Consider the following 57,671-nt stretch of genomic DNA (forward strand, 5'->3'; position numbering starts at 1 on the left):
CCCCGACCCATTCCCCCATCACCACGAAAACGAGTCTGGCCCCGCCGCTCACGCGGCGGGGCCAGAACCCCAAGATCTTCATGAATCTTCTAGGCGCGCAGGGCCTGGACCGCCGCTTCCAGCCGCTTGCCGAAGTCTTCGTCGGCCTGACGGAAGTTGTTGGTCGCGCGCTCGGCGATGTCGTCGCGCGAAACCTTGGCGATGAACCCGGCGAGGTTGTCGATCAGGCGCGCCTTCTCGTCCTCGGAGTAGAGCCGGTAGAGGTTTCCGGCCTGCACGAAGTCATTGTCCTCGGCGTGGCTCGGGGCTTCGTGCGTACCGATCTCACCGGTGACCGTGGTGGGCTCCCACAGCGGACGGCCGGTCTGGACCGGGCCGCCGAAGCTGTTGGGCTCGTAGTTCTTCGCACCCTTGTGGCGGCCGTCGTACAGGTAGCCGTCCCGGCTGTTCGTCCGCGCCTCGGTGGCGTGCGGGCGGTTCACCGGCAGGTGGTCGGCGTTGATGCCGACGCGGTACCGGTGGGCGTCGCCGTAGGCGAAGAGGCGGCCCTGGAGCATCTTGTCCGGGGACGGGCCGATGCCCGGCACGAAGTGTGCGGGGCTGAAGATCGACTGCTCGGTCTCCGCGAAGATGTTCTCCGGGTTGCGGTTGAGCTCCAGCTTCCCGATCTCGATCGGCGGGTAGTCCGCGTGCGGCCACACCTTGGTGAGGTCGAACGGGTTGAAGCGGTAGGTGGCCGCCTCGGACGCGGGCATGATCTGGACCTGTACGGTCCAGGACGGGAAGTCGCCGCGCTCGATCGCCTCGCGGAGATCGCGCTGGTGGCTGTCCGGGTCCTCGCCGGCGAGCTTGTTCGCCTCGGCCTGGGTGAGGTTCTTGATGCCCTGGTCGGTCTTGAAGTGGTACTTGACCCAGAAGACCTCGCCGGCCTCGTTGTTCCACTGGTAGGTGTGCGAACCGTACCCGTTCATGTGACGCAGCGTGGCCGGGATGCCGCGGTCACCGAAGAGCCAGGTCACCTGGTGGGTGGACTCGGGCGACAGACCCCAGAAGTCCCAGACGTTGTCCGCCTCCTGCGAGCCGGTGTACGGGTCGCGCTTCTGGGTGTGGATGAAGTCCGGGAACTTGATGGCGTCCTTGATGAAGAACACCGGGGTGTTGTTGCCGACGAGGTCGTAATTGCCCTCTTCGGTGTAGAACTTCAGCGCGAAGCCGCGGGGGTCACGCACCGCGTCGGCGGAGCCGAGGTTGCCCGCGACGGTGGAGAAGCGCAGGAACGTCTCGGTCTGCTTGCCGACCTCGGAGAGGAACTTCGCCCGCGTCCACTGCGAGACGTCGCGGGTCAGCGTGAACGTGCCGTACGCACCGGCGCCGCGGGCGTGCACGATGCGCTCCGGAATGCGCTCACGGTTGAAATGCGCGAGCTTCTCCAGCAGCGACTGGTCCTGCACCAGGACCGGCCCGCCGACGCCCGCGGTCTGACTGTTCTGGTTGTCGGCGACCGGCGCGCCGGCCTCCGTGGTGAGCGGTCCCTGCGTCACGTGCGCCTCCTGCGTCATTCCTGCACATCCGTCATGCCCTGATGTCCGCACAGCCTGTCCCTTGGCGTATGCCGGTTCCGATCCTACAATGGACTAAGTCCAAGTCAAGCGAGCATCTAAAGTCACACCTGTTCGGGACCAGGGCCCCCTCACTGTTAGGCTTGATTCCATGAGTGACCTGTTGGAACGGCTCCGCGGACGCGGCTGGCGCATGACTGCGCAGCGGCGCGTCGTGGCCGAAGTCCTCGACGGGGACCATGTGCACCTGACAGCCGACGAGGTCCACGCCCGGGCCGTCGCCAAACTGCCGGAGATCTCCCGCGCCACCGTCTACAACACGCTCGGTGAGATGGTCACCCTCGGCGAGGTCATCGAGGTCTCCACGGATCGCCGAGCGAAGCGGTACGACCCGAACGCGCACCGCCCCCACCACCACCTGGTCTGCGCCCGGTGCGGCACCATCCGTGACGTGCACCCGGCGGGCGATCCGCTGGCGGACCTGTCGGCAGACGAGCGCTTCGGCTTCACGGTCTCCGGTGTCGAGGTGACGTACCGCGGCGTCTGCCCGAACTGCGCGGCAACGGCCTGAGACAAAGTGAAAGGCCCGGTGCGAGCGACACTCGCACCGGGCCTTTCGCATGCCGGCACCCCAGGACCTGAGCACCGGACCGCACCTGGTGCCGACGATGCCCGCCGCTCGGCCCCGGCGCCCGACAGATGGCCGGCGAGGAGTTGCGCATCGACCGCAGCGCCATGATCGGGGTCGCCGACTCCCCGATGAGGGACGGCCCGGTCCTGCACGAACGAGCACCCGCCTGCCGCCGCTCCTGCGCCGGCTGCCTCCTCCCCGGTCGCCGATCAGGCGGATCCCGCAGCAGCGAGCGGCGAACGCCGGCGTTCCCGGACGCGAGCTCCGCCGCGCCGGGCTCGTCCACCGGCGGCGGCCGGCCGAACCCTCGGACAAACTGCCACAGGTGCGCCCGGAACCTTGGTCCCGGGGGACCAGGTGTGCGGCACACCCATCCCGCGCGCACCCCCTTCCCGAAACTGACGGGTCATCATATCGTCGGCGGCGATCGCGTCCGCCCCGCGGCGGATCCACACCTCGACCGCACGAGGAGAGACCCGTGGGAGATCCGCACCCGAGCACACCACCACCCGCCGCCCCCAAGCTCCGGGCACAGGCGCTCACCCGTTCGTTCGGGCGCGGCGCCAAGACCCTCACCGCCCTCGGCCCGGTCGATCTCGACATCGCGCCGGGTGAGTTCACCTGCATCGTCGGCCCGTCCGGCTGCGGGAAGTCCACGCTGCTGAGGATCGCCGCCGGACTGCTCCGCCCCAGCGCGGGCGAACTGTCCATCCGTACGGCATCACCCCGCCCGGCCGCGATGATCTTCCAGGACTACGGGATCCACGATTGGAAGACCGTCCTCGCGAACGTCCGGTTCGGCCTCGACATCCAGCGCGTGCCGCGCAGGGAGGGCGACGCCAGGGCGCGCGACTGGCTCGCCCGAATGGGGCTCGCGGAATTCGCCGGCGCCTACCCCGCTGCACTCTCCGGCGGGATGCGGCAGCGCGTCGCCATCGCCCGCGCCCTCACGGTCGAACCCGAACTCCTGCTGATGGACGAGCCGTTCGCGGCGCTCGATGCCCAGTTGCGGACGATCCTGCAGGACGAACTGCTGGACCTCACCCAGACCACCCGTACCACCACGCTCTTCATCACCCACAGCCTGGAGGAGGCGATCGTGCTCGGCGACCGGGTGCTGGTGATGTCCGCCAGGCCGGGCCGGATCATCGCCGAGCGCCGACCGCCGTTCGCCCGGCCGCGCATCGGCGACGTCCGTTCGGCGCCCGAATTCACCGCGCTGAAGAGCGAGTTGTGGGAGCTGCTGCGCAGCGAGGTCCGCAGAGAGGTGGCCCCGGCATGAGCACAGCCGTGAAACACGCACGTCAGGAAGGCGGTGGGGCCGTCCTGGTGCGCAGGCCGGGCCCGCAGGAGCTGCATCCCGTACGCACCCACCGCAAACGTCGCGCCCTGGAGCTGGCCCTCGCCGTCGCCGTACCCCTGCTCCTCGTCCTGCTCTGGCAGCTGGCCGCCGCACAGTCCTGGATCGACGACCGGGTCTATCCGGCCCCGTCCACCATCCTCGCGGACGGCTGGGGCCGTGCGGCCGACGGCGAGCTGTGGCCCGATGTGTGGGCCACGCTCAAACGGGTCCTCGGCGGCTACGCGATCGGCACCGTCACCGGATACGCGCTCGGCCTGCTGATGGGGGCGCTCTCCCTCGTACGAGCCGCGCTGGAACCGTTGCTCGATGCCCTGTACGTCGTACCGAAGCTGGCTCTGCTGCCGGTCTTCCTCAATATGTTCGGCCTCGGCGAGGGGCCGCAGCTCGCGCTGGTCGCCGCCACGGTCTTCTTCTTCGTCTGGATCTCCACCATGGCTGCCGTCCTCGCCGTCCCGGCGGGTCACCGCGACGCCGGCCAGGTCTTCGGCGCCTCGCCCTGGCAGATGTTCCGGCATGTGCTGCTGCCCGCCTCGCTGCCCGCGGTGCTGGTCGGCGCACGGATCGCGGCGGGGGTGGCGGTCCTGGTGATCGTGGCGTCCGAGCAGATCGCCGCGGCGGACGGGCTCGGGCATCTGATCTTCGACTCCCGGGCGCTGTTCCAGAACGACGTGATGTTCGTCGGCATCGTCTGCGTGGCGGTACTCGGCGTCGTCTTCTCCGAAGTGGTGCGGATCGCCGGACGGCTGCTCACCCCGTGGGCGCCGCGCGACCACGGCCGCGGCCGGTCGTGAACGGCACCGACCCTGCTCCATCGAGTTCCCCGTACGGAGGCACTGTGCGTACACGTACCCCTCTCACCCGCACCGTCGCGCTCGTCGCGGCAGCACTGCTCGCCGCGGCGGGCTGCGCCGGGAACGACTCCCGCGACGACACCGGCGCCGCTGCCGCGCCACGCACCGTCAAGCCCGTCACGGGCTGCGGTACGGGCAGCTGGACCGACCCGGCCGATCTGGCACCGGACCGGGAACCTGCCCGCTGCGACAAGGGCGCGCCCGCCGCGCAGCCGCTGGCGAAGAAGCGGAAGATCACCGTCGCGACCGGCACCCTGAGCGCGGAGTACGTTGCTCCGCTCCAGGTCGCCGTCTCGAAGGGCGAGTTCGCGAAGGAAGGCCTGACTGTCGAACTGAGGGTGCTCCCCACCCCGGACGCCCTGCCGCTGCTTGCCAAGGGCGATGTCGACGCCCAGTGGGCGGCCCCCGAAGCGGCCGTGATGAACGGCATCAACGGCGGCTTCGACATCAAGTGGGTGGCGGGGAACTTCTCCCCCGACCCGACCTCGAAGAGCGGACTGTGGGTCCGCCTCAAGGACGGCGAGAGCGCCGGTCACGTCGACATGGCGGGCCGGAAGATGGGCACCATGATCGGCAAGGGGTCGGTCATCGCATACCCGATGGACACATCGCTGAAGAAGCACGGCGGCGGGCTCGACAAGATCAGCTTTCAGCAGCTCGGCTCGGCGGATGTGCTGACCGCTCTGCAGAACGGGGGCGTGGACTCCGCCTGGCTGCTCGACCCGGTCTGGCGGAAGGTCGACGGCGACAAGAAGTATGCGTTCCTCGGCGGCCAGCCGGTCGGCGAACCGCTCGGCGGCCTGCTCTTCGGCCCGACGCTGCTGACCGAGGACCCGGACGCGGGCGTCGCCTTCCTCCGCGCCTACATCCGCACGGTGAACACCTACTTCTCCGGTGACTACAAGTCCGATCCCGCCTTCGTCGCGGAACTGGCGAAGCTGATGAAGATCGACGAGGCAACGCTGCGGTCGACTCCGTCGATGCGAATGGACTGGGAGATCCGGAAGGGCACAACGGACCGCCTGCAGCAGGCCTACCGCGACGCGGGTGTCTCGGCCGGCAAGCCGGTGCCGGAGGAGAAGGCCGTCGACCGGGCGATGTACGGGGAGGCGGTGGGCCACACGCTTTGAGGCGAAGGCCCCGGACATGAACAGAGGGCCGGATCCCTGTAAAAGGATCCGGCCCTCTGCCTTCAGTAGCGGGGACAGGATTTGAACCTGCGACCTCTGGGTTATGAGCCCAGCGAGCTACCGAGCTGCTCCACCCCGCGTCGGTGAACACAACATTACGTGACACCCCCGACCAGCGCAAATCCGTTTCCGCTGGATGGGGCGGCGGCCCGCGGAGACCCGGCGTACCGGCCCCGCACACGGAGCCGGGGGCTCGGGCAGGGATCGCGGGTGACGGGGCTGACCGCGGCACGGCGACGGGCCCGCCGGCACATCCCCGTGCCGTGCCGCATGCCCGGCGGCCCTGCGCCGGCTCGGGCGGGCGGAACGCCAGCTCCGGCGCCACGCCCCGCACCGCGCCCGTGGTGCTCCCCTACGCGGTCAGCTCCTGGTGCAGCGCCTCACGCAGCCGTGCTGCCCGCTCGGCGACCTCCGCGGGGCCCAGCTCGACCGCCCGGGCGCACCAGCGCTGTCCCTCGGTGAGCTCGCCGCGGCGGGCGGCGAGCAGGGCGAGGCGCAGCGCGGCCCGCCCGTGCCCGTCGTTCGCGGCGCGGCTCCACCACAACGCGGCCTCGCGCTCGCTGCCCTCGCGGGCGAGGAGCAGCCCGAGGTTGAAGGCCCCGTTGCGGCTGCCCGCCTCGGCCGCCTCGCGGTACCAGCGGGCGGCGCTGTCCGCATCGCCGCGAGCGGCGGCGAGCATGCCGACGCGAACCTGGGCACGGCGGTGCCCCTGCTCGGCGGCCCGCTCGTACCACTCCTCGCACTCGGTCTTCTCCGGCATCGGCTCGCCGAGCGCGGGCGGTCCCGGCGGCGGCTGCCGCGAGTCCAGCACCCCGGCCAGCCGGAAGGCGGCCTCGGCGCTGCCGCCGCCCGCGGCGCAGCGAAGGTGACGCTCGGCCTCCTGCTCCTCGCCGTGGTGCAGCAGCGCCATGCCGACCTGGAGCGCCGCCTCCGTGTGCCCGGCGGCGGCGGCCCGCTCGTACCAGCTGAGCGCCGCCCGGTCCTCGTCGCGCCCTGCGTGCAGGATGCCGAGGTTGAAGGCGGCGTCGACGCTGCCCGCCTCGGCGGCTTTGGAGAACCAGGGCTCCGCACCGGTCGCGTCCCCCGCCTGGAGCAGGAGTACGGCCAGCGCGTTGGCGGCTTCGCGATGACCGGCGTAGGCCGCACGGCGGTACCACTGCTCGGCCTGCGGCGTACGGTCCTGGGCGGCGCACAGCAGTCCGAGGTTGTACGCGCCGTTGACGTCGCCCGCGTTCATGGCGGCGCGGTACCAGCGCTCGGCGGTCTGCTGCTCACCGCGGGCGGCGTGCAGGGCACCCAGGGCGTTGGCGGCGTTGCCGTCACCGTCCTGGGCGGCGCGCAGCCACCACACGGCGGCGCTCTCCTCGTCGCCCGCATCGCGCAGCAGGAATCCGAGCGCGCAGGCGGCCCGTGCCTCGCCGTCCTTGGCGGAGGTGAGGTACCAGCGGCCGGCCTCCTTGAGCTCGCCGCGCCGTTCAAGGATGGCGCCGAGATGCAGGGCGGCGCGACGGTGTCCACGCGCGGCGGCCTGCCGGTACCACTGCTCGGCCTCACCGACCTGCCCGGTGGCGGAACCGGTCACGGGCCCGTCGTCCTTGCGTGCGGCGGTCCCACCCGCCTTACGTGTACCGGTCACTGGACCACCGGCCGCCCCCGGACCGGGCCCCATGCCCATCCCGAGCCCCGCGTCCGCTCCGGGACGGCCGAACGCGTCGTGCCGGTCGGCGGCGGCCCTGCGCTCCAGGGCGCGTGCCAGGCGGTAGGCAGCCTCGCGGTGGCCCTGCTCGGCTGCGGCGCGCAACCAGCGCTCGGCACCGACGTCGCTGCGGTGTTCCAGCAGGTCGGCAAGGGCGTACGCGCCCAGTGCATGGCCCTGCTCGGCAGACTGGCGCAGCCAGTACTCGGCGCCGGGCTCGTCGCCGCGCTCGCGGTAGTGGCGGCCCAGGGCGTGCGCGGCGGCGGCGGAACCGGCGACGGCGGCGATACGCCACCAGCCGGCCGCCTCGTCGGCATAGCCGCGCTGGTGGAGAAGAACACCCAGGTTGTTGGCGGCGGCCCGGTCGCCGTCGGCCGTGGCCCCCCGCAGATAGGGCTCGGCGCCGTTCAGATCACCACGGCGCAGCAGCAGGGCGCCGAGGACGCTCATGGACGCGGTGTCCCCGGCGTCGGCGGCGCGGCGGTGCCGCGCTTCGGTCTCGGCACTCTCCGTGCTCTCGGCCTCGTCGGAAGCCGCCATGGTCCTGGCGGCTCCCATGGTCCCGGCCGCCCCCGCGACCTCGACACCTTCAACGGTCTCGGTGTTCTCAACGGTCACGGTGATACTCGCAGCGTCAGCGACAAAAGCCGCGTCCGTCACGTTTTCCACCCCATGGACGTGCCGCTGCACAAACCGCCCTGTCTCCAACAGAGTTGCCCTGTCCCCCATAAATACCATCGTCCCACCACCTGCAACCCGCGTACACCTCGTATACCGCGGCCAGTGAGGTCACTTCAGCGTTTTGTCGACATGCCCACAGAGAGATAAGTCAAACACGTCTGGACCCAACTCGTGCCCTGCGAACCGCACTTCACGCCCACCACATGGGAAAGTTTCACGGCACGACGAAGGCCCGGATCCTCGAAAGAATCCGGGCCTTCGTCTTTCAGTAGCGGGGACAGGATTTGAACCTGCGACCTCTGGGTTATGAGCCCAGCGAGCTACCGAGCTGCTCCACCCCGCGTCGTTGTGTTCAAACCGTACCACGACGCGGAGGTGGGGCTTTACCGGCAACTGCTCAGCTGCCCTTGTCCGCCTTGGGCGCGGCCGCCGCCGCACGCTTCAGCGCGTCCTGCAGATCGGCCTGGGCCTTGCCGTAGGCAGTCCAGTCCTGCTTCTTCAGGGCTGCCTCACCCTCCGCATAGGCCTTCTGCGCATCCGCGATCGCCTGCTTGAGCGCGGCGTCGCCGGTGGTCGCAGGTGGCTTCGTGGTCTCGCCCGGCGGCTGCGTGGTTTCGGTGCCCTCCACCCCGAAGACCGCGTTGAGCGCCTCCCCGAGGCTGTTCTCGAAGACGGTCTTCGAACCGTACGAGGCAGCCACCTTGCGCAGCAGCGGGTAGTTCTGCGTGCCACCGCGCGTGTAGACCGGCTCGATGTAGAGGAAGCCCCCGTCGAGCGGCACCGTCAGCAGGTTGCCGTACTCGATGTCGGAGTCGGTTCCCTTGAGGTTTCTCACGAACTCGGCGACATCGTCGTTGCCGTTGAGCTCGCTCTGCACCTGCCCGGGGCCCTTCACCGTCGTGGTGACTCTGAGCAAACGTATGGTGCCGTAGTCCTTGCTGGCCGCATCTGCGTCCACCGCCATGAACGCCCCGAGGTCGGGCCGCCCCTTCGGGGTGAACGTGGTGGTCAGCGAGAACTTCTGGGCCGGCTGATCCGGCATCTTTATGCTCAGGTAGTACGGCGGGACGGCGCCGGACTCCTTGTTCGTCGGGTCGTCCGGGACCTGCCACGCGTCGCTGCCGCTGTAGAACTGTGCGGGGTTGGTGACGTGGTAGCGGGTGAGCAGCTCGCGCTGCACCTTGAACAGGTCCTGCGGGTACCGCAGGTGGGCCATCAGGTCCTGGGGGATGTCACCCCGTGGCTTCACCGTCCCGGGGAACGCCTTGCGCCAGGTCTTGAGGACCGGGTCCTTGGTGTCCCACTCGTACAGCGTGACCTTGCCGTCGTACGCGTCGACGGTGGCCTTCACAGAGTTGCGGATGTAGTTGACCTGATTCTGCTGGGCGACGACCGCGCGCTGATTGGTGGTCAGCGAGTCGGCCGTGGTGTCACCGAGCGTCGTGCGCGAGGCGTACGGGTACCCGTTGGTGGTGGTGTACGCGTCGACGACCCACTGGATGCGGTGGTTCACCACCGCCGGGTACGCGTCGCCGTCGATGGTCAACCACGGGGCGACCGCCTCGACGCGCTCCTTGGGCGTGCGGTTGTAGAGGATCCGCGAGCCCTCGCCGATGGCCCCCGAGTAGAGGATCTGCGGCTCGCTGAACGAGACCGCGTACGCAGCGCGGTTGAACGCGTTGGAGAGGCTGACCCCGCTGTTGCCCTTGTAACTGGTGGTCTTCTCGCCGTCCTCCTCGTAGTCGAGCTCCTTCTGGGGCCCGCCGACGATGGAGTACTGCTCGGTCTTTTCGCCGTAGTAGATCTGCTGCCGGTACGTGCCGAGCTCACCGGTGGTCGGCAGACCCGACTCGGTGAAGTCCGGGGACCCCTTCGGGTTCTTGCCCGTCGTGGTGCCCCGCGCGGCGATGGCGCCGTAGCCGTGGGTGTACGTGAAGTGGTCGTTGATCCAGTTGCGCTTGGGGATGCCGTCCAGGTTGAGCTCGCGCAGACCGATGACCGTGTCCTGGTCCTTGCCGGCGGCGTCCTTGTAGCGGTCGACGTCCAGAGTCTTGGGGAACTGGTAGTAGTTCCGCTTCTGCTGGAGCTGCTGGAAGGCCGGGGAGACGACGTTGGGGTCCATCACCCGGTAGCTCGCGGCGTCGTCCGCGCTCGCGCGCAGCTTGGCGTCGTCCGTCGTGGTGCTCTTGCCCGAGTAGTCGGTCACCCGGGCGTTGTCGATGTCGTACGCCTCACGCGTCGCCTGGATGTTCTTCCGGATGAACGGCGCTTCCTTGGCCTGCTCGTTCGGCTGGACCTGGAACTTCTGCACGATCGCCGGGTACAGCCCGCCGATCAGGATCGCGGAGAGCACCATCAGACCGAAGCCGATCATCGGGAGCTGCCAGGTGCGGCGCCACAGCGTCGCGAAGAACAGCACTGCGCAGATCGCGGCGATGCAGAACAGGATCGTCTTCGCCGGCAGATAGGCGTTGGCGTCGACGTACCGCAGGCCCGTCCAGTTGTCCGTCGCCTTGAAGTCGCTGGACTTCACCGCCAGCCCGTACCGGTCGAGCCAGTACGCCACGGCCTTCAGCGAGACGAAGACGCCGAGCAGCACCGACAGATGGCCGGTGGCCGCGCCGGTCGCCCGCGCGCCGGGACTGGTGATGCGGAGCCCGCCGTACAGGTAGTGGGTCAGCGCGGCGGTGATCAGCGAGAGCACCGTGGCCGCGAAGCCGAAGCCCAGCAGGAAGCGGTACCACGGAAGGTCGAAGGCGTAGAAGGAGACATCCAGATGGAACTGGGGGTCCTTCTGCCCGAACGCCACGCCGTTCACGTACATCAGCCACGTGCGCCACTGGCCCGATGCGGACGCTCCGGCGATCAGCCCGATGAGCGCGGTGACCGCGAGCAGTACCCACCTCTTGTACGGGGCGACGCTCATCCGGTAGCGGTCCAGGCTCTGCTGCTCCAGGGACATCGCGCTCAGCGGCGGCCGGAGCCGGTGCGCGAGCCAGATGTTCAGGCCGACAGCGATCGCCATCAGCAGTCCGAAGACGAGGAACAGCCCGATCTTGGTCCACAGGGTGGTGGTGAAGACGGACGAATATGCGACCGACCGGTACCAGAGCCAGTCCGTCCAGAACCCGGCGAACATGACGAACGCCATGGCGAGAATCGCCAGGACGCCGAGTGTCATGAGCAGGGTACGGGCGCGCCGGGACGGGCGGCCGACTCTGATCCGTGGCCCGGTCGGGCCTCCGCCGCGGTCCGGCATCTGGAAAGCCAACGTGCGCACCTCGAAGTTCGCGGTCGTGTGAAACGGGCCCAGCGATCGTAGAGCCCACCTATGCAACTTACTGAGGCTTTACCTAGTTCCCGTTACCGGGGCGGAAGGAGGCAGGATGTTGGACATGCCCAACGTTTCCCCCTCAGGCCCCCCGATGGCCGCAAGCCCCCTCACCGTCGCCGTGCTCGAAATCGACGAGTACGCCGCCGGCCTCGGCTGGGACCAGCCCGCCCGGCTCTTCGCTCTCGTCGACACCGCCAAGCTGCGCGCCCAGGAACCGGGGCTCGCCGCCCAGCTCGGTCTCGACAGCCCGGAGTCGACGACCGCCGTACTCACCCCGATCGAGCAGGAGGAGATCCCCCGCGGAAAGGCGCTGGACGAGTTCCTCGCCACCATTGCCTGGCCCGACGCCGTGGCCGGATGCGCGTTGACGGTGGAGCGCCTGATGCTGCCGCCGTCCGCCGAGGCCTCCGTGCCGGACGGGCTCAGTGACGCCCAGCTGACGAAGTGGGTCGCCCGGCACCCCGACCGGCAGGAGGTGCGGATGACCGTGGCCGTTCTGCGCAACGGTGCGCGGGAGTCCGCCGTACGGCTCCGCGAGAAGGACTCCGCGAGCGAGGTCCTGACCGGCGCAGGTCTGGTACCGGGGCTGGCCGACGCGCTGGCAGCCACGTTCGAGTCCTGAGAGTCCTGCCACGACGGGCAACATCGCGCCCGCCGTCCCCGTGGGGGCGCGGTCAGCCTGCCGAGCAGCTCGGCAGAGCGGCCGTGTCCCCCGTGCGGATCTGCTCCAGCGACTTCTTCGCGTCGTCGATCGTCTTGACCTTCACGAGTGTGAGCCCCCTGGGGGTGTCGGACGCGGCGGCCCTGCAGTTGTCGGCCGGCGTCAGGAAGTACCTGGCGCCCGCGTTGCGCGCGCCGACCAGCTTCATGGTGATGCCGCCGATCGGGCCGACCTTGCCCTGGTCGTCGATGGTGCCGGTGCCCGCGATGAACTTGCCGCCGGTCAGCTGGCCGGGCGTCAGCTTGTCGACGATGCCCAGGGAGAACATCAGACCGGCACTCGGGCCGCCGACATCGGCGAGCTTGATGTCGATCCGGAACGGGAACGTGTGATCCGTCCCGGCCTGGATGCCGACGATCGCCCGGTTCTCCTTGGCCGCCTTCGCCGTCGTGATGGTGATCTTCTCGGAACCCTGCGGCTCCTTGCCGGCCTTCTCGGCGGCGGCCGCCGTCTTGGCCGGGATCACCGTGAACGTGACATTCTCACCGGGCTTGTGCTTGGTGACGAGCTTCGCGACGTCCTCGGGCTGTCTGACGGCCGTACCGTCGACCGCCTTGATCACGTCGCCCGCGTGCAGCTTGCCCTGCGCGGGGCTGCCCTTGATCACCGTGGAGACCACGACGCGCGAGGTCACCGGGATGCCCAGTTCGTTCAGGGCGGCGACCTTGGCGCTCTCCTGGGACTGGCTGAACTCCTCGGCGTTCTCCTGCGTCGACTGCTGCTCGGTCTTGCCGTTCGGATACAGCGTGTCGTGCGGGACGACGACACTGTCGTGGGCGAGCCAGCCGTAGACGGCCTCGACGAGGTTCATGTTGTAGTCGGCGCCCGTGACCCGCACCGTCGTCATATTAAGGTTGCCGGACGTCTTGTACGTCTTGTGCCCGGAGATCTGCAGGACTGGTTCTCCATCGACCTTGCCGAGCGTGTTCACCGTCGGACCGGGGGACATCTCCGAGTACGGCACTTTCATCAGCACGCCCGCGCAGAGCAGCGCGATGAGGATCAGCGTGGAGGCGAGCATCGTCGCGGTGCGGCGTGGCATGGAACGACAGTACGGGAAGGGTCTGTCAGTGCACCGCCGGGGCCGGTCCGTAAGGGGCGGAGGGCCAGGTGAGGTGCTGCGCCGATCGGCGTGGGGGGCAGCCGGCGCCGCGATGCGGATCGGCAGCTGCGTACGTATGGTGCTGCCTCAGGCAGCGTCGGAACCGGAGTGAGATTTCTCCATCGCCTCACGGAACCGGGCATACCCGGCGAGTTCGGTGACATCGCCGGTCGTGCGATTTCTGGTGGCCCAGCTCCCCCATATCGCAGCGCCGAGAGCAGCGAAAAGCGGAATCAGCAACCAGGCAAGTGCTGCCATGACGACCTCCCTACCGCATGAGCGACCGCAACCGCCGATCAGCAGATTAGCCATCTGCAGATCCAACGCTCATGGCAGGGGTGCGGTTACGCAAATCGGGGCGGATGACCGCCGATTGGGTTTGAGCTCAGCAGGCGCCGACCCACTCCTCCGTGCCGTCGGAAAACCGCTGGTGTTTCCAGATCGGAACCTCGTGTTTGAGATCGTCGATGAGCTTGCGACACGCCGCGAACGCCTCCGCGCGGTGCGGGCAGGAGACGGCGACGACGACAGCCAGATCTCCCACCTTCAGTTCACCCACACGGTGTACTGCCGCAAGCGCCCGGACCGGGAACTCGGCCGCGACCTTCTCGGCCACCCGGCGCATCTCGTCCTGCGCCGTCGGATGGCAGGAGTAGCCCAGCGCGCCGACGTCCTGTCCGCCGTCGTGATTGCGCACCGTGCCGACGAAGAGCGCGGTGCCGCCCGCGGCGTCGTCCCCGACGGCGCGGAAGATCTCGTCGACCGACAACGGTGTCTCACGGATTTCCAGCAGCCGGATCGGGTCCTGCGCTGCCTGCTCACCGGGGTGGTCGTGGGTGGGTGCCATGCCGCCCATCGTGCCGTACCGCGCCGAGATCGCGGAATAGCCCTTTCCACCGGCGGACCGTCGACAGCCTTGGAGCCTTCTACAGACCCGCCCGGCATGATCCGAACGAAAGACCCCCGTGCTGTGACCGGCGATGTCTGCCCCATGAGGAGCGTCGTCCGGTGCGAGCGGGCGGGCGGGGCGGCGTCCGGTGCGTGCGCTCGCAAGGCGGAGGGTCGCCCCGATACCGGTCGTATCGGGGCGAGCCCGACAACGCGGCGAGCATGCGTGCCGGACGCCGCCCGGCAGGCGGGACTTTCGAAACACGCCCTAGATGCGACGGCGCGCCTTGCGGGCGCGACGGACCAGGGCGGCGGTGCCGAGCAGCGCGACGGTCGCACCGGCGGCACCGGCAGCGGTGGCATCCTTCCGGCCGAGCCGGCGTCCGGCGACGGTGTGGCGGCCCTCGACCTCTTCGAGGAGAGCGGCGAGCACCTCCTCGTTGGTCCACCGGGGACGCCAGCCGACGTCGTGCAGTCGGCTCACACTGACCACCCAGGGGTGCATCGTGTATGCGAGGTCACCCGCCGGGGACGGGGTGAGACCGATCCGGTGCAGCCGTGCTGCGGCGCCGAGGGCGACGGCGGAGGGCAGCTCCATCCGGCGTACACCACTGAGCTCCTCGACCTCCTCCTGCTCCAGCCAGCCGTCACAGCCGACTGCGAACTCCCCGTCGATCTTCTCCAGTGCGGCGTACTCGAGGGCTGTGACCAGGTCGTCGACGTGGCAGAACTGCCAGGCGGGGCGCGATCCGGCGACGACGAGGAGGCGCGGCGACTCGAAGTAGCGGGTCAGCGCCGTGTCCGTACCGCCGACCAGAACGGTGGGGCGGACCACGGTGACATTGAGCCCGGGGTGGGCACGAGGTGCGCGGCGGCCGAGCCGTTCGATCTCCAGAAGGTCACCGACACCGGTGGCCTCGGCCGTGGCGCGCAGCTCTGCGTCCTCGGCGAGCGGGATGTCGTTGTCGGGCAGCGCCCCGTAGACCATCGCCGAGGTGCAGAGCACCGCCCGGTGGACTCCGGCGGCCGCGGCGGCCGTCAGCACGGTCTGGGTGCCGCGGACGTTGTACGCGGTACGGGCGGCGGGGTCGGTCTCCAGGTCGAGATCGAGTGCCAGATGGACGACGACGTCTGCGCCACGCAGTTTCTCGGCGATGGCGGGGTCGCGCACGTCGAGAATGTGCCAGGTCGCATCGGAGACCTCGCCCCGGCGCTCGTCGATGGCGATGACCTGCTTGATCTCCTCGGATGCCGCGAGGCGCGCGGTGAGCAGCTCACCGACACCGGTCGCGGCGCCGGTGACCGCGACGACGGGGCCGCGGCCCTTGGAGCGGCTTTTCGAGGGCGTGCTCTCGTGCGAAGGGTCGGCCAGGTTTCGCGCTGCGCGAACCTGAGGATCTGGGGAACTCACCGGGCGTCTCCAGCGGTTGTCTTCAGTACGTACCCGAATGACGCGTACGTACCAGGTGGCGTCCATCCTGCCGCAGGCCGGGACCCGGCGGAGCACTGAGGCCCTGAGCGGACATGGTGTCTACGCTGGATGGTGATGTCGGGCAGTCGCCGTCGGTTCGAGCCGGCGGCCCTACGAGCCGAGGAAACCCGTGAGTGACACCCCATTCGGATTCGGCCTTCCGCCGGAGGAGCCGGAGAACGGCGACGAGGGCAAGAAGAAGGACCCCACCGGAGGTGGGCAGGGTTCGGGCGGGCCGGCGAACCCGTTCGGCTTCGGGCCGGGCGCGGGCGGGGACAACCCGTTCGCGGCGATGTTCGGCACGATGAACCCGAACGACCTGGGAGCCGCCTTCCAGCAGCTCGGCCAGATGCTGAGCTACGAGGGCGGTCCCGTGAACTGGGACATGGCCAAGCAGATCGCCCGCCAGACGGTTTCGCAGGGCACGCCGGACGGAACGAAGGACGCGAGCGTCGGCCCGTCCGAGCGGTCGGCGGTCGACGAGGCGCTGCGCCTGGCGGATCACTGGCTGGACGGCGTGACGTCGCTGCCCTCCGGTGCGGTCTCGACCGTGGCATGGAGCCGCGCGGAGTGGGTCGAGGCGTCCCTTCCCGCCTGGCAGAAGCTGGTCGACCCGGTGGCGGAGCGTGTCGGCATGGCCATGGGCGATGTGCTGCCCGAGGAGATGCAGGCCATGGCCGGCCCGCTGATCGGCATGATGAGGTCGATGGGCGGTGCGATGTTCGGTCAGCAGATCGGGCAGGCCGTGGGTGTGCTGGCGGGTGAAGTGGTCGGTTCGACCGATATCGGGCTGCCGCTCGGCCCGGCGGGCAAGGCCGCGCTCCTTCCGTTGAACGTCGAGATGTTCGGCAAGGACCTGAGCGTGCCGCAGGACGAGGTGCGCCTCTATCTCGCCCTGCGCGAGGCTGCCCACCAGCGGCTCTTCGCCCATGTGCCGTGGCTGCGCTCGCACCTGTTCGGCGCTGTCGAGGGATACGCGCGCGGCATCAAGGTCGACACCAGCAAGCTGGAGGACGTGGTCGGCCAGTTCGACCCGTCGCAGCCCGAGCAGCTTCAGGACGCCCTTCAGCAGGGCATGTTCCAGCCGGAGGACACACCGGAGCAGAAGGCGGCGCTGGCCCGGCTGGAGACGGCACTCGCGCTGGTCGAGGGCTGGGTGGACGCAGTGGTCCACGAGGCCGCGAAGTCCCGGCTGACCTCGGCGGACGCACTGCGCGAGACGATGCGCAGGCGCCGTGCCTCCGGCGGCCCGGCCGAGCAGACGTTCGCCACACTGATCGGACTGCAGCTGCGGCCGCGGCGGCTGCGGGACGCCTCGCGGCTGTGGGCGTCGCTCACGGACGCGCGCGGTCTCGACGGGCGCGACGCGCTCTGGGAGCACCCGGACATGCTGCCGACCGCGCATGACCTGGACGACCCGGACGGGTTCGTGCACCACGAGCAGCTGGACTTCTCCGAGCTGGACAAGATGCTCGGCGAGGCCGCCAAGGGTCCCCGGAAGCCCGCGGACGACAAGGGCGAGGAAACCGGCGACAGCGACGGCAGGGACGACACCGACCGATGAGCCTGTACGACGACGCCGTTCTCGTACTGAAGAGCTACGAGGACCGGGCCGACGCTGATCAGGAGCAGCTGCGGCAGACCTATCTCGACCATCTGGCACAGCATCCGGACGGCATGTGGAAGGCGTGCGGGGCCGGGCATCTGACAGCCAGCGCGCTGGTCGTCGACCCGGAGCGCGGACGGGTGCTGCTGACACTGCACCGGAAGCTGCAGATGTGGCTGCAGATGGGCGGCCACTGCGAACCCGAGGACGCCACACTGGCCGGCGCGGCGCTGCGTGAGGCCACCGAGGAGTCCGGCATCAGCGGTCTGACGCTGCTGGCGGGCGGCCCGGTGGTGCTGGACCGGCATCCGATCCCGGCGCCCTGCCACTGGCATCTGGATGTGCAGTACGCAGCGCTGGCGCCGTCGGGCGCGACGGAAGAGATCAGCGACGAGTCGCTGGATCTGCGCTGGTTCGCCTACGACGAGGTGGCCGAGGTGGCCGACACCTCGGTCGTGCGGCTGGTGGCACGTACGCGCGCGGCGCTGGAAGGCGGCCGGTAGCCGTACCGACGGCCCCGGGCACCGGTACATCAACGGGTGAGGGGCGTCCTCTCACGAGGCCGCCCCTCACCGGTGCCCGTGCGCCGCGGTTCAGTTCCAGGCGTTGTTCTGGTTCTGGCCGTGCGCTCCTTGCTGGCCCATGCCGTACTGCGCGCGCAGCCCCTGGCCGATCTGGGCGCTCTGCGGGGGCAGCACCTCGCTCGGCTGAACCAGGGCGAAGCCCTGTCCGAGGAAGCTGAGCTCCCAGCCCTCGCCGGTGGTGCCGCGCCGCCGCCAGACGCCCGAGGAGTGCGTCTGTGCCTGCATCTGCACGCGCAGCGAGCTGGACCAGGCGACGATCGCGTCGGCGTCGACGTTGACGTACTTGTCGGGCGTGACCTGCATCATCAGCGGCTGGCCGGACGTCATCAACGCGACCTTGCCGGTGCCGGAGATGTTGAGCTGGTACTTGCCCGTGCCCGAGATGCCGTACTGGCTGTCCACAGCGATGACCTCGGTGTGCAACGACGAGTCGAGCGCCAGGACGTAGGCGCTGTCCACCGTCATGCCGTCCCGGTCGACGTCCACGACATGCACGTACTGCGCGAGGTTGGCGAGGTAGACGGTGCCCTGCCCCGAGCAGCGCATCAGGTCGAGGCCCTCACCCGTGTTCGCGCGGGCGCGGCGCTGCCCGTGCGACTGGTACTCGCCGTCGAACTCCATCAGCCCCTGATAGGCGACCATCGCTCCCTTGCGGGCGAGGACGTCGTCGTGGCCGGTCAGCGAGACCCGCAGGAGCTGCGGGTTCTGCAGGGTGTACCGGTCCTGGGACTGCTGTTCCGTGTAGTTGAAAAGCGGACTCTGCATGGTGTGTTCTCGCTCCCCCTCAGTTCCGGACCCGCAGGCGGTCCGTACTGTCCTCGCTCGGCTGGACGACGACGATGCCCTGGCCGGAGAACGCCATCTGGAACGCCTCGCCGCTTCCCCGCCCGATCAGCGAGGATGCCTTGAAGCTGCGCTTGCCCTTCACCTTGAGGTTCGGGGACCACGCCACGAGGGCGTCCGGGTCGACAAAGGTCTCGTCCTCCCCGCGTCCGCAGTCGACGACGATCGGCGTGCCGCGCGAGGTGATCGCGACCCAGCCGGTCCCGGAGATGCAGACGTTCCACAGGCCCTGGCCGGCGAACTTCGCCAGCCCCTTCACCCGCTCCACGCCCCAGGTGAGGTGGCCGTCGAAGGCCAGGACGTTGGTGCCGTTGACCGAGAGGGAGTCGTTGTTGAGGTTGACGACGACCACATCCGCGCCGTAGTCGGCGAGGTAGAGCAGCCCGTCACCGGAGCACTTCATCAGGGGCGCGCCCTCGCCGGTGATCCACTGGGAGGCGATCTGCCGGACGGCCGGCGGGTTGGGCTCGTACTGGATGAAGCCCTCGTAGGACACCATCGAGCCGGTACGTGCGTAGAGGTCCTGGCCCGTGGCCATGGCGACCTTGAGCATCGTATGGCCGTGGTTCTCCATGCGGGCCGTGACGGGGGTCGGGGCGAAGCCCGCGAGTTGCTGGTTCATGACGGGCTCCCTCAGACCTCGTAGGGCTGGACGACGATGAAGTTGCCGGGGGCTCCCCGGAACTGGAGGTTCACGGTCTCTCCGCTGTGCCCCGGGTACGCATTGCGGCGCAGCCGGACCTGGCTGGAGATGATCACCTGGGACGCGGACGACCACGCCACGACGGCGTTGCAGTCGGCGAACGTGGTCGGCGTGACCGGCAGGACGACGGGGACGCCGTGGGTCTTGACGACGACCGTGCCGCTGCCCTGGAACTGCATGGTGAACAGGGCGCCGCCGGGGATGCCGTGCCCCTCGATCCTGCGGACCTCGTACTGCAGCGACTCGTCGAAGGCGAGGACGCTCTCCGCGGAGACGCAGATGCCGTCGCCCTGGAGCTCGATGGAGTGCAGATGGGCGCCGTCTTCGGCGAGGAAGACCTGGCCGCGACCGGTACAGCGCATCAGCTGCATTTCCTGGCCGGTCGCATTCCCGACCATGCGGCCCACGAAACCGGCACCCTTGTAGCTGAAGTCGACCTTGCCCTGATACATCACCATGGAGCCCTGACGGGCGAGCACCGGTGTACCGCCCATGGTGAGGTCGACCCGCATGAGTTGCTGGTTCTGCGGCGTCCAACGCTGGCCGGTGGCCGTCTCCTTGTACGGCTGGAGCGCAGCCTGCAGACCTGCGCCGGCCTGCGGCATGCCCGGCTGCATTCCGGGGGGCTGCTGCCCGTAGGGAGCCGGGGCCTGCTGACCGTACGGTGCCGGGGCCTGCTGACCGTAAGGAGCAGCCGACGTGGCCTGGCCGGGAAACTGCCCGAACTGGGGCTGCTGGGGCAGCTGTCCCGGCTGGCCATAGGGAGCGGGCGCGGGCGCGGGCGGCGGGACGGTGCCACCCTGCGGTGCCATCGGCGCCGCGATCGTCGGCGCGGCATGCATCTGCTGCTGCGGCGTGGGGGCCTGTGCGGCCGGGACGCCGAAGGACGGAGCCGGCTGCGGGGCCTGAGGGGTGGCCGGGACGCCGAAGGACGGAGCGGGCGCCGGGGCCTGCGCGGGCGGGGCGAACGCGGGGGCCGCCGCCTGCGGTTGCGGTGCGGCGGGCGCCTCCTCGGCGACCTCGCCGCCGAAGTTCTTCAGCAGCGCGTCGAGGCCGCCGTCGAAGCCCTGTCCGACAGCGGCGAACCGCCAGACGTCCTTCAGGTAGAAGTCGCCCAGCATCACCGCGCGCTCGGTGGTGAACTCGGAGCCGGTGAAGGCGTACCTGACGACTTCCTCGCCACCCGCGACGATCCGAATGTATCCCGGACCGATCTGCGACATCTGCCCTGCGCCGTCGACCGTCGCAGTGAACGACAGCTTGTGGATGTTCGCCGGAATGCGGTCCAGAGTGACCCGGAACGACTCGGTGTCACCGGACTGGGCGCCGAGGAGCTGAATGGACTCCTCGGGCGATTTCGGCTGGTTGAAGAAGATGAAATACCGGTCGTCGGAGAGCTGCTCATGGGCATCGAGGCCGAAGCAGCTGATGTCGAAGGTCAGTCCAGGACCGGCAATCTGCACACCTACGTACAGATCCGTCCCCGGCGTGAGATCACTGATCTTGGCCTTGTGGCCGCGTTGGAATTCCCTGGCCATGCGTAACGACCGTCCCCCATCCCGAATGTGAATGCGTCGCGCCAGGCTATCCGCAAACTCCGGCATTCAGCTGAGTCGGTACACACCCGGTACAGAATCACTGAACGTCACTCACCACGCGCTGCAGGCAGATGAGGCAGCCGGTCCGCCGCCACCACTCCTTCGAGGTAACCGCGGGCCCGCTCGGTACGCGGATACGCCTCCAGCAGCCGCCAGAACCGCGGACCGTGACCGGGAACCAGCAGATGCGCCAGCTCGTGGACGAGCACATAATCGACGACGTACTCCGGCATACCCTGCAGACGGTGCGACAGACGGATGCTGCCCTCCGCCGGGGTGCAGGAGCCCCATCGGGTGTTCTGGTTGGTCACCCACCGCACCGAGGCGGGCCTGGCCCGGCCCTCGAAATACTGGGCGGACAACCGCTCGGCCCGCTCGGCGAGTTCGCCGTCGCCGAGGCTGCGCTTGCGCTCCTGGGCCGCGAGTTTGTCAAGCATCACGGTCACCCAGCGCAGCTCCTCCGCCTCCGACATCCTGGCGGGGATCAGCACGATGGTCCGGTCGCCCTCCCGGTACGCGGAGACCGTTCTGCTACGGCGGGGGCTCCTGCGGACCTCGACCGCGCTCGTCACCGGGACACGGGGCGGATGGCTGGCCGCGCTGCGCCGATGGTCTTTGGCGCTGCGCGCGGGGGTCTCCCCGGCGAAGCCGGGTGACGGGTCGGCGGGCACGCCCCGACGGTACCCGCTGTCAGTGCGGGAAGTCCCGCCTCCGGAAGGTTCGCGCATGATCCGTTCCATGGCACGCACCATTTGAACGACTAATACCCCATGCCTGTGGATAACTTTCTGCACGCTTCGGCGCCGGCCTGCATTCTGGCAACGGATCTCGCGAAGCTCCGGTCCGCGGCGGGCGCAAGCAGATCGCTCCGGACCGCACGGAGATCTCACAGAGACCGCACGGAACAGCGGCAGCAGCAGGACGAACACGAACCAGGGGAAGCCATGCATCCGATGTTGAAACCCGCACTGCGCCGAGCGTGGTGTGGAACGAACACCGTGCAATTCGGGGTGACGCCCGCTCATGCGGTGAAGGTGGGGCCGATGGATATCGCCACGCGCAGTTTCCTGGAACTGCTCGACGGAACGCGCGGCCTGCCGCTGCTGCGCGAGGAAGCAAGGGCACTGGACCTGTCGGACCACCACGTTGACATCCTGGTGGCGCGATTGGAGGAAGCAGGACTGATCGACGATGTCCGGGCAGGCGGGCCGGAAGCCGATGCGTTACGGAACCGGGCCGACGTACTGGAGCGACAGCGCCCCGACCTCGCGTCGCTCTCGGTCGTGCACCCCGAACCCGGGGGCGGGCTGAGACGGCTGGCGGCCCGTCGCGCGATGCGGGTCCAGGTGCGGGGCTCCGGCCGGGTCGGTGCGGCAATCGCGGCGGTGCTGTCCGGGTCCGGTGTGGGCCTGGTCGAAGTCCTGGACGGTGGGGTCACCGAGCACTCGGACGTCGCACCCGGCGGGCTTCCGGCCACCGCGGTCGGTGAGCGCAGGGACACCGCCGCCCGGCAGTTGGTGCGGCGATCCGCTGTCGGTCCCGCCCCCCGGTCGACGGGGCCGGACCGCTCCCCGTCGCGTGGTGGTCCCGGGCTGTCCCTGGTCGTGGTCGCTCCGCGGGACGGTCTCGCGGCGTACGCCCCCGACCCGCGTGCAGCCGAGCCATGGATCGCTTCGGGCACTCCTCATCTCTATGCCGGGGTGATCGAGGCCACCGGCGTGGTCGGTCCGCTGGTACTGCCCGGCGGTACGGCCTGCGCGGGATGCCTGGACCTGCACCGCGCGGATCGGGATCCGCAGTGGCCGCGCATGCTTGCGCAGTGGCGGTCCGGGCGGCGCGGCGCCGTGCAGGCGTGCGACCTGGGGCTGGCGACAGCGGTGGCCGGTCTCGCGGCGGCCCAGGCGCTGGCGTTTCTCGATGGCGAACTTCCCGTCGGCACGGGAGCCAGATGCGAGGCCGCCCTGCCGCTGTTGGACTGGCGGTCGGAGCGGATCGGGCCACACCTCGACTGTTCCTGCGGCGCGAGTGGGCACACTGGCAGGGAGCGCACCTCCGGGCACGGCGCAGCGCAGGACACAATGGCCGGGTAACCGCCGCACGCGGCACGGCAGTCTGGGATTTGGAGGGGCGTATGTCTGATCTTCCCCGGAAAGCGGTCACCCGTACAGCAAAGTTGGCCGCACTGCCACTCGGCTTCGCCGGTCGTGCCACGTGGGGGCTGGGCAAGCGGATCGGCGGCAAGTCCGCGGAGATAGTGGCCCGTGAACTCCAGCAGCGCACGGCGGACCAGCTGTTCCGCACGCTGGGCGAGCTGAAGGGGGGTGCCATGAAGCTCGGTCAGGCCCTGTCCGTCTTCGAGTCGGCGCTGCCCGACGACGTCGCCGGGCCGTATCGGGCGGCGCTCACCAAACTGCAGGAAGCCGCTCCCCCCATGCCGACCCGCACCGTCCACGCCGTGCTCACGGAGCGGCTCGGTGAGGACTGGCGGGCGCTGTTCCTCGAATTCGACGACAAGCCGTCGGCCGCCGCGTCGATCGGGCAGGTGCACCGGGCGGTCTGGCACGACGGGCGGGCCGTCGCCGTGAAGGTGCAGTATCCGGGCGCCGGGGAGGCCCTGCTCTCGGACCTGACCCAACTCAGCCGCTTCGCCCGGCTGCTCGGCCCGCTGATCCCCGGAATGGATATCAAGCCGCTCATCGCGGAGCTGCGCGACCGGGTCTCGGAGGAGCTGGACTACGAACTGGAGGCGCAGTCGCAGCGGGAACACGCCGAGGAGTTCGCGAACGACCCCGATGTAGTGGTTCCCGGTGTGGTGCACCAGTCCGACCAGGTGCTGGTGACGGAGTGGATCGACGGTGTCCCGCTGGCCGAGGTGATCGCCGAGGGCACCCAGGAGCAACGGGACCGGGCGGGTCAGCTGCTGGCACGATTCCTCTTCTCGGGTCCGGCGCGCACGAATCTGCTGCACGCCGACCCGCATCCCGGCAACTTCCGGCTCCTGCCCGGGGTCGGGGAAGCGGACGGGGAGGCGGAAGACGGTGCGAGCGGGCCATGGCGGCTCGGAGTCCTGGACTTCGGCACGGTGGACCGGCTGCCGGGCGGCCTGCCTCAGCCCATCGGGGACTCGTTGCGGCTGACGCTGGCGGGTGACGCGGAGGCAGTGTACGAACTGCTGCGCGAGGAGGGATTCGTCAAGGAGTCCATCGACCTCGACCCGGATCAGGTACTCGACTACCTCCTGCCCATCATCGAGCCGGCACAGGTGGAGGAGTTCACCTTCACCCGCAGCTGGATGCGCAATCAGGCGGCCCGGATAGCGGATCCCCGCTCCCCCGCCCACCAGCTGGGCAAGCAGCTGAATCTGCCGCCCGCCTATCTGCTGATACACCGGGTGACGCTGAGCACGATCGGGGTGCTGTGCCAGCTGGGTGCGACGGTGCGGCTGCGGGACGAACTGGACTCCTGGGTCCCGGGGTTCCAGCCCATCAAGGACCTGCCCGATCAGCAGAACCGGGATCTGGATTTCCCGGATCAGGAACCGACCGGCCAGGAGCTGTCCGAGGATGAGCTGCTCGACGACCGGCCGGCGTAGGGCGTGTTTCGTTTGAGCGTCGTCCGCCCATAGGCCGGGCCGGGCGGCGCCTGGTGCGTACGATCGCAAGGCGGAGATCCGCCCCGGTACCGGGCATATCGGGGCGAGCCCGACAATGCAGCGAGCGTGCGTGCCAGGCGCCGCCCGGCAGACGGGGCTTTCGAAACACGCCCTCGCGCCCAGGACCATCCCCGCCGGCCCCGACCCCGCCCCTGGCGCTGGCGCCGGCACAAGCCTCGATGCCCGGGGGCAGATCACCACCAGGCTGAATCGAGGCGGCCCTCGATCGCCCTGATGTGAGTGCGGGCGCAGTCGTCGCAGAAGAACTGGCGCCTGCCGTTCTCCACGGAGCAGATCCAGGTCGGCGGAGCGTACGCGCTGTCGGCAGTGGTGCCGCACAGAGCGCACACCACAATCTCGGCACCCGGCTGGGCGGGGTGATGAGTCTCCACCTCGTGACGATAACTCCGTCCCCGCTGCGCGGAGCGGCGCCCGGCAGCAGGTGCTGCGGTTTCCGGCCTGACTAGTGCATGACCGCCATGGCCAGCGCACGGCGGGCGCGCATGGAAACGCGCTCCGCCCGGCGCTGCATCCGCCGAGCGGCGACCAGGCGCACGGCCTGTCGCTCCGCGTCGGCTTCCCTCAGGCGGTCGTGCATATGTGCACGTGCCAGGGCTTCTGGGATGAGTTGCATCTCGCGGTTCCTGTTCTGACGCGAGTCGTTCGCGCCGATGATCGTGACGTTCGGTGTCGCGGAGCCGATGGGCTCATTCGTGGGGACGGTCATTGGTGCCTGATTTCGAGGGTCGTGAGTCCGGGGACGGTCGATGGTTCCGATGCGCTTCATGGGTTTGGGAGCCATGGCTCCCAGGCCGGCGGTCACGCCGCGACCGGGTTCTTGCGCGGACGGCCACGCGGCCGCTTGCGAGCGACGACGACGCCCTGGATGAAGAGCTCGCCACCCCAGACACCCCACGGCTCGCGGCGCTCCTTGGCGCCGGCGAGGCAGGCCTCGACGAGCGGGCAAGTGCGGCAGAGCGACTTGGCGTACTCGACATCGGCCGGCGACTCGGCGAAGAAGACCTCCGGGTCGTAGGAACGGCAGGGGACGGGCACGCCGAGGTTCTCGATGGCGTCGTCGAGCGCGGTGAGCGCAGTAAGGGGGATCAAGGTGGAGTCCTCCGTGAGGCCGGGCGGGGGGATCGTTTCGGAAGGCGGTACGGACGGGGCGTGCGCTTCGAGTTGCACGGTGGTGGTGTCCTCGTCTGGTTGTTCCGGCCGGTCGGCCGGGTGGCTGCTGGTACCGGGTACTGCTTGTCCCGAGGCGCCTTTTCGCTGTGTCGTCCGTTGGGACAAAACAAAAGGGCCGCGGATCCCGAGTGGGGTTCCGCGGCCCTGAAGGCGCCGGCCTGATGGCGTATCAGGCTGGATCACTCCAGGGTTCAGGCCCACGGAAGGCCCACATCATGTGGTGGTGCGTCGTCTGCTGCTCGGCTCCGGCACCGACTGCCGCAAAGGCATAGGCCGACTTGGCCTGTCCCTTCGCTACTGCTGCCGTCGGTGCCTGGGCCGGTCGCTCATTGCGCTCCCGCACGGGGAGGCTCGCCAGGGACAGCGGGCTGATGGCGGAAATGCCGGACAGACCGGTGCCACGAAGCGAGAATTCCGAAGAGCAGGCGAGGCCGAGCGAGCAGGCGGAGACGACCGACAGATCGGTCACTTTGTTGGTCTTGATGATGCTGATCACGACAATCGCCTCCTCTCGGCGTCTCGGTGGACCGGCGGGCCGGTCCTGCGTATTCGGATAAGTACAGCACAGGACCAGGGCTTCAGAGAAGCCGCTGTTCCCGTGGTTAAGAACCTATGGTGATGACTGGGGCGGGCGCAAACTATTTTTTCGACGAGTTTTTCTCACACCTCCCCGTCATCTTCTCCAAGCCCCTCGATCGCGTCCTCACCTGCACAGATGGCCAGCACGGCGGCTCCGAACCGGTCCATCTTCCGGACACCGACCCCGGAAATTCCAGCCAGTTCGCCCTCGCTGCCCGGCACCGCCTCCGCGATCGCCATCAGCGTCTTGTCGGTGAACACGCAGTAGGCGGGTTGGCCGATCTCCTTCGCCCGGTCCGCCCGCCAGTCGCGCAGCCGCTCGTACAGCGCCTCGTCCATGTCGGAGGGGCAGTCCTCACAGCGCATCAGCTTCATCTCGCCGGCGTCGGTGAGTGTCTTGCCGCAGACCCGGCACAGTGCGGGGCCACGACGCCTGCGCTTGATCACCGCGGGGCGCTCGATGCCTCCGCCGCCGACCGTGCCCCGCCCGCCGAGCGCCCCCGAGCCGGGACGCACTCCGTTCAGGAAGCGGCTCGGGTGCCGCCCGCCGCGGCTGCCCGGCGACCGGGACAGCGACCATGACAGCGAGAGATGGAAGCGCGCCCGGGTGACACCGACGTACAGCAGGCGGCGCTCCTCCTCGATCTGCTCATCCGTCCTGGCGTACGTGATCGGCATCATGCCCTCGGTCAGCCCGACCAGGAACACGGCGTCCCACTCCAGGCCCTTCGCCGAATGCAGCGAGGCCAGCGTGACCCCCTGGACCGCCGGGGCGTGCTGGGCGGCAGCCCGCTCGTCCAGCTCCGCCACCAGATCGGAGAGCGTCGCCCCCGGCTTGGCCTGTTCGAGATCCTCGGCCAGCCGGACCAGCGCGGCGAGGGACTCCCAGCGGTCGCGCATCGCGCCGGAGCCCGCGGGCGGCTCCGTGGTCCACCCCTTGGTGGAGAGCACGGCCCGCACCTGGGAGGGCAGCCCCTCCGCGTCGTCGAGCAAGGAGTCGTTCCCCCCGGCGCGCGCCGCACCACGCAGGGCGACGCCCGCTTCCCGCACCTCCGCGCGCTCGAAGAAGCGCTCCGCGCCGCGCAGCTGGTAGGGCACGCCCGCGTCGGAGAGGGCCTGCTCGTAGACCTCGGACTGGGAGTTGACCCGATAGAGCACGGCGATCTCCCCGGCCGGGACGCCGGCGGCGATCAGATCGCGGATCCGGCGGGCGGTGCCCTCCGCTTCTGCGGGCTCGTCCCCGTACTCCGTGTAGGCCGGCTCGGGGCCCTTCTCCCGCTGCGAGACGAGTTCCAGCCGGTGCTCGGCGGCGCGGCCGCGGGCCTGGCCGAGCAGGCCATTGGCCAGGTGGACCACCTGGGGAGTGGAGCGGTAGTCCCTGACCAGCTTGACCACGGTCGCGTTCGGGTGGCGGGTGCGGAAGTTCAGCAGGTGCTCGGGGGTGGCCCCGGTGAAGGAGTAGATCGTCTGACTGGCGTCCCCGACGACGCACAGGTTGTCCCGGTCGCCCAGCCAGAGGTCGAGCAGACGCTGCTGGAGAGGGCTGACGTCCTGGTACTCGTCGACCACGAAGTGCTGGTACTGGCGGCGGACATGGTCGGCGATGTCATGACGGTCCTGGAGGATGGCGACGGTGAGGAGCAGCACGTCCTCGAAATCGATCACCGAGCGGTCGCGCTTCAGCTGCTCGTACATCGCGTAGATCTGGGAGATCTCGGCGGTGTCGCGCGGGGCGTCGCGCTGGGACTTGGCGACCACGGCCGGATAGTCGGCGGGCACGGTCTGGGTGACCTTCGCCCACTCGATCTCACTGGTAACGTCCCGCAGCTCGCTGCGGTCGAGCCGGATGCGGCAGCGGGCAGCGGCCTCGGCGACCAGCTGGACCTTGCGCTCCACCAGCCTCGGCAGCTCGCCACCGACTGCTTTCGGCCAGAAGTACTGGAGCTGGCGCAGGGCGGCGGAGTGGAAGGTCCGCGCCTGCACCCCGGCTGCACCGAGCTGGCGGAGCCGGCCCCGCATCTCGCCCGCGGCCCGGTTGGTGAACGTGACGGCCAGCACACTGGTCGGCTGGAGTATTCCGGCGCGCACCCCGTACGCGATGCGGTGCGTGATCGCTCGCGTCTTGCCCGTACCGGCTCCGGCCAGCACGCACACCGGTCCGTGCAGGGCCAGGGCGACCTCGCGCTGCTCGGGATCCAGCCCGTCGAGCACGGCGTCCGCCGACTCGGGGACCTGCGGGAAAAGGGAGGAATGCGTTGCTGCTGTCACCCCGCCATGCTGCCAGGTCGGGAGAGACGGACGCGGAAGTTGTCCACAGGGGAGCAGCATCCGTCGTACTAATGCGGAGTCGGCGGTGGGAATGGTGACCAGGTCACGTACGTTCCACTCCCTGCGGGGATGCGCATGGGCAGCATTTCCGCAGTCGTGAGTGAGACGAACAAGACAGAGGAGCACGAAAACATGCCGGGCACTGTGACGATGTACAGCACCACGTGGTGCGGCTACTGCCGTCGGCTCAAGGGCCAGATGGATCGCGAGGGCATCACGTACAACGAGATCAACATCGAGCAGGACCCGGCGTCCGCGGCCTTCGTCGAGAAGGCCAACGGGGGTAATCAGACCGTCCCGACCGTGCTCTTCGCGGACGGTTCGACACTGACGAACCCCTCGCTGGCCCAGGTCAAGCAGAAGATCGGCGTCTGAGCGAGCGATTCCGGCGCCTGGGGCGTGTTTGGCAAAGCTTGCTGGGAGGGGCACGAGCGGCAGCGGAACGCCCGCACCGACGGGCCTGCAGACACGCCCGCCGTCTTCCGGTCCGCAGGAAGGCGGCGGGCGTGTCCGTGCCCGCGAGCCGGCAGGCATTTTTGTGCCGGACAACCGGGCGTCAGCTCACGCGGTGCCCCCGAGCTGCAGGGCGGCCGCGGCCACTGTCTGTTCGAGAAGGACCGCGATGGTCATCGGTCCGACGCCGCCCGGGACCGGGGTGATCAGCCGTGCCCGCTCGGCCGCGGTCTCGAAGTCGACATCGCCGACGTTGCCGTCGTTGTATCCGGCGTCGAGCACCACCGCACCGGGCTTGATGTCCGCGCCGGCGATGAAGCGCGGCTTGCCGACCGCGGCCAGCAGCACGTCCGCCTGCTGCACGATCGATGTGAGGTCGGCCGTCCGTGAGTGACAGTACGTCACGGTGGCGTCCCGGCCGAGCAGCAGCATCCCGGCGGGCTTGCCCAGGATGGCGCTGCGGCCCACGACGACCGCGTGCTTTCCCGCGAGGTCGACCTCGTACGCGTCGAGCAGGCGCATGATGCCGCCGGGTGTGCAGGAGACAAAGCCGGGAAGGCCGAAACTCATCGCCGCGAACGAGTGCATGGTGACCCCGTCGACGTCCTTGGCCGGGTCGATCGCTTCGAAGGCGGCGCGCTCGTCGATGTGGGGACCCACGGGATGCTGCAGCAGGATGCCGTGCACATCGGGGTCGTTCGACAGTGCGGTGACCGCGTCGACCACGTCCTGTGTGGTGGAGGTGGCAGGAAGGGCCACGTGCCGTGACGCGATGCCCGCGGCTTCGCAGCGGCGGCGCTTCATCCGGACGTAGGTCACGGACGCCGGGTCGTCGCCGACCAGAACGGTCGCCAGGCAGGGGGCCTTCCCGGTGCGCAGCCGGAGTTCCGCCGCCGTCGCGGCGCTGGTCTCGATGATGCGGCGGGCGAGGGCGGTGCCGTCCATCGGACGGGCTGTCTGTGTCTGGGCCACGCTTCACTCCTGGGCGTCACAAGGATCACGAGGATCACGATGAATCGCCCAGGCGCACGGCATCGACGGTTGTCGAGTGTTTCCGTCGGACCGCTCCCCGGTGGTGCTCCACCTCAGCGCCAGTCACGGCCCAGGGCCAGATTAACGGACAGAGCGCCCTGAGGGAGGAGCAATCAGGTGGCAGTGACGGGCGGACGACCCGGCCGCGCGTGCCCCGTCGCCCGCCCCGCACCGTGTGTCAGCCGACGCTGCCCGGCTTCGGGAGCGGCTTGCCGTACCAGAGCTCGATCAGGCGGGCCGCGATCGAGATGCCGAACGGGGGCAGGATCTCGCCCGATTCGAAGGCCGCCGTCAGGTCCTCACGGGAGAACCAGCGCGCCTCCTCGATCTCCTCGCCGTCGACGTTGATCTCCGACGACGTGGCCCGCGCCATGAAGCCCAGCATCAGGCTGGACGGGAAGGGCCAGGGCTGGCTGGCGATGTACTCGACCTCGCCGACCGTGACACCCGCCTCCTCGAACACCTCACGGACGACGGACTGCTCGATCGACTCCCCGGGCTCGACGAAGCCCGCGAGCGTCGAGAACCTGCCCTCCGGCCAGTGCACCTGACGGCCCAGCAGGGCACGGTCCTGGTCGTCCGTCACCAGCATGATCACCGCCGGGTCGGTGCGCGGGTAGTGCTCGGCGCCGCAGGCCTGGCAGCGACGGATGTGGCCGGCCGCCGCGATGACGGTGCGTTCGCCGCAGCGGGAGCAGAAGCGGTGCAGCCGCTGCCAGTTCTCCAGCGCCACCGCGTGTGCCATCAGCGCCGCGTCGCGCGGGCCGAGAAGCAGTCCGGCCTCGCGCAGCCCGGCCGGGCGGGCCGGCTGGTCCATGCGGCCGGGCAGCGAGTCCTTCTGGAGCGCGAAGTAGCTGACGCCGTCCACGTCGGTGCCGAGGAAGTAGCGGTGGGTCTCGGTGACCGGGGCCTCGAAGGCCGGGGTCATGACGATCTCCGTGCCGCCGTCTGCGGTGTCGTCGATGAGCACCTGCCCGCCGGAGACCACGAAGACCCGGGTGGTCGGGTGGCTCCAGGCGGCGGAGAGCCAGGCCTCGTCGAGGCGGTGGTGCGCGGCACGGTCGATGCCGCTGGGCGCGGTGAGACCAATGGGCCGGTCTGTGGTGGCGTTGTCGAAGGTGCTCACAGGTGCTTCCTACTCCCCGGGACGGATCGGGTGTTCAGAGGATTCAGCGGAGTGCGGCGGACAGTTCGCCCCAGAGGTGGGCAGTTGTCTGCACGCCCTTGAGCAGGAGGTCCAGCTCCACCTTCTCGTTGGGGGCGTGCCAGCCGTCGGACGGTACGGAGATGCCCAGGAAGAGGACGGGGGCGCCGAGCACGTCCTGCAGGTCGGCGGCGGGCCCCGAGCCTCCTTCGCGGGTGAAGAGGACCTTCTGGCCGAAGGCCCGTCCCATGGCGCGGGCCACCGCCTGCAGGGCGGGGTGGTCCAGCGGGGTCAGGCACGGGCGGGTGGCGGGGGCGAAGGTGATCCGGTGGCGGATACCGGCCGGGAACTGCGCCTGCGCCCAGGCCCGGACGGCTTGTTGGACGTGGTCGGGGTCCTGACCCGCGACCAGCCGGAAGCTGATCTTCACGAGGGCGGAGGACGGAATGATGGTCTTGCTCCCGGCGCCCTGGTAGCCGCCACCGATGCCGTTGACCTCGGCCGTGGGGCGCGCCCAGATGCGCTCCAGCGTGGAGTAGCCGGCCTCGCCCGTCGCGGCCTGCGACTTGGCGGTACGCAGCCAGCCGGCCTCGTCGAAGGGGAGCTCGGCGAAGAGGGCGCGCTCGGCGTCGGTGAGTTCCGTCACGCCGTCGTAGAAACCGGGGATCGCGACCCGGCCGTCCGCGTCGTGCAGCGCGGCGACGAGGCGGGCCACGGCGGTCGCCGGGTTGGGGACGGCGCCGCCGAACGATCCGGAGTGGATGTCCTGTTCGGGGCCGTGGAGCTCGATCTCGCACTCGGCGAGACCGCGCATGCCGGTGCAGACCGTCGGGGTCGTCTCGTCCCACATGCCGGTGTCGGAGACGATCACGGCGTCGGCGGCGAGGCGCGCGGCCTGCTGCTCGACCAGGGCGCGGAAGTGCGGGGAGCCGGACTCCTCCTCGCCCTCGACGAGGAGCTTGAGGTGGACGGCGGGGGTGGTGCGGCCGGTGGCGGCGAGGTGGGCCCGGACGCCGAGGGTGTGGAAGAACACCTGGCCCTTGTCGTCGGCGGCGCCGCGGCCGTACATCCGGCCGTCCCGGATCACCGGTTCGAACGGCTCGGTGTCCCAGCCGTCCTCCCGGGCGGCGGGCTGCACGTCGTGGTGGCCGTAGACGAGGACGGTCGGGGCGTCCGGGTCCTCGGACGGCCACTCGGCGAAGACGGCCGGGGCGCCCGGCGTCTCCCAGACCTCCGTGACCGGGAAGCCGGTCTCCTTGAGCTTGGCGGACAGCCACTCGGCACTGCGCCGTACGTCTCCCTCGTGCTGCGGCTGGGCGGATACGGAGGGGATGCGCAGCCACTCGGCGAGGTCGTCGAGGAACGCTGTGCGGTGCTGTTCGATATACGTACGGACGGCGCTGTCCGGGGTGTCGCTCATGGTCTTGAGCCTATCGGCCTGCGGGAGGTGGCTCGTCCCACAGGATTTGTTCGAGCTCGGCCCGGCCGGGGAGATCGGTGGGGTGGACGGCCTCTCCGGTGCGGACGAAGAGGAACGTGGTGGTGACGGAGTCGAGCGGCACATCGTGCAGTTCGGCCCAGGCGAGGCGGTAGACGGCCAGCTGCAGCGGGTCGGCCGTGGGGACGGCCGAGGTGTCTTCGTGGCCGTGGGGGGTATGACGGGTCGTCTTCCAGTCGACGATCTCGTAGCTGACCCCGTCCGCATCTTCCGTGCGGTACACGGCGTCGATCCGGCCCCGCACCACGCGGCCCGCGAGCGTGATCTGGAACGGTGTCTCGACGCGGTACGGGGTGCGGTGGGCGTACGGGGTGCGCTCGAAGGCCTCCTTGAGTGCGGCGAGGTCGGCCTCGTCCGCGATGTCGGTGTCGCTCCCGTCACCGCCGGGCAGCTCGTCGGGGCCGAGCATGGGCAGCGGCAGCTCCTCGAAGCGGGACTCCACCCAGGCGTGGAACCGGGTGCCCCGGCGGGCCGCGGGCGCGGGCGGCCGCGGCATGGGCCGGGCCAGCTCCTGGGCGAAGCCGTCGGGGTCGTCGGCGAGCCTCAGCAGCTGCGTGGCCGAGAGCGAGGCGGGCACGAGGACCTCACGCACGGTGGCGCGGGCGCTGCGCAGCTCACCGGCGAGCGCATCGAGGTCCCGGTCCCAGGAGGCGAGGGTGCGGGTCTCCTCCGGGGTGAGCCGTGAGGGGGTCCGGGCGGCGGGGACGCGGGGGGCTGGGGCCGCAGGAGGTTCGCTCGACAGGGAGTCCCAGTCCGCGTCCTCGTCCGGGTATGCCTCGTCGTCCGGGTACAGCTCGTCATCGGCATACAGCTGGTCATCCGGTGCCACGGGGTACGCCCCCGGTGCCGCACCCGCCGCCGACTCCCCCGCCAGTGTCTCCAGGTGGGCCAGCACCGTCTCCGCGGCCGCCCGGCGGCGGGCCAGCGCCGTGTCGTCCAGCGGAAGCGGCCAGGCGTGGTCGGCGGCCGCCTCCGCAAGGGCCGGGTTCTCCTCGTCCTCGGCCGGCTCGTCCGCCCATTCCTCGATCTCGCCGTGTCCGGCCGCACAGTGCTCGTACAGCGCCCGCAGGAAGTCCGACGGGCCGCGCGGCTTCTTCTGCGACGGCCCCCACCAGTGGCCGGAGCCGAGCAGCAGGCTGCGCGGCCGGGTGAAGGTGACGTAGCCGAGCCGGAGTTCCTCGGTGTGCTGGTGCTCCTTCATCTCCTCCTTGAAGCCCCCCAGTCCCTTGGCGTCCCAGGAGTGGATGACGGGCAGGGTGGGTGCGTCGCCGCGCAGGGCGTGCGGAAGGACCTGGGACTGGGAGGTCCAGGCGTCACGGGACTGTCCGCTGGGGAACTGTCCGGTGACCAGGCCGGGCACGGCGACGACGTCCCACTCCAGGCCCTTGGACTTGTGGGCGGTGAGGATCTTGACGGTGTTCTCGCCGCCGGGCAGTGCGTTGTCCAGGCCCTTCTCGTACTGGACGGCCGTGCGAAGGAAGCCGAGGAAGGCCAGCAGCGTGGCCTCGCCGTCGACTGCGGCGAAGCGGGCGGCGACGTCCAGGAAGTTGGCGAGGGTCTCACGGCGGCGGGCGGCCAGTGCGTGCGGCGACGCGGAGAGCTCGACTTCGAGACCGGTGGTGGCGAGGACCCGGTGCAGGACGTCCATGAGCGGGTCGGCCAGCGAGCGGCGCAGCTCGCGCAGTTCGGTGGCGAGGCGGGCGAAGCGGACGCGTGCCTCGGCGGAGAACGGCAGCCCGTCGTCCTCCGTACCGCTCGATTCGAGGAAGGTGTCGAGGGCGTCGGCGAGCGAGATCACCTCGGCCGGGTCGATGCCTTCGACCGCCTCGGCGAGCCGGCGGTCGGGATCGAAGTCGTCGTCGTCCGCGTGCGCCGCGCGGTGGACGAGGAGGCGGGCGCGGCGGCCGAGGAGGGCCAGGTCGCGGGGGCCGATCCGCCAGCGGGGCCCGGTGAGCAGCCGGACCAGGGAGGCGTTGGCACCGGGGTCCTGGAGGACTTCGCAGACTGCGACGAGGTCGGCGACCTCGGGCAGGTGCAGCAGCCCCGAGAGGCCGACGACCTCGACGGGGATGTCGCGGGCGACGAGCGCGGCCTGGATCTCCGGGAAGTCACCCGCCGTGCGGCACAGCACGGCGATCTCGCCGGGTTCCTTCCCGGTCCGTACGAGATGGGCGATCGAGCCGGCAAGCCAGTCGATCTCTTCCGTGTGGGTGCGCAGCAGGGCGCAGCGGACGATGCCGTCGCGTTCGGCGCCCGGGGCGGGGCGCAGCGCTTCGACGCCCTCGTGCATGGCGCGCAGCGGCTCGGCGAGCCCGTTGGCGAGGTGCAGCAGGCGGCCGCCGCTGCGCCGGTTCTCGCTGAGGGAGTACCGGGTGGCGGGGGCGCCGTCGGCGTGCGGGAAGTGGTGCGGGAAGTCGTCGAGGTTGGCGACGGAGGCGCCGCGCCAGCCGTAGATCGCCTGGCAGGGGTCGCCGACGGCGGTGACGGGGTGCCCGGACGCGGTGCCGTCGGGGCCGCTGCCGAAGAGGGCGGAGAGGAGCAGCCGCTGGGCGACGGAGGTGTCCTGGTACTCGTCGAGCAGGACGACCCGGTACTCGTCGCGCAGGATGGCGCCGACCTCGGGGCGGGTGAGGGCCAGCTCGGCGGAGAGTGCGATCTGGTCGCCGAAGTCGAGGAGGTCGCGGCTGCGCTTGGCGTCGCGGTAGCGCCGGGTCAGTGAGAGAAGTTCGCGGCGGGCCTCGGCGGTCTCCGGGATCTTGCGCAGCTCGGCGTTGGTGAGCCGGGCCGTTGCGAGCGCGCGGAGGAGCTCGGTGTCGTACTCCACGAGCTGTTCGGGGCGTACGAGATGCTCGGCCAGCTCGGCGTCGAGTGCCAGCAGATCGCTGACAAGGGTGGGGAACGACCTGGTCAGGGCCGGGTACGGGCCCGGGGCTTCGCGCAGCACGCGGGCGGCGAGCTGGTAGCGGGTGGCGTCGGCGAGGAGGCGTGTGGTGGGTTCGAGTCCTATGCGCAGCCCGTGCTCGGTGAGGAGCCGTCCGGCGAAGGCGTGGTACGTGGAGATGCTGGGCTCGCCCGGCGGGTTGTCCGGGTCGATGGCGTCCGGGTCGGTGACCCCGGCGGCGACGAGTGCCTTGCGGACGCGCTCGGCGAGCTCGCCCGCAGCCTTGTTCGTGAACGTGAGCCCGAGTACCTGCTCCGGGGCGACCTGCCCGGTCCCCACCAGCCACACCACTCGCGCCGCCATCACCGTGGTCTTCCCCGACCCGGCTCCGGCCACGATCACCTGCGGGGCGGGCGGCGCGGTGATGCAGGCCGTCTGCTCCGGAGTGAAGGGGATCCCGAGGAGCTCCTTGAGCTGCTCGGGATCGGTGATACGTGAGGACACCCCACAGAGGCTAACCGGGGGCACCGACAACGTGCGGGGTCCGCGAGGAGGCCGGGACGCGCCTCGCCGGGAGGCCGGCTGTGGTCCAGGCCGACCGGCCGGAGCCGCAGCCCGGTCACTCCAGGATGTGGCGGCCCTCGGGCTGAGCGCTGCACGAGGCCCGGAATGTGCAGTGGGTGCAGTGCCGGCCGGTCGTGGGGGTGAAGCGTTCGTCCAGGACCCGGCCCGCGGCCGTGGCCAGCAGGTCGGAGACCCACTCGGTGGTGGGCGGTTCCTGGGCCTGCACCTTGGGAAGGGCGTCGCCGCCCTCCTTCTTCGGGGCCGGCTGCCGCAGCTGGACGAGTTCGGCGCCACCGGAAGCGGGGCGGTGGCCGTCGAAGATCTCGTCGACCGCCCCCTCCCGGACGGCCAGCTGGTACACGGCGAGCTGGGGATGGCGGGCGACCTCGTCCTTCGTCGGGGACTGCTTGCCGGTCTTGAAGTCGACGACGTACGCACGGCCGTCGGCGTCCCGTTCGACACGGTCCATGGAGCCGCGGATCCGTACCTCGTACTCCCCCGCTTCGAGCGTCACGTCGAAGTCGTGCTCGCTCGCGGCGGAGGTGCGGCCGGTGCGGTCCATGACATGCCAGCGCAGAAAGCGTTCGAGGGCGACCCTCGCCTGTTCCTTCTCCTGCTGCGACTTCCAGGGGGCGTCGAAGACCAGCCCGTCCCAGACCGAGTCGAGGCGCTCCATCAGGACCGCCAGGTCGGCGGGGGTACGGCCGGAGGCGACCTCGTCGGCGAGTACGTGCACGACGTTGCCGAACCCCTGCGCGGCCGTCGCCGGGGCGTCCGCCTTCACCTCGCGGCCCAGGAACCACTGCAGGGCGCAGGTGTTGGCCAGCTGGTCGAGTGCGCTGCCGGAGAGCGCCACAGGGCGGTCCCGGTCGCGGAGCGGGACGGCCGAACGGGTCGGCTCGTACAGCCCCCACCAGCGGTACGGATGGGCCGACGGCACGAGCGGCTGCCCCTCGTCGTCCGTGAGCGCGGCCAGCCGGGCCAGCCGGTGGGCGGCCTCGTCGCGCAGGGCCTCGGAGGCATCGGGGTCGACGGCGGTGGCGCGCAGCTCGGCGACGAGCGCGGCGACGGCGAGCGGGCGGCGCGGGCGTCCGGTGACGTCGCGGGGTTCGATGCCCAGCTCGGTGAGGAAGCGGGACGGCTGGTCGCCGTCGGCGGCGGGCGCCTTCACCGCGGTGACGATCAGCCGCTCCCGTGCGCGGGTCGCCGCCACGTAGAAGAGGCGTCGTTCCTCGGCGAGGAGGGCGCCCGGGGTGAGCGGTTCGGCGAGGCCATCGCGGCCGATCCGGTCGGCTTCGAGCAGCGAGCCGCGGCGGCGCAGGTCCGGCCAGAGCCCCTCCTGCACCCCGGCGACGACGACCAGCCGCCACTCCAGGCCCTTCGAGCGGTGCGCGGTCATCAGCCGTACGGCGTCGGTGCGTCCGACCCGCTTGGAGAGGGTGTCGGCGGCGATGTCCTGGGCGTCGATCTCTTCGAGGAAGTTGAGCGCGCCGCGGCCACCGGTGCGTTCCTCGGCGCGGGCCGCGGTGTCGAAGAGCGCGCAGACGGCGTCGAGATCGCGGTCGGCGTTGCGGCCGCCCACACCGCCGCGCAGCGCGGCGCGTTCGAGCCGCCCCGGCCAGGGGGTGCCGGCCCACAGCTCCCACAGGGCCTCTTCGGCGGTGCCGCCGCCTTCGAGGAGTTCGCGTGCCTTGCGCAGCAGCGCGCCGAGGCGCTGGGCACCGCGGGCGTACGCGGGGTCGTGTGCGACGAGGCGTTCGGGTTCGGCGAGCGCGCGGGCCAGCAGCTCGCCGGAGGGCGGCGGTACCCGGTTCCCGGCGGCCCGCTCCTCGTCGCGCAGCGCCCGGCCGAGCCGGCGCAGATCGGCGGCGTCCATGGAGCCGAGGGGGGAGGTGAGGAGGGTGAGGGCGGTCTCGGTGTCGAGCCAGGGGGCGGCCGGCTCCTCGGGCGCGGGGGCGGCGCCGTCGTCCGGGGCCGTCGGCTCCGCAGCCGTCGTGCGGTGCAGCGCGGCCGTGGCGACCGTGCGGAGGGCGGTGAGGAGCGGGGCCACAGCGGGTTCGTGGCGCAGCGGGAGGTCGTCGCCGTCGACCTCCAGGGGCACACCCGCCGACGTCAGGGCGCGGCGCACCGCGGGGATCGTGCGGCCCCCGGCACGTACCAGCACCGCCATCTCGCCCCATGGCACACCGTCCTCCAGGTGGGCGCGGCGCAGCAGGTCGGCGATGTTGTCCAGCTCGGTGGAGGCGGTCGGGTAGGTGTACGTCTCGACACACCCGCCCTCGCGTACCGCGGCGAGCTCCCGGTGGGCGCGGACCTTCGCCGACGGCAGCCGGGTCAGCGGCATCCGGCGGGTGAGCAGCCGGGTGGCGGCCAGCAGCTGTGCGCCGGAGCGCCGCGACGTGGTGAGGACGCCGACCGGGGCCGGGCCGCCGTCCGCCCGCCGGAACATCTCCGGGAAGTCGAGGATGCCGTTCACGTCGGCGCCCCGGAACGTGTAGATCGACTGGTCCGGGTCGCCGAACGCGATCAGGTCCCGGCCTCCGCCGGCCCCCGGCGCTCTCCCTCGGTTGCCCGCCAGCGCGTGCAGCAGCCGTACCTGCGCCGGGTCCGTGTCCTGGTACTCGTCGACGAACACCGCGTCGTACGCCCCGGCCAGCACCGCCGACACCTCGGGGCGCTCGGCGAGGAGCACCGCCCGGTGGACCAGCTCCGCGTAGTCCAGCACCCCCTGCGCGTCGAGCACGTCGAGGTACTCGGCGAGGAACGCGGCGGCCGCGCCCCAGTCCGGGCGGCCGGTGCGGCGCGCGAAGTCGGCGAGGGCATCCGGGCCGATGCCCAGCTCGCGGCTGCGGGCGAGCACCGCTCGTACCTCGTCGGCGAAGCCACGCGTGGTCAGGCAGGCCCGCAGCTCGTCGGGCCAGCGGATGTGCGCGATGCCCTCCTGTTCCAGTTCGAGCTGGCCGGCCAGGAGATCGCGGACGGTGACGTCCTGCTCGGGTCCGGAGAGCAGCCGGAGCGGGTCGGCGAAGAGATCGGCGTCCTGATGGGCGCGGACCAGTGCGTAGCAGAAGGAGTGGAATGTGGTGGCCTGCGGGCCGCGGGCGGCACCGAGCCGGGCGGCCATCCGGTCGCGCAGCTCCACCGCCGCCTTGCGGCTGAACGTGAGGACCAGAATGCGGGCCGGGTCGCCGCCCCTGGCGATGCGGGCGGCGACCGCTTCGACGAGCGTGGTCGTCTTGCCGGTGCCCGGTCCGGCGAGAACCAGCAGCGGGCCGCCGGGATGATCAACCACCGACTGTTGCGCTGCGTCCAGAAGAGGAGGGTCCACGGAACCCGGCCGGGTGCGCACCAGTCGGTACGCGCCCGTGGACCTCCCCGAACGCCCCTGCGGGCGTGGGGGGACCCCCTGCCGTGCCTGACGGTACGGACTGTGCCGGGTGAAGGAGGAGGAGCTCACGTGGATCGCCGGTCCTGGAGGGTGCTGATGGCGGGGGGCGGGGGTGCCTGCCGCGAACTGTCGACGCTACGCCAGCGGGGGCGTGGGATGCGGCGGGTCCACTGCGTCGAACGTCACGTTCCGCTTCGCACGGCAGGTCACGCCGGTATTTTCGTCCATCGAACGGGCCCGGCTGCGCCCGTCATGGGGCCAAATGGCGGAAGCTGTCAGGTGTGAGCTCTCCCGACCCCGTCCTGATCCTCGTTCCGGTCGGTGCCCCCGTGCCCACCGGTCACGCCGTCCCACCGTGCGCGCTTCATGTCGAGGCGCGGCACGTGGCCCTCAGCACCGCGCGAGGCCTCGCGCAGCGGGGTGCTCTCCTCGCGGTAGTGGTCCAGCGCCCGCAGCTCATGTCCGGGCAGCAGCGCCCCGTCGGCCCGCACCACACGCCACCACGGCGCCGCGGCGCCGTACAGCGCCATGACCCGGCCGACCTGGCGCGGACCGCCCTCCCCCAGCCACTCCGCGACATCGCCGTACGTCATGACACGGCCGGGTGGGATCAGGTCGGCGACATCGAGCACGCGCTCCGCGTACTCCGGCAGTGCGTCGTACTCGGGCGACGCGTCGGGCGCCCGGTCGCCCCTCGCCCCGTCGCCGCTCGTCCGCTTTTGGCTCATCCGGACCATGGTGCCGTATGCCACCGACAGTCCGGCCCGGTGCACGGCCGAGGGTCGCGTAGGCGGGCATTCACTGAGTGTGCACCCGAGAGCAAAGGGGCGTATCTTGCGCATCGCGCGACCGTGCAGTGCACCCTGATACCCCCCTCTGTCTCCAGGCCGTGCCACCATCATGCGGGCGGTGACCGGTGATACGAGACCACGAAGAGCATTCAGAGGCGACGAAGGAGCAGGGCGTGCAGCCACCGAAGGCAGCCGACGCCTCTGACGCCGAACAGCGCCCGGAAGAGCAGCGGCGGCAGCAGCCGACGCAGAAGCGTGAAGAGCAGGACTCCGCTCCGCACCATCTGGTCGGCTCCACTCTCTCGACCGTCGCCGAGGCCGAACAGGCCGACCGGGTCTCCGGTGACGAGCCGCTGCTCCCCGCCCGGGTGCACCGCCCCTCCGACCTGATGCGGCTCCTCGTCGGTGTCCTGGCGATCGCCGTCCTGTTCTCCATCGCCGCGTTCGCCCACGGCACGACCACCGGTCTCGAACACGACATCACCAAGGGCACGGACCAAGCACCCGACGTCCTGATCAAGCTCGCCGGCCTGGTCTCCAGCATCGCGGTGCTGCTGGTGCCCGTCGCCTTCGCCATCGAGCGGCTCATCAAACGCGACGGGCTGCGGATCGCGGACGGCGTCCTCGCTGCCGTTCTCGCGCACGGGGTGACGCTCGCCACCGACCTCTGGGTCGCCAAATCCGCCCCCGGCACCATTCAGGACGCGCTCACCCAGCCTCAGCCCGGTGCCGCGCTCACCGATCCCGTACACGGCTATCTCGCACCCGTGATCGCCTACATGACGGCGGTCGGGATGGCGAGACGGCCGCGCTGGCGGGTCGTGCTGTGGGTGGTGCTGCTGCTCGACGCCTTCGCCATGCTGGTGGGCGGCTTCACGACCCCGTTCTCGATCGTCCTCACCGTGCTCATCGGCTGGACCGTCGCGTACGGCACGCTGTACACGGTCGGCTCGCCGAACGTCCGGCCGACCGGTCAGCATCTGATGGCCGGTCTGCGTCACGTCGGCTTCCGCCCGGTCACCGCGATGCGCGCCGATGACACCCCCGACTCCGGCGACCCGAGCGACCGGGGCCGCCGCTATCTGGTTTCCCTGGAGGACGGCCCACCGCTGGATGTGACGGTCGTCGACCGGGAACAGCAGGCACAGGGCTTCTTCTACCGGGTGTGGCGCAGACTCACCCTGCGCGGCATCACCCAGCGCCAATCCCTCCAGTCTCTGCGCCAGGCGCTGGAGCAGGAGGCGCTCCTCGCGTACGCGGCGATCGCCGCCGGAGCCAACGCCCCCAAGCTGATCGCCACCTCGGAGCTCGGTCCCGACGCCGTGATGCTGGTGTACGGGCACATCGGCGGGCGCTCCCTCGATGCGCTGGAGGACGTGGAGATCACCGACGACCTGGTGCGCGGCGCCTGGCGGCAGGTGCAGGCGCTCCAGTCGCGGCGGATCGCGCACCGCAGGCTCACCGGCGACGCGATCCTGGTGGATCGTTCCGGCACGGTGTTCGTGACCGATCTGCGCGGTGGTGAGATCGCGGCCGGTGATCTGGTGCTGCGGATGGACATCGCGCAGCTGCTCACCACCACGGGTCTGCGGGTGGGGGCCGAGCGGGCCGTCGCGGCGGCGCTCGAGGTCCTCGGCCCCGATGCCGTGGCGAACTGCCTGCCGCTGCTCCAGCCGATCGCCCTCAGCCGCTCCACCCGGGCGGCGCTGCGCAGGCTGGCCCGTGAGCGGTCGCAGCGCGAGCGCGAGGCCGTGATCGCGGCGTCGGACGCGGCAAAGCTCGCCAAGGCCCAGGGGGCACAGGCGTCGGTCCCTGCCGACCGCAAGGCGCTCCGCAATGAGAAGCAGGCGGAGAAGCGGGCGATGGACGATGCCCTGGACGAGGCCCGGGAGGAGGATCTGCTGACCCAGATCCGCCGCCAGGTGCTGCTGATCCGGCCGCAGGCACCCGTGGAGCCGGTCCGGCTGGAGCGGATCAAGCCGCGCACGCTGCTCAGCTTCATCGCCGGTGCGATCGCCGCGTACTTCCTGATCTCGCAGGTCACGCAGGCCGACTTCGGCGCGGTCGTCGAGCAGGCGGAGTGGGGCTGGGTGGCGGCGGCGCTCGGGTTCTCGGCGCTCAGTTACATCGCGGCGGCGATGAGCCTGCTGGGGTTCGTGCCGGAGCGGGTGCCGTTCGGGAAGACCGTGCTGGCGCAGGTGGCCGGTTCATTCGTGAAGATCGTCGCGCCGCCCGCGGTCGGCGGTGTGGCGCTGAACACGCGGTTCCTGCAGCGTTCCGGGGTACGCCCGGGGCTCGCCGTCGCGAGTGTCGGCGCCTCCCAGCTGTTCGGGCTCGGCTGCCACATCCTGCTGCTGGCCGCGTTCGGATACCTGACCGGGACCGAGAAGACTCCGTCGCTCGCCCCGTCCAGGACGGTGATTGCCGGACTGCTGACGGTCGCGGTGCTGGTCCTGGTGGTGACCGCGATCCCGTTCCTGCGGAAGTTCGTGGTGACGCGCTTGCGGTCGCTGTTCGCCGGGGTCGTACCGCGCATGCTCGATGTCGTGCAGCGCCCGCAGAAGCTGCTCACCGGTATCGGCGGCATGCTGCTGCTGACCGGCCTGTTCGTGATGTGCCTGGACGCGTCGATCCGGGCGTTCAGCGGTCCCGACGTTCCGCAGCTCAGCTACGCGAGCATCGCGGTGGTCTTCCTCGCCGGCAACGCACTGGGGTCGGCGGCGCCGACGCCGGGCGGTATGGGTGCGGTCGAGGGCGCGCTGACGCTGGGACTGATCGCGGTCGGTCTGCCGAAGGAGGTCGCGGCGCCCGCTGTGCTGCTGTTCCGGCTGATGACCCTGTGGCTGCCGGTCCTGCCCGGCTGGCTCTGCTTCAACCGCCTCACCCGCAAGGGCGCCCTCTGACACGCCGGCGCCACCCTGGGGAAACCGCCCTCCGGGGAGACCCCCACGGCCCCTGCCCCGGGTCGCCCCGTACCCGGGGGCCCTGGGCCACCCACTTGGACCGGCGTCCCGCGCGCCGCCCCGCGTGCCGTCGCACGATGGGGCGATGAGGACCTCTCCTGCCCTGCGCGCCGCGGCCCTCGCGGCCACCGCTACCGTTCTGCTGCCCCTCACCGCCTGTTCGGACGACAGCGGCAACGAGGCCACCGCTACGGACCGTACGAAGGACTCTCCGCACGCGGCGAACACCGCCGAGGCATCCGGAGCAGCCGACCTGGCCTCCCAGAAGTTGACGTGGAAGCCCTGCCAGGCCCCGTCCACGGCGCAGGGCGGCGGAACCGCCCCCACCCCCCTCCCCGGCGGCGCCGTCTGGGAGTGCTCCTTCATGAAGGTCCCGCTCGATTACGCGAAGCCGGGCGGCGACACGATCGCGCTGGCGTTGATCCGCGCCGGGGCCGTCAATCAGAACAAGCGAATCGGCTCGCTCATCTTCAACTTCGGCGGCCCCGGCTCCTCCGGCGTCGCCACGCTGCCCGCCTTCGGCCCCACGTACGCCAGCCTCCGTACCCGTTACGACCTGGTGAGCTTCGATCCGCGCGGGGTCGGCCGAAGCGAAGGGGTGAAGTGCGAGAACGACCAACAGCTCGACGCGCGCTTCCAGAGCGACGCCACCCCGAACACCGCCGCCGAGGAGCAGGCCCTCCTCAACCAGCAGAAGAAGTTCGCCGCGGCCTGCGAGAAGAACTCCGGCTCCGAACTCCCCTACGTCGGCACCACCAACGCCGCCCGCGACATGGATCTGATGCGCCAGGTGCTCGGCGACGACAAGCTGCACTACTTCGGCGTCTCGTACGGCACCGAACTGGGCGGCGTCTACGCACACTTGTTCCCGGAGAAGGTCGGCAGGGCGGTGCTCGACGGGGTCGTCGACCCGACCGAGGACTACGAGCAGTCCTCCCTCGGCCAGGCGAAGGGCTTCCAGTTGGCGCTGGACAACTTCACCCGGGACTGCGCGGAGCGCGGCGCCGCCTGCAAGCTTCCCGGAACCACCGGGAAGGAGGTCGAGCAGGGCATCGCCGAACTTCTCGACCGGCTGGACGAGCAGCCGATCTCGGGGCTCGGCTCCCGGCAGCTGACGGAGTCCCAGGCCACCACCGGAATCGCGGCCTCGCTCTACTCCAAGGAGACCTGGCCGCTGCTGGAACAGGGGGTCGACGAGGCGGACGGCGGGAACGGCGCGCTGCTCCTGGCCCTGGCCGACTCGCTGAACGGCCGTTCCCGGACCGGCCGCTACGACAACTCGACGGCCGCCAACGCCGCGGTCAGCTGCGCCGACTCGAAGCAGCGGTTCACCGTCGACGGGGCGAGGGCGCTGCTTCCGGAGTTCCGGAAGGCGTCGCCGGTCTTCGGCGACTATATGGGCTGGGGTCTGTTGCAGTGCACCGGCTGGCCGGTCGCGGGTGCGTGGAAGACCCCGGACGTCAGCGCTCCCGGCGCGCCCCCCATCCTGGTCATCGGTAACACGGGCGACCCGGCTACCCCGTACAAGGGCGCACAGGCGATGGCGCAAGAGCTGGGCCCGGGTGTCGGGGTGCAGATGACCTTCGAGGGCCAGGGGCACGGCGCGTACAACAGCGGCAACGCCTGTGTGAAGAAGACGGTGGCCAGCTACCTGCTGGACGGCACAGTCCCGGCAGCCGGTACCGTCTGCCGCTGAAGCTGTCGGCGGCGGGGCCCGGGGCCTCTCCGGATCGCCGGGCTCACGGGCCCTGGCCTCTCGCCGCAGGCCGTACGCACAGGCACCAAAGGGAGGGACGTACACGTGGCCCACCATGCACGCGCCGGAGCGCTGGCTGCTGCCGCACTGCTGTTCACGGGAGTACTCGCGGGCTGCGGCGGGGGTACGGACCCGGCGTCGGACGACAAGGCGAGCGCCGGCGCCGCACCCACGTCCACCGGGTCGTCCAAGGCTTCGGACGGGAAGCCCGCCCTGCCTGCCCTGCCCGCGTCCCTCACCTCTCAGCGCCCGGACTGGCACCGGTGCAAGGCCCCCGAGGGCGGCGCCGCACCCGGCGTCGACTGGCGGTGCACGACGGTCACAGTGCCGTTGAACTACGCGAAGCCGGACGGCAGCACGATCGGGATCGCGCTGATCCGCAAGGAGGCCCGGGACAAGAGCCGCCGGCTCGGCTCGATGCTGTTCAACTTCGGCGGCCCCGGCGGTTCCGGCGTCTCGATACTGCCGCGCGCCGCCGGCTCGTACGGGAAGCTCAACGCCCGCTACGACCTGGTGAGTTTCGACCCGCGCGGGGTCTCGGCCAGCGCCGGTGTGCACTGCCGCACCGACCGGGAGCAGGAGGACGCCAACCGGAAGGTCGACATGACTCCGGACACGGCGGCGGAGGAGGCGGCGTTCATGAAGGACGGCGCGGACTTCGGCGCCGGCTGCGTACGCCGTTCGGGCAAGGTCCTGCCGTACGTCGGCACGACGAACGCCGCCCGGGACCTGGACCTGATCCGCCAGGTTCTCGGCGACAGGAAGATGACGTACTTCGGTATCTCGTACGGCACGGGGCTCGGCGGGACGTACGCGCACCTCTTCCCGAAGAACGTGGGACGCACGGTCCTCGACGCGGTCGTCGACCCGACCGCCGACACGATCGGGCACGCCCGCAACCAGACGACCGGCTTCCAGCGGGCCCTGGAGAACTACTTCAAGGACCGCGGCCAGGACCCGAAGGCCGGGACGCAGCGCATCGCCCGGATGCTGGAGCGGATCGACAGGAAGCCGCTGCCGACCGGTTCGGGCCGCGAGCTCAACGAGTCGATGGCGGTCATCGGCATCGTGCGGCTGCTCTACTCCGAGAGCAGCTGGCCCGTCCTGACGAGCGCGCTGGACGAGGCGGAGGAGCAGGGCACCGGGAATCTGCTGCTGCAGATGGCCGACCAGTACAACGGCCGTGACGAGAAGGGGCACTACGACACCGAGAGCCACTCACAGCGCGCCATTTCCTGCGCGGACAGCAGCCTCCGGCCGACGGTCGCGGAAGCCAGGGCCCTGCTGCCCGAGTTCCGGAAACTGTCCCCGGTCTTCGGCCCGTTCCTCGCGTGGGACACGGCCGGCTGGTGTTCGGACTGGCCGGTGAAGGGTGAGCTGGACACTCCGGAGGCGAGCGCTCCGGGCGCCGGTCCGATCCTCGTCATCGGCACGACCGGCGATCCTGCGACACCCTACGAGGGGGCGCAGAGGATGGCGGACGAGTTGGGCAAGGGCGTCGGCATCATGCTCACCAACAAGGGCGAGGGCCACGGCTCGTACGGTGTGAGCGGCTGTGTGACGTCGACGGTGGACGCGTACTTCCTGGACGGGAAGGTCCCGGCGGACGGCAAGACCTGTTCGTGACGGAGAGAACGGGGAAGGGGCCGGCCGCTTGACGCGGACCGGCCCCTTCGAAGCTTTTCGCCTCACATACGCCCTAGTACACCGGCTTCGCGGGCTCGATCTGGTTGACCCAGCCGATCACGCCGCCACCGACGTGCACCGCGTCGGCGAAGCCCGCCGACTTGAGGACCGCGAGTACCTCGGCGCTGCGGACGCCGGTCTTGCAGTGCAGGACGATGCGCTTGTCCTGCGGGAGGTCCTGGAGGGCGTTGCCCATCAGGAACTCGTTCTTCGGGATCAGCTTCGCGCCGGGGATCGAGACGATCTCGAACTCGTTCGGCTCGCGAACGTCGATGATCTCGATCTTCTCGTCCGCGTCGATCCACTCCTTGAGCTGCTTCGGAGTGATCGTGGAGCCGAGCGCCGCCTCCTGGGCCTCCTCGGACACGACGCCGCAGAAGGCCTCGTAGTCGATGAGTTCGGTGACGGTCGCGTTCTCGCCGCAGACCGCGCAGTCGGGGTCCTTGCGGACCTTGACCTGGCGGTACTGCATCTCCAGGGCGTCGTAGATCATCAGTCGGCCGACCAGCGGGTCGCCGACACCGGCGAGCAGCTTGATGGCCTCGGTGACCTGGATGGAACCGATGGACGCGCAGAGCACGCCCAGCACGCCGCCCTCGGCGCAGGACGGGACCATGCCGGGGGGCGGCGGCTCCGGGTAGAGGCAGCGGTAGCAGGGACCGTGCTCGGACCAGAAGACGGACGCCTGGCCGTCGAAGCGGTAGATCGAACCCCACACGTACGGCTTGTTCAGCAGCACCGCGGCGTCGTTGACGAGATAGCGGGTGGCGAAGTTGTCCGTGCCGTCCACAATCAGGTCGTACCGGGAGAAGATCTCCATCACGTTCTCGGCCTCGAGCCGCTCTTCGTGAAGGATCACATTCACATACGGGTTGATGCCGAGGACCGAGTCCTTGGCGGACTCCGCCTTGGAACGGCCGATGTCGGACTGGCTGTGGATGATCTGGCGCTGCAGATTCGACTCGTCGACCTCGTCGAACTCCACGATGCCGAGCGTGCCGACACCGGCCGCGGCCAGGTACATCAGGGCCGGCGAGCCGAGACCGCCGGCGCCCACACAGAGCACCTTCGCGTTCTTCAGCCGCTTCTGCCCGTCCATCCCGACATCCGGGATGATCAGGTGGCGGGAGTACCTGCGGACCTCGTCGACGGTGAGCTCAGCAGCTGGCTCGACCAGGGGTGGCAGCGACACAGGAACCTCAACAATGCAGGTGGTCGGTTTCTACGTACTTCATCTGCGTACGGTTCTTCTTGCCGTAACACTGCCACGCCCCCTCTCATTCCGAGATACCAGGTCCGATCCGCGAGACAATTTCGTCCCAGTACCCGGGCAGCGCCGCGAATGGATCGGTTTGTCCTCTGCTGCCCCTCCGCACGGTGCGGTCGGTGAAGAAGATCGTGCCCGCGCCCTGCCAACGGGCGATGCGCAGGGCCTCGTCGAGGTGGGTGCGCGGAAGACCGTGCACGAAGTGCGCGAAGCGTCCCGGCGGGTAGGCGGCGGTCCACTCCGCCACCTGCGACCAGCGGTAGTCGGTCCACGCCCCGGAGAAGGTGACCAGCTGGTCGGCGGTCTCGACGTAGCCGGGATGCGGATGGGTTCCGTGCCCGAGCACCAGCAGCCCGTCCTCGACGAGCGCGGCGAGCGTGCCGGTGAGGCGGCGGACCGCCGGGAGACCGGCGCGGTCGGCGGGACACCGGTCCAGGTAGAAGCCGTCGACGCGGTACCAGTCGAGGAAGGACTGCGCATCGGTGATCAGCTCGTCGAACGGACGGTCGCCGTGGGCCAGATCAAGGTGGCCCAGCAGTCGGCCGCCGCCCGCCCGGACGGGGTCCTGCGCGGTCTCGCCTTTCAGGGCCTGTTGGCGGGCGTTGTGGAGCCGGCCCGCGGCTTCCAGACAGTGCGGGTCGGGCCGGGCGCCGGGACCGGTGTCGATGTTGAGGACCGCCCAGTGCACGTGGGTGCCGGGGCGGGTCAGTTCGGCCCATTCGGTGGGGGCGAGCAGGGGATGCGCGTAGCCGGGGACGCCGAAGCCGAGCTGCTCGGCGCCACCGGCCCTGCGTGCCGTTCCGGCACTGGTCAGATGCGGCATGCCGCCTCCATCCAGATGTCGGCGAGGGACTCCTCCAGGTTGATCCGGGGCCGCCAGCCGAGCCGGTCGCGGGCGGTGCGGACGTCTGCCTGCTGCCAGGCGCCGCAGCCGTCGGGATACGGGGACGGGGTCGCCGAGAGGTGTTCGATGACCGACTCGGAGGAGGTGCGGGGGGCCCCGATGGGCACCCGGGCGGGGGGCGTGTCCAGCTCGTGGAGCGCACCCGGGTAGCCCGCGACCTTGGCAAGCACGGCGGCGGTGTCGCGGAGCCGTACGGCTCGGCCGGTGCCGATGTTGACGACTCCCTGCGCAGCGGAGAGCGAGGCGGCATGCACGGCGCGGGCGATGTCCCGTACGTCGACGAAGTCGCGCTGCACCCCGAGGCCGCTGAGCTTCAGCTCGCCGTCGCCGGACTGCATGGCGCGGCGCATCGCCTCGGCGAGCCGGCCCAGTGGGGAACCCGCCGGGGTGCCGGGGCCGACCGGCGAGAAGACCCTCAGTACAACCGCGTCGAGGCCGGAGCCGAGGACGAGTTCGGTGGCGGCGAGCTTGGAGACGCCGTACGGCCCGCCCGGGCGCGGGATGGCGTCCTCCGCCGTCGAGGAGCCGGGCTGTGAGGGCCCGTACTCCGAGGAGCAGCCCACCTGGACCAGGCGGGCGCTGCAGCCGCTGCGCCGCATCGCCTCGCAGACGGTGGCGACGGCGACGGTGTTGTGCCGGGTCAGGTCGCGGGCTCCGCCGCGGGTGGCGCCCGCGCAGTTGACGACGACGCCGGGGTGGACGGCGTCCAGGAAGCGGGTGAGTGCTCCGGGCGAGCCGCCCGCGAGGTCGAACCGCACGTCGGCGTCGTCGCCGCGGCCGAGCGCCGTGAGGTGCACGGCGGGGTCGGCGAGCAGCCGGTCGGCCACGAACCGGCCGAGGAACCCGTTGGCTCCGAGCAGCAGAACCCTCATCGGGTGCCCCCTTCGTGCCGACGGCGGGCTGCCGGTGCGGGGGATTGGGGGGTCATGTCCGGTGTCTCCTTGGGGAGGTGGTGAGCGGTAGGCCTGTCGGCTCCGCGGGCGTCGTACAGGGAGTGGCTCTTCATCGCGGCTTGGACCGGCCGGCACATGGGGGGCGGGAGAAGGAGCGGGGCCGGTTGCGTGCGGCTGCGGGGCGGAGGAGGGAGGCAACGCGGAGCGTTGCTGACCGACGACGACGCCGCGGATGTGCGCAACCGGCCCCGCGACGCCGCCCCCCATGTGCCGGCCGGTCTCAGGCGGTGGTGTGGGCGGACGCCCTGGAAAGGGCGACGGTGGCGTGGATCAGCAGCCCGAGCGCGGCTGCGCCGCAGGCGACGGCGGGTACGGCTCCGGTGCCGCCCGCCTCGATGACCGCGTCGACGGGGCGGGCGAGGACATGGAGGCCGGGCAGCCGCCCGGCCAGGATCAGGGCGGGGGCGGCCGCCTCGACGGCGCAGGCGGCGGCGAGTCCGGTGGTGGCGGGCTCCGGGAAGCCATGGACGGTCAGCAGCCGGGCGAGCAGGAGGAGTACGCCGAGCGCGGCGGCCGCGACGAGGCTGCCGCCGCCTCCGTACCCGAGCTCGGCGAGGCGGAGCAGCCCCGAGAGCACGCAGAGGAAGAGGGCGACGGTCCCGAGGAGAAGGGGGCGCACCCCTGCTGCGAACTGCTCCAGTGCGCGGCTGCCGGTGAGTCTGCGGTGTGCGTGTACGGCGAAGAGGTGCGCGCACCAGGCGGCGGGGGCGACGGCGAGCGCGAGTCCCAGCAGGGGTGCGGGGGTGAGCGCCCAGGGTCCTTCCGGGCCGCCGCTGAGGACCTGGTCGAGCAGCGCCTGGCCGTACAGGACGTACCCGAGGAGCCAGCCCACGTACAGGGTGGCTGCCGCCGAGGAGCGGCCCCCCGGGGCGCGCAGGGGCCCACTCCGCAGGCACAGGCCGAGCCCGAGGAACGCGACGAGTGCCCCGACGAGGGTCACAGTGAGCCGCCCCCCACCGCCGAGTGCTCCTTCGGTGAGTTTCAGTACGACGGCGGTCGCGGTGCAGGCCGCACCGGGCAGCAGCGCGAGGAGCGACCAGACGGCGCGGGTCTCGATGTCGCGCACCGGCGCGGGAGGCACCGCGCTCGCCGGCTCCCCTGGCACGGCGGGCACCCGCGCGTAGAGCTCCTCGGCGAGCGAGAAGACATCGCGGTGCCGGTAGCGGGCGGCGGTGCGGTCGGTGATCCCGTGGGCTTCGAGCCCGGCGGCGATCTCCAGCGGGTCGACGGCGCGTTGGCAGAGGTCACGGTGGCGGTGCATGAGGGTCTTCACGGGATCGACGGGCCCGCGCCGGGAGGCGCTGGGCTTGCGTGCGGGGGTGGCACGGGTGTGCGCGATCTCGGGGGCCCGCGGGGTGGCGGCGGATGCGTCGTCACCTCCGGAATGTGTCCGGGGCCGCGCCCGCACCTCGGCGGGTGTGTCGGTCCGTGTCCCGTTCTCGGCCGCCGCCGGGGCACAGGCGGCGGGCCCGGCGGGGGTCCCGGCCTGCTGGGGAGCTCCGGCCTCGGGCGGTGTGCCGGCCTCGGCCTCCGTGAGCCCACCGTCCTCGGACGCGCCTCCGCTCTCCGCCACGCCACCGGCGCCCTGCGCGGCGTCGGCCGCATCGGCACCAGGCTGTGCCGGCTCTGCGGGGTCCGCACACACATCGGCGGTTCCGGCGCCGGTGAGCGCCCAGCCCGTGACGGCGGGGAACTCGCCGGCGGTCGCGGGGCGGTCGGGTGCCGGGCTCCCGGTCGTGTCCGGCTCCCGCGCAGGTTCCCGATCCGGCGCCGGGTTCCACAGCGAATCCGCGCCCGGGTCCCGTTCCTGCGGGGAGTCCGGCCCCTCGGCCGCCCCCTTCGCCGGCGACTGCTCCATCAGCGCCACCGACTGCAGCGGCCCCACCCCCGCGAGGCCCGGCATCGCCCCCGTCCCGGGCCGCGCCCGGGACGGGGCGGAAATCTCCGTGGCCTTGGGTCTGGAGGCCAGGACCTCCGAGCGGGGGTTCCAGCTTCTGTCGGTCGTCGGGGTGCCGGGGACGTCGAGCGCCTCGGTCGGGCGGCCGCCCATGGGAAATCCTCCGTGATCCATGCCGAGTCCGCCGGACCGGCTTGTCCTTCTGTCCGTCTGCTGCTCACACATCGCGGTCCGCCGTCCCGCGCGCACCCGCGCACACGCCCTCGATGGACCGGCTCGGGGTGTGCGCGGGAACCGTCCAGCTGCCCAGGACCAGGGCCTCGGGCGGAGTCGCGAACGGGCGCGGTACGCCGTCCGCCTCCCTGCGCACCGGGGAGTGGGAGATCAGCTCCAGGTAAATGCCGCGAAACGCCGCGAGGTTCTGTTCGACGGTGAAGAGTTCGAGCGCGCGGGCGCGCGCCGCCGCCCCCAGACGTGCACGGCGCTCGGGGTCGCGCAGCAGCGTGATGCAGGCGTCGGCGAGCGCCCGGGGGTTGCGCGGGGGCACCACAAGACCCGTACCGCCGATGACTTCGACGACCGCGCCGACATCCGTCGACACCGTGGCCCGTCCGCAGAACATCGCCTCGACGAGACTGACCGGGAAGCCCTCGACGACGCTGGAGAGGACGACGATCCCACCCGCCGCGTACGCCTCGGCGAGGTCCGCGACCTCGGCGCCGCCGATGTCCTCGAAGGAGACCGGGTTGTCGCCGACGGCATGCGCGCCGGCGGCCTCGTCCGGGAAAAGCTGGGCGGCGAGTGCCCGGCAGTTCGCGAGGTACGTGGCGCCCTCCGCGCCCGGCGCCGGCGCGCCGACGATCCGCAGCCGGGTGTCCGGTTCGGCCTTCCGTACTTCCGCAAAGGCGTGCAGCAGTGCGATCAGGTCCTTGGACGGCTCGATCCGGCCGACCCAGACCAGAGTGTCGGGACCTCCCTCGTCCCTGCGCTCCCCCAGGGCTGCGAAGCGGGCCGCCTCCATGCCGGGGTAGACCGTGCGCACCTTGACGCCGTCGGCGCCAAGCCGTTCCTGCCAGCGGCGTGCGTGCGCATTGCCGGGGGTGATGAGCGCGGCCTGCCGGTACACCTCGGTGGCGAGCCGTCCGTGGAATGCGGCAAGCAGGGCGCGCACCGGTGCACCCAGGGGTGGGGCGGTCGCTGCGAGGTAGTGGGCCCGCAACTGCGCGCCGTGCTCGGTGACCAGCAGCGGGACGCCGAAGAAGCGTTTGGCCAACAGCCCGGGCAGAGCCGCTGCCCCGCCGGACGCCGCGTGGCAGAGGTCGACCGCACCGAGGCTCTCCTCGTCGTACCAGTCGAGGGAGAGCGGGCGCAGGACGCGGTCCAGTTCCGCGGCGAGGGCGAGGAGGTCGGGGACGGTCGCGGCCTGGACGAGCCGCCCGGTGCCCGGGGCGCGGCAGGCTGCTTCCAGTACGCGCAGAGCGGACTCGGAGCGGAGCGCCACGGGAAGTCTGCCGTGTTCGCGGGCCAGTTCGGCGAGCCCGTACAGCCCGTCGGTGAACTGTGCGCCGGCCGTGGATCCGCCACCGTCGGCCTCCACGGTCGCTCCCGCCGTGCAGATCGACGTGGCGAGCGCCGTGAAATGCGCCGTGAACCGGTCCCGTTCGCGCCGCCCGTACGACCGCCCGCCCCTTCCGGTCACCAGTCGGGCGAGCAGCCCCTTGCCATGGCCGCTCAGGACGTCCTCGCCGGTCGTCCACAGCGGCGCCGTCCGTACCCGGCTGACCTGGGGCGGAAGCTGCACCCAGCCCTGCGCCTCCTGCTCGGCGGAGCGGCTGAGCGCGTAGAGGTCGAACTCGTGCTGCATCAGCCCGCGCACCAGACGGTCGCACCAGAGTCTGGACTCACCGGTCGCATACGGATAACCACCGTCGGTGAGGAGTCCGATCCGCACGAGCGCACCCCCGATCTTCCTTAGTGGGCGGCCGCCGTTGGTTTGGCGACTCGCAGCGGGACGACCGTAAGCGGATACGCCGGTGGCGCGATGGACGGTTGTCCATCGCGCCACCGAAAGGGGTGAACCGTCGTAACTTTCCCGCCACCGTAGCGTTCCGTCGCGCTATAAGGGTGATCGGTTACGCTGGGTCAGGCTGCGGCCAGCTCCTTGCGGGCCGCCCGGCGCACCGTCGCGAGCGCCGGATCGAGCGCGGGCACGGCGGCGAGAAGCTGCTTGGTGTACGGATCCTGCGGTGCCCCGTAGACCTCGTCGACGCTGCCCTGTTCGACGATCCGGCCCTGCCGCATCACCGCGACCCGGTCGCTGACCTGCCGGACGACGGCGAGGTCATGAGCGATGAAGACCAGCCCGAGTCCCAGTTCCCGCTGGAGTTCGGCGAGGAGTGCGGTGACCTGCGCCTGGGTGGTGACATCGAGCGCGGAGACCGGTTCGTCGCAGACGATCAGCTTGGGGTCGGCGGCGAGTGCGCGGGCGATGCCGACGCGCTGGCGCTGTCCGCCGCTGAATTCGTGCGGGTAGCGGTCGTAGCGGTCGGGGTCGAGCCCGACGCGTTCCAGCAGTTCGCGGACACGACTGCGGATCCTGGTGTCGTCGAGGACGCCCGCGGCGCGCAGCGGATCGGCGACGGATTCACCGATCGAGCGGCGCGGGTTGAGCGAGGCGACGGGGTCCTGGAAGACCATCTGGAGCTCGCGCCGGTACGGCCGCAGTGCTTTGTCGGACAGGGAGCCGATCTCCGCACCCCCGTAGTGGAGCCTGCCCCCGGTCGGGTCGAGGAGGCGTACGAGCATCCGGCCGAGCGTCGTCTTGCCGCTGCCGCTCTCGCCGACGATGCCGAGTGTCTCGCCGCGGTGGACGGTGAGGGAGACGCCGTCCACGGCGATCAGCCGGCCGCTGCCGCGCCCGAATTCGCGCCGCAGGCCGACTGCTTCGAGCAGCGGCTCGCCATCGCCCGCGCCCCGCGGCTCCGGGATGGGCACCGCGCCCTTCACGTCCGGCGCCGCGGCCGGTGCCACCCGCTTCGCGTCCACCCGCGGAACCGCGGAGAGGAGTTCGCGGGTGTACGGCCGACGGGGCGCACCGAACACGTCGGCGACCGGCCCGCTCTCCACCTCCCGGCCCGCCTGCATGACCAGCACGTCGTCGACGCTCTCCGCCGCGACGCCCACGTCATGGGTGACCAGCAGCAGTCCCATGCCCGATTCCTGGCGCAGGTGGTGCAGCAAATCGAGGATCTGGGCCTGGACGGTGACGTCCAGCGCGGTCGTCGGTTCGTCGGCGATCAGCAGCTGCGGCTCGCAGACGAGCGCCATCGCGATGAGGGCGCGCTGCCGCATCCCGCCGGAGAACTCGTTCGGCCGGGACCGGGAACGCCGTGCCGCGTCGGGGATGCCGACCCGGTCGAGGACCTCCACGGCCCGCGCCCGCGCCGCCCGCCGGGAGGCACGCGTGTGGACCCGGTACACCTCGGCGATCTGGTCGCCGACCGCGTAGTACGGGTCCAGGGACGACAGCGGGTCCTGGAAGACCATCGCGGCCTTCGCCCCGCGCAGCGCCCGCAGCTCCGCGTCGTCCGCCGTCTGTACATCCACACCCGCGACCCGGATCGAGCCGCCGACGGCGGTGCCTGTCCCCCGGTGCAGTCCGAGCAGGGCGTACGCCGACGCGCTCTTGCCGGAGCCGGACTCACCGACGACACCGAGGGCGGCGCCCGCCTCCAGCGTGAAGGAGACTCCGTCGACGGCCCGGGCGCCTGCCGCGCCGTCGAAGGAGATCGTCAGATCGGAGACCTCGACGAGGCTCATGACAGCACCACCCGACGGTCGGCCATCGCCTGCAGGATGTCCGCGACGGCATTGGCAAGGACGACGAAGAAGCCGGTGACGAGCACCAGGCCGACGACGACCGGAAGGTCGACGTTCTGCACGGCGTCGACGAGTTCACGGCCGACGCCGGGAATGTTGAACAGCGATTCGGTGAGGACGGCACCGCCGAACATCGAGCCGATGTCCAGTGCACCGAGTGCGATCACGGGGCCGAGTGCGCCACGCAGCGCATGCCGCACGACGAGCCCCCGCTCGCTCACCCCGTAGGCGCGGAAGGTGCGCACATGGTCCTCGGCGAGGATCTCCAGCATGGACGACCGGGTCATCCGGGCGTACGGAGCGGCGGAGACCAGCGCCAGCGCGACCCAGGGCAGCAGCAGGTTCCAGGCCCACTGCTCCGCGTTCTCGGTGAGCGGTACGTAGTCGGGGAACGGCAGCAGTTGCAGCGCCGAGCAGAACACGATGATCAGCAGCAGGCCGGTGACGAAGACCGGCGTGGCCATGCCGGCCAGGGTCAGCCCGGTGAGGATCCGCTCGGTCGCGCGGCCGCGCCGCCACACCGAGAGCAGTCCGGTGCCGACGCCGAGCAGGATCCACAGCACGAAGGCGCCGATGGCGAGCGAGGCGGTGGCCGGCAGCTTGGTGAGGATCAGCTGGGTGACCTGCTGGTCGTCCTGGTAGGAGCGGCCGAGGCAGGGGGCCTGGCAGTGCAGGATCCCGGTGCCGGTCGAGTAGTCGCGTCCGACGAAGATCCCCTGAAGGAAGTGGGCGTACTGCATGTACAGCGGGTCACCCAGCCGGAGCTGGTCGCTGACCTGCGCCACCTGGGCGGGTGAGCAGCGGGGCCCGCAGGCGATCTGTGCGACGTTGCCCGGGGCGACGTAGAACGCGGCGTAGACGACGACGCTGAGGGCGAGGAGCACGAACAGCGCTCCGCCGAGGCGCCGCAGCAGGAACCGGGTCATGCTCCGGCCTCCTTCTTGCGTCCGGTGCCGATCCGCAGCCGCGAGGCGACGCGCGGGTCGAGTGCGTTGCGCACGCCCTCGCCGAGGACGGTCAGCGCCAGCACGGTGACGAAGATGAGCAGGGCGGGTATCAGCAGATAGGTGGGCGCCGCCTGGTACCAGGTGTCGGCGTCGCTGAGCATCTGTCCCCAGGACGGCGTGGGCGGCTTGATGCCGACGCCGAGGAAGGACAGTGCCGCTTCGACGACGATGTTGCCGGGGAAGAGCAGCACGGCGTACGTGATGACGGGTGCGGCGAGCGCGGGCAGCAGTTCGCGCCGGGCGATCCGCCGGCCGCCCCATCCGCTGAGCCGGGCGGCGGCGACATGGTCGAGCGACTTCAGCGCGAGGGTCTGGGCGCGCACGATCCTGGAGATGCCGGACCAGCCGACCAGCCCGACGATCGCGGCGATCAGCACCGGGCGCGGGAAGTCCGCGGGGACGACGGCGAGCGCGCCGAGCGCGATCACCATGACGGGCAGGGCGACGACGATGTCGGTGACGCGGCTGAGCGCCTGGTCGACGAACCGGTTGCCGAGTCCGGCGGCGAGACCGACGGCCACACCGATGATCACCTGGAGCAGAGTCGCGGCCAGCGCGACGCCGAGCGAGACCCGCGCCCCGTACACGACACGGGCGAACAGGTCGCGGCCGGTGAGCGGTTCGACGCCGAGCCAGTGCTCGGCGCTGATGCCGCCGAACGATCCCAGCGGTACGCCACCGGTGGCGGAGTCGACGAGGTTCGCGTGGTACGTGGTGGGGTCCTGGCCCTCGATGGCCACCAGCAGCGGCGCGGCGAGCGCGACCAGGACCAGCAGGGCGACGACGACGGCCGCCACGACGGCGGAGCGCCGCGCGCGCAGCCGCCGCCAGAAAGAGGAGGCCCCGGAGGCGGGGGCCGCCGCAGCGACACCCGCCTCCTTGACCAGCAGTGCTTCGGCCATGGTTACTTGACCGCGACCTGCGAGATGTCGAGCACGCCGGTCCAGTCGCTGATGACGACGTTCTTGACGGCCTCGCCGTACAGGCGCTTGTAGACCGGGTGGAACAGCGGCACGGTCACCGCCTGCTCACCGATC

44 protein-coding genes, 2 tRNA genes and 1 riboswitch (1 of these 47 running past the window's edge) are annotated in these 57,671 nt (G+C 70.8%); of the genes, 13 read left to right on the forward strand and 33 right to left on the reverse strand.

The window, feature by feature from the left end; all coding sequences use genetic code 11:
* Positions 1 to 89 precede the first annotated feature (89 nt).
* On the reverse strand, positions 90 to 1,559 hold the full coding sequence (locus ACNPQM_RS17730) for a catalase (RefSeq protein WP_418084753.1): 1,470 nt from the start codon (positions 1,557 to 1,559) through the stop codon (positions 90 to 92).
* Between the two features lie 151 nt (positions 1,560 to 1,710).
* Here ACNPQM_RS17730 and ACNPQM_RS17735 point away from each other — a divergent pair, with 151 nt between their 5' ends.
* The 4 genes from ACNPQM_RS17735 to ACNPQM_RS17750 all read left to right on the forward strand — a co-directional run bounded on the left by ACNPQM_RS17735 (position 1,711) and on the right by ACNPQM_RS17750 (position 5,534).
* Positions 1,711 to 2,130 (forward strand): Fur family transcriptional regulator, encoded by a 420-nt coding sequence (locus ACNPQM_RS17735; protein ID WP_418084754.1) that lies wholly within the window; start codon positions 1,711 to 1,713, stop codon positions 2,128 to 2,130.
* 538 nt (positions 2,131 to 2,668) lie between these two features.
* Complete coding sequence (locus ACNPQM_RS17740; RefSeq protein ID WP_418084755.1) at positions 2,669 to 3,472, forward strand: ABC transporter ATP-binding protein; 804 nt, start codon at positions 2,669 to 2,671, stop codon at positions 3,470 to 3,472.
* A complete protein-coding gene (locus ACNPQM_RS17745) occupies positions 3,469 to 4,344 on the forward strand; it encodes an ABC transporter permease (RefSeq protein WP_358859711.1) in 876 nt (291 codons plus the stop codon). The genes ACNPQM_RS17740 and ACNPQM_RS17745 overlap by 4 nt, the downstream gene beginning before the upstream one ends.
* A 44-nt stretch (positions 4,345 to 4,388) precedes the next feature.
* Positions 4,389 to 5,534: an ABC transporter substrate-binding protein gene (locus ACNPQM_RS17750; RefSeq protein ID WP_418084756.1), complete on the forward strand. Its 1,146-nt coding sequence runs from the start codon at positions 4,389 to 4,391 to the stop codon at positions 5,532 to 5,534.
* Positions 5,535 to 5,600: 66 nt separating this feature from the next.
* Here ACNPQM_RS17750 and ACNPQM_RS17755 read toward each other — a convergent pair.
* The 4 genes from ACNPQM_RS17755 to ACNPQM_RS17770 form a co-directional block, all read right to left on the reverse strand.
* Positions 5,601 to 5,674 (reverse strand) — tRNA-Met (locus tag ACNPQM_RS17755).
* A 272-nt stretch (positions 5,675 to 5,946) separates the two neighbouring features.
* Positions 5,947 to 8,028, reverse strand: a complete 2,082-nt coding sequence (locus tag ACNPQM_RS17760; protein ID WP_418084757.1) for a sel1 repeat family protein — start codon at positions 8,026 to 8,028, stop codon at positions 5,947 to 5,949.
* Positions 8,029 to 8,240: 212 nt separating this feature from the next.
* Positions 8,241 to 8,314, reverse strand: a tRNA-Met gene (locus ACNPQM_RS17765).
* A 54-nt stretch (positions 8,315 to 8,368) separates the two neighbouring features.
* On the reverse strand, positions 8,369 to 11,230 hold the full coding sequence (locus ACNPQM_RS17770; protein WP_418084800.1) for a UPF0182 family protein: 2,862 nt from the start codon (positions 11,228 to 11,230) through the stop codon (positions 8,369 to 8,371).
* A gap of 127 nt (positions 11,231 to 11,357) precedes the next feature.
* Here ACNPQM_RS17770 and ACNPQM_RS17775 point away from each other — a divergent pair, with 127 nt between their 5' ends.
* Complete coding sequence (locus tag ACNPQM_RS17775) at positions 11,358 to 11,927, forward strand: PPA1309 family protein (protein WP_418084758.1); 570 nt, start codon at positions 11,358 to 11,360, stop codon at positions 11,925 to 11,927.
* Positions 11,928 to 11,979: 52 nt separating this feature from the next.
* Here ACNPQM_RS17775 and ACNPQM_RS17780 read toward each other — a convergent pair whose 3' ends face one another.
* The 4 genes from ACNPQM_RS17780 to ACNPQM_RS17795 form a co-directional block, all read right to left on the reverse strand.
* Positions 11,980 to 13,068 (reverse strand): PDZ domain-containing protein, encoded by a 1,089-nt coding sequence (locus tag ACNPQM_RS17780; protein ID WP_358859707.1) that lies wholly within the window; start codon positions 13,066 to 13,068, stop codon positions 11,980 to 11,982.
* Between the two features lie 147 nt (positions 13,069 to 13,215).
* The gene (locus ACNPQM_RS17785) at positions 13,216 to 13,386 is read right to left on the reverse strand and encodes a hypothetical protein (protein ID WP_358859706.1); all 171 of its coding nucleotides are present in this window, start codon (positions 13,384 to 13,386) and stop codon (positions 13,216 to 13,218) included.
* A gap of 127 nt (positions 13,387 to 13,513) precedes the next feature.
* Positions 13,514 to 13,975, reverse strand: coding sequence for a molybdenum cofactor biosynthesis protein MoaE (locus ACNPQM_RS17790; protein WP_418084759.1), 462 nt, complete (start codon positions 13,973 to 13,975; stop codon positions 13,514 to 13,516).
* Between the two features lie 309 nt (positions 13,976 to 14,284).
* A complete protein-coding gene (locus ACNPQM_RS17795; RefSeq protein WP_358860472.1) occupies positions 14,285 to 15,427 on the reverse strand; it encodes an SDR family oxidoreductase in 1,143 nt (380 codons plus the stop codon).
* A 190-nt stretch (positions 15,428 to 15,617) separates the two neighbouring features.
* Here ACNPQM_RS17795 and ACNPQM_RS17800 point away from each other — a divergent pair, with 190 nt between their 5' ends.
* Together ACNPQM_RS17800 and ACNPQM_RS17805 are read left to right on the forward strand one after the other, a co-directional pair.
* Positions 15,618 to 17,051 (forward strand): zinc-dependent metalloprotease, encoded by a 1,434-nt coding sequence (locus tag ACNPQM_RS17800; protein ID WP_418084760.1) that lies wholly within the window; start codon positions 15,618 to 15,620, stop codon positions 17,049 to 17,051.
* Entirely contained in the window at positions 17,048 to 17,596 is a 549-nt protein-coding gene (locus tag ACNPQM_RS17805) for an NUDIX hydrolase (protein ID WP_418084761.1), read from the forward strand. The genes ACNPQM_RS17800 and ACNPQM_RS17805 overlap by 4 nt, the downstream gene beginning before the upstream one ends.
* A 90-nt stretch (positions 17,597 to 17,686) precedes the next feature.
* On the opposite strand, the gene ACNPQM_RS17810 is transcribed toward ACNPQM_RS17805, so the two are convergent.
* The 4 genes from ACNPQM_RS17810 to ACNPQM_RS17825 all read right to left on the reverse strand — a co-directional run bounded on the left by ACNPQM_RS17810 (position 17,687) and on the right by ACNPQM_RS17825 (position 21,492).
* Positions 17,687 to 18,442, reverse strand: coding sequence for an AIM24 family protein (locus tag ACNPQM_RS17810; protein ID WP_358860475.1), 756 nt, complete (start codon positions 18,440 to 18,442; stop codon positions 17,687 to 17,689).
* Between the two features lie 19 nt (positions 18,443 to 18,461).
* A complete protein-coding gene (locus tag ACNPQM_RS17815) occupies positions 18,462 to 19,142 on the reverse strand; it encodes an AIM24 family protein (protein WP_358860476.1) in 681 nt (226 codons plus the stop codon).
* A gap of 11 nt (positions 19,143 to 19,153) precedes the next feature.
* Positions 19,154 to 20,761, reverse strand: a complete 1,608-nt coding sequence (locus ACNPQM_RS17820) for a TerD family protein (protein ID WP_418084762.1) — start codon at positions 20,759 to 20,761, stop codon at positions 19,154 to 19,156.
* A 107-nt stretch (positions 20,762 to 20,868) separates the two neighbouring features.
* On the reverse strand, positions 20,869 to 21,492 hold the full coding sequence (locus ACNPQM_RS17825) for a M48 family metallopeptidase (RefSeq protein WP_358860478.1): 624 nt from the start codon (positions 21,490 to 21,492) through the stop codon (positions 20,869 to 20,871).
* A 273-nt stretch (positions 21,493 to 21,765) separates the two neighbouring features.
* Here ACNPQM_RS17825 and ACNPQM_RS17830 point away from each other — a divergent pair, with 273 nt between their 5' ends.
* On the forward strand, positions 21,766 to 22,911 hold the full coding sequence (locus ACNPQM_RS17830) for a ThiF family adenylyltransferase (protein ID WP_418084763.1): 1,146 nt from the start codon (positions 21,766 to 21,768) through the stop codon (positions 22,909 to 22,911).
* A gap of 41 nt (positions 22,912 to 22,952) precedes the next feature.
* Positions 22,953 to 24,413 (forward strand): ABC1 kinase family protein, encoded by a 1,461-nt coding sequence (locus tag ACNPQM_RS17835; protein ID WP_418084764.1) that lies wholly within the window; start codon positions 22,953 to 22,955, stop codon positions 24,411 to 24,413.
* 254 nt (positions 24,414 to 24,667) lie between these two features.
* On the opposite strand, the gene ACNPQM_RS17840 is transcribed toward ACNPQM_RS17835, so the two are convergent.
* The 5 genes from ACNPQM_RS17840 to ACNPQM_RS17860 all read right to left on the reverse strand — a co-directional run bounded on the left by ACNPQM_RS17840 (position 24,668) and on the right by ACNPQM_RS17860 (position 28,571).
* A complete protein-coding gene (locus tag ACNPQM_RS17840) occupies positions 24,668 to 24,865 on the reverse strand; it encodes a hypothetical protein (protein WP_358860481.1) in 198 nt (65 codons plus the stop codon).
* A 71-nt stretch (positions 24,866 to 24,936) separates the two neighbouring features.
* Positions 24,937 to 25,260 (reverse strand): hypothetical protein, encoded by a 324-nt coding sequence (locus ACNPQM_RS17845; RefSeq protein ID WP_358860523.1) that lies wholly within the window; start codon positions 25,258 to 25,260, stop codon positions 24,937 to 24,939.
* A gap of 32 nt (positions 25,261 to 25,292) precedes the next feature.
* Positions 25,293 to 25,661 (reverse strand): WhiB family transcriptional regulator, encoded by a 369-nt coding sequence (locus ACNPQM_RS17850; protein WP_030915514.1) that lies wholly within the window; start codon positions 25,659 to 25,661, stop codon positions 25,293 to 25,295.
* Positions 25,662 to 25,833: 172 nt separating this feature from the next.
* Positions 25,834 to 26,160, reverse strand: a complete 327-nt coding sequence (locus ACNPQM_RS17855) for a hypothetical protein (RefSeq protein WP_358860482.1) — start codon at positions 26,158 to 26,160, stop codon at positions 25,834 to 25,836.
* A gap of 164 nt (positions 26,161 to 26,324) precedes the next feature.
* Complete coding sequence (locus ACNPQM_RS17860) at positions 26,325 to 28,571, reverse strand: ATP-dependent DNA helicase UvrD2 (protein WP_418084765.1); 2,247 nt, start codon at positions 28,569 to 28,571, stop codon at positions 26,325 to 26,327.
* Positions 28,572 to 28,703: 132 nt separating this feature from the next.
* Between ACNPQM_RS17860 and ACNPQM_RS17865 the strand changes: the two genes are divergently transcribed.
* The gene (locus ACNPQM_RS17865; RefSeq protein ID WP_266981757.1) at positions 28,704 to 28,946 is read left to right on the forward strand and encodes a mycoredoxin; all 243 of its coding nucleotides are present in this window, start codon (positions 28,704 to 28,706) and stop codon (positions 28,944 to 28,946) included.
* Positions 28,947 to 29,132: 186 nt separating this feature from the next.
* Here ACNPQM_RS17865 and ACNPQM_RS17870 read toward each other — a convergent pair whose 3' ends face one another.
* The 6 genes from ACNPQM_RS17870 to ACNPQM_RS17895 all read right to left on the reverse strand — a co-directional run bounded on the left by ACNPQM_RS17870 (position 29,133) and on the right by ACNPQM_RS17895 (position 40,259).
* Positions 29,133 to 29,996, reverse strand: a complete 864-nt coding sequence (locus ACNPQM_RS17870; RefSeq protein ID WP_418084766.1) for a bifunctional 5,10-methylenetetrahydrofolate dehydrogenase/5,10-methenyltetrahydrofolate cyclohydrolase — start codon at positions 29,994 to 29,996, stop codon at positions 29,133 to 29,135.
* Positions 29,997 to 30,035: 39 nt separating this feature from the next.
* Positions 30,036 to 30,133: riboswitch (ZMP/ZTP riboswitch) on the reverse strand.
* Positions 30,134 to 30,234: 101 nt separating this feature from the next.
* Complete coding sequence (gene nudC, locus ACNPQM_RS17875; protein ID WP_358860485.1) at positions 30,235 to 31,182, reverse strand: NAD(+) diphosphatase; 948 nt, start codon at positions 31,180 to 31,182, stop codon at positions 30,235 to 30,237.
* A 43-nt stretch (positions 31,183 to 31,225) separates the two neighbouring features.
* Positions 31,226 to 32,620 carry a dipeptidase gene (locus tag ACNPQM_RS17880; RefSeq protein ID WP_358860486.1) on the reverse strand — a complete coding sequence of 465 codons (1,395 nt, stop codon included), beginning with the start codon at positions 32,618 to 32,620 and terminating at the stop codon, positions 31,226 to 31,228.
* Between the two features lie 10 nt (positions 32,621 to 32,630).
* Positions 32,631 to 36,083: a UvrD-helicase domain-containing protein gene (locus ACNPQM_RS17885; RefSeq protein ID WP_418084767.1), complete on the reverse strand. Its 3,453-nt coding sequence runs from the start codon at positions 36,081 to 36,083 to the stop codon at positions 32,631 to 32,633.
* A 115-nt stretch (positions 36,084 to 36,198) separates the two neighbouring features.
* Positions 36,199 to 39,600, reverse strand: coding sequence for an ATP-dependent helicase (locus ACNPQM_RS17890; protein WP_418084768.1), 3,402 nt, complete (start codon positions 39,598 to 39,600; stop codon positions 36,199 to 36,201).
* A gap of 206 nt (positions 39,601 to 39,806) precedes the next feature.
* Complete coding sequence (locus ACNPQM_RS17895; protein ID WP_418084769.1) at positions 39,807 to 40,259, reverse strand: MGMT family protein; 453 nt, start codon at positions 40,257 to 40,259, stop codon at positions 39,807 to 39,809.
* Positions 40,260 to 40,495: 236 nt separating this feature from the next.
* On the opposite strand from ACNPQM_RS17895, the gene ACNPQM_RS17900 reads away from it, so the two are divergent.
* From ACNPQM_RS17900 to ACNPQM_RS17910, 3 genes are all read left to right on the forward strand, one after another.
* On the forward strand, positions 40,496 to 43,225 hold the full coding sequence (locus ACNPQM_RS17900) for a lysylphosphatidylglycerol synthase domain-containing protein (protein WP_358860490.1): 2,730 nt from the start codon (positions 40,496 to 40,498) through the stop codon (positions 43,223 to 43,225).
* 145 nt (positions 43,226 to 43,370) lie between these two features.
* Positions 43,371 to 44,981, forward strand: a complete 1,611-nt coding sequence (locus tag ACNPQM_RS17905) for an alpha/beta hydrolase (protein WP_418084770.1) — start codon at positions 43,371 to 43,373, stop codon at positions 44,979 to 44,981.
* Between the two features lie 105 nt (positions 44,982 to 45,086).
* Positions 45,087 to 46,667, forward strand: a complete 1,581-nt coding sequence (locus tag ACNPQM_RS17910; protein ID WP_418084771.1) for an alpha/beta hydrolase — start codon at positions 45,087 to 45,089, stop codon at positions 46,665 to 46,667.
* Positions 46,668 to 46,740: 73 nt separating this feature from the next.
* Here ACNPQM_RS17910 and moeZ read toward each other — a convergent pair whose 3' ends face one another.
* The 9 genes from moeZ to ACNPQM_RS17955 form a co-directional block, all read right to left on the reverse strand.
* Positions 46,741 to 47,919, reverse strand: a complete 1,179-nt coding sequence (gene moeZ / locus ACNPQM_RS17915; RefSeq protein ID WP_358860493.1) for an adenylyltransferase/sulfurtransferase MoeZ — start codon at positions 47,917 to 47,919, stop codon at positions 46,741 to 46,743.
* 85 nt (positions 47,920 to 48,004) lie between these two features.
* On the reverse strand, positions 48,005 to 48,817 hold the full coding sequence (locus tag ACNPQM_RS17920; RefSeq protein ID WP_418084772.1) for a spherulation-specific family 4 protein: 813 nt from the start codon (positions 48,815 to 48,817) through the stop codon (positions 48,005 to 48,007).
* A complete protein-coding gene (locus ACNPQM_RS17925) occupies positions 48,805 to 49,770 on the reverse strand; it encodes an NAD-dependent epimerase/dehydratase family protein (protein ID WP_358860495.1) in 966 nt (321 codons plus the stop codon). Before ACNPQM_RS17925 ends, ACNPQM_RS17920 begins: the two co-directional genes overlap by 13 nt.
* Before the next feature lie 301 nt (positions 49,771 to 50,071).
* On the reverse strand, positions 50,072 to 51,259 hold the full coding sequence (locus tag ACNPQM_RS17930) for a hypothetical protein (RefSeq protein ID WP_418084801.1): 1,188 nt from the start codon (positions 51,257 to 51,259) through the stop codon (positions 50,072 to 50,074).
* A gap of 706 nt (positions 51,260 to 51,965) precedes the next feature.
* A complete protein-coding gene (locus tag ACNPQM_RS17935; RefSeq protein ID WP_418084773.1) occupies positions 51,966 to 53,699 on the reverse strand; it encodes a glycosyltransferase in 1,734 nt (577 codons plus the stop codon).
* Between the two features lie 191 nt (positions 53,700 to 53,890).
* Positions 53,891 to 55,567: an ABC transporter ATP-binding protein gene (locus tag ACNPQM_RS17940; RefSeq protein ID WP_358860497.1), complete on the reverse strand. Its 1,677-nt coding sequence runs from the start codon at positions 55,565 to 55,567 to the stop codon at positions 53,891 to 53,893.
* Positions 55,564 to 56,553, reverse strand: coding sequence for an ABC transporter permease (locus tag ACNPQM_RS17945; RefSeq protein ID WP_418084774.1), 990 nt, complete (start codon positions 56,551 to 56,553; stop codon positions 55,564 to 55,566). Before ACNPQM_RS17945 ends, ACNPQM_RS17940 begins: the two co-directional genes overlap by 4 nt.
* The gene (locus ACNPQM_RS17950) at positions 56,550 to 57,536 is read right to left on the reverse strand and encodes an ABC transporter permease (RefSeq protein WP_358860499.1); all 987 of its coding nucleotides are present in this window, start codon (positions 57,534 to 57,536) and stop codon (positions 56,550 to 56,552) included. The genes ACNPQM_RS17945 and ACNPQM_RS17950 overlap by 4 nt, the downstream gene beginning before the upstream one ends.
* A 2-nt stretch (positions 57,537 to 57,538) precedes the next feature.
* Positions 57,539 to 57,671: the 3' end of an ABC transporter substrate-binding protein gene (locus ACNPQM_RS17955; protein WP_418084775.1), read on the reverse strand. Its footprint extends 1,592 nt past the window's final position; 133 of the gene's 1,725 nt are visible here — the last part of the coding sequence; the start codon falls outside the window, past its right edge; it ends in the stop codon at positions 57,539 to 57,541.

Source organism: Streptomyces sp. NPDC056231 (assembly GCF_048270745.1).
Taxonomy (GTDB): domain Bacteria; phylum Actinomycetota; class Actinomycetes; order Streptomycetales; family Streptomycetaceae; genus Streptomyces.

Bases quoted from the DNA above. Each gene is read 5' to 3' on its own strand.
- ACNPQM_RS17730 (WP_418084753.1), bottom strand. From the start codon at position 1,559: ATGACGCAGGAGGCGCACGTGACGCAGGGACCGCTCACCACGGAGGCC.
- ACNPQM_RS17735 (WP_418084754.1), top strand. From the start codon at position 1,711: ATGAGTGACCTGTTGGAACGGCTCCGCGGACGCGGCTGGCGCATGACT.
- ACNPQM_RS17745 (WP_358859711.1), top strand. From the start codon at position 3,469: ATGAGCACAGCCGTGAAACACGCACGTCAGGAAGGCGGTGGGGCCGTC.
- ACNPQM_RS17760 (WP_418084757.1), bottom strand. From the start codon at position 8,028: ATGGTATTTATGGGGGACAGGGCAACTCTGTTGGAGACAGGGCGGTTT.
- ACNPQM_RS17770 (WP_418084800.1), bottom strand. From the start codon at position 11,230: ATGCCGGACCGCGGCGGAGGCCCGACCGGGCCACGGATCAGAGTCGGC.
- ACNPQM_RS17775 (WP_418084758.1), top strand. From the start codon at position 11,358: ATGTTGGACATGCCCAACGTTTCCCCCTCAGGCCCCCCGATGGCCGCA.
- ACNPQM_RS17780 (WP_358859707.1), bottom strand. From the start codon at position 13,068: ATGCCACGCCGCACCGCGACGATGCTCGCCTCCACGCTGATCCTCATC.
- ACNPQM_RS17785 (WP_358859706.1), bottom strand. From the start codon at position 13,386: ATGGCAGCACTTGCCTGGTTGCTGATTCCGCTTTTCGCTGCTCTCGGC.
- ACNPQM_RS17790 (WP_418084759.1), bottom strand. From the start codon at position 13,975: ATGGCACCCACCCACGACCACCCCGGTGAGCAGGCAGCGCAGGACCCG.
- ACNPQM_RS17805 (WP_418084761.1), top strand. From the start codon at position 17,048: ATGAGCCTGTACGACGACGCCGTTCTCGTACTGAAGAGCTACGAGGAC.
- ACNPQM_RS17810 (WP_358860475.1), bottom strand. From the start codon at position 18,442: ATGCAGAGTCCGCTTTTCAACTACACGGAACAGCAGTCCCAGGACCGG.
- ACNPQM_RS17815 (WP_358860476.1), bottom strand. From the start codon at position 19,142: ATGAACCAGCAACTCGCGGGCTTCGCCCCGACCCCCGTCACGGCCCGC.
- ACNPQM_RS17820 (WP_418084762.1), bottom strand. From the start codon at position 20,761: ATGGCCAGGGAATTCCAACGCGGCCACAAGGCCAAGATCAGTGATCTC.
- ACNPQM_RS17830 (WP_418084763.1), top strand. From the start codon at position 21,766: ATGCATCCGATGTTGAAACCCGCACTGCGCCGAGCGTGGTGTGGAACG.
- ACNPQM_RS17835 (WP_418084764.1), top strand. From the start codon at position 22,953: ATGTCTGATCTTCCCCGGAAAGCGGTCACCCGTACAGCAAAGTTGGCC.
- ACNPQM_RS17845 (WP_358860523.1), bottom strand. From the start codon at position 25,260: ATGAAGCGCATCGGAACCATCGACCGTCCCCGGACTCACGACCCTCGA.
- ACNPQM_RS17860 (WP_418084765.1), bottom strand. From the start codon at position 28,571: ATGCTGCTCCCCTGTGGACAACTTCCGCGTCCGTCTCTCCCGACCTGG.
- ACNPQM_RS17865 (WP_266981757.1), top strand. From the start codon at position 28,704: ATGCCGGGCACTGTGACGATGTACAGCACCACGTGGTGCGGCTACTGC.
- ACNPQM_RS17880 (WP_358860486.1), bottom strand. From the start codon at position 32,620: ATGAGCGACACCCCGGACAGCGCCGTCCGTACGTATATCGAACAGCAC.
- ACNPQM_RS17895 (WP_418084769.1), bottom strand. From the start codon at position 40,259: ATGAGCCAAAAGCGGACGAGCGGCGACGGGGCGAGGGGCGACCGGGCG.
- ACNPQM_RS17905 (WP_418084770.1), top strand. From the start codon at position 43,371: ATGAGGACCTCTCCTGCCCTGCGCGCCGCGGCCCTCGCGGCCACCGCT.
- ACNPQM_RS17920 (WP_418084772.1), bottom strand. From the start codon at position 48,817: ATGCCGCATCTGACCAGTGCCGGAACGGCACGCAGGGCCGGTGGCGCC.
- ACNPQM_RS17925 (WP_358860495.1), bottom strand. From the start codon at position 49,770: ATGAGGGTTCTGCTGCTCGGAGCCAACGGGTTCCTCGGCCGGTTCGTG.
- ACNPQM_RS17940 (WP_358860497.1), bottom strand. From the start codon at position 55,567: ATGAGCCTCGTCGAGGTCTCCGATCTGACGATCTCCTTCGACGGCGCG.
- ACNPQM_RS17945 (WP_418084774.1), bottom strand. From the start codon at position 56,553: ATGACCCGGTTCCTGCTGCGGCGCCTCGGCGGAGCGCTGTTCGTGCTC.
- ACNPQM_RS17950 (WP_358860499.1), bottom strand. From the start codon at position 57,536: ATGGCCGAAGCACTGCTGGTCAAGGAGGCGGGTGTCGCTGCGGCGGCC.